This is a genomic window from Thiocapsa roseopersicina, from assembly GCF_900106925.1.
Lineage (GTDB): Bacteria > Pseudomonadota > Gammaproteobacteria > Chromatiales > Chromatiaceae > Thiocapsa > Thiocapsa roseopersicina.
The window spans coordinates 57,672-115,342 of sequence record NZ_FNNZ01000011.1 but is presented as its reverse complement, the minus strand read 5'-3'; the positions used below and the strand labels follow the sequence as shown (position 1 = coordinate 115,342).

Below are 57,671 nucleotides of genomic sequence, written 5' to 3'. Positions count from 1 at the left end.
CTGACCTCCCGTCTAAACCGCGCCCAGCGCGGTATGCGATGTTTTTGGATGGGATCGACTCCGGCAGATTCGACGACCGTTAGATCTGTTGCAGTTTAAGATATTGAGAAATATATAATTTTAAACCGCGCCCCCGCTAAGGGCTGTGGTTGCAACAAACGTCGAGCTCACTCGAAAATCAGCATCTCGCTCTGGACGCGGTTTAAGGCGCGAGCCGCTCGATCCCCCAGGATCCGCCGGGGTCACGGGTGTAGAGGAAACGGTCGTGCAGCCGACTCTCGCGCCCTTGCCAGAACTCGATCCTGCTCGGAACGATGCGATAGCCGCCCCAGAAGTCCGGGAGCGGGATCTCGCCGTGCGCGAACCGCTGCTTCATCTCCGCGACCTTGGCCTCGAGCAACGACCGCGAGGTGATCACCTGACTCTGCGGCGACGACCAGGCGCCGATCTGGCTGCCGCGCGGCCGGGTGGCGAAGTAACGCAGTGATTCCGCGGTCGGAATGCGTTCGGCACGTCCCGTGATCTGGACCTGCCGCGCCAACGCCACCCAGGGGAAGAGTGCGGCGACCTGCGGGTTGCGGTCGATCTGCCGGGCCTTGCGGCTTTCGAAGTTGGTGAAAAAGACAAACCCCTGGCGGTCGAAGAGCTTGAGCAAGACGGTGCGGACGTAGGGCTGACCGCCCTCGTCCACCGTGCAGAGGCTCATGGCGTTGGGCTCGGGCAGCGCCGTCTCGATCGCGGCGGTGTACCACTGCTCGAACAAACGGATCGGATCCGGATCGAGACTGCTCCGCGAAAGGCCCTGCTCCATCGCTTCTATCCTGAATGCGTCAGCGTTCATTGAAAATTATCAAAAACAATAAAGAAAATTAGGATAATTGCCTCGCCAAATGGTCGAAGCACCGGTAGTTTTCCGCTTTAAGACCGAGTAGGACGGTCAAACATCTGCGATCCTATAGGGGTACACCACTGAACCCCGCCGGGACGACCCTGCACGGCAAGGTCGAGCGGATCGGCTAAAAGACTCATTGGGAGCACCACCATGACCCGCCAAGAACAGATCCAAGCCCTGAAGCAAGACTGGGCCGAAAACCCCCGCTGGACCGACGTGACCCGCGGCTACTCCGCCGAGGATGTCGTGCGTCTGCGCGGCTCGGTCCAACCCGAGCAGACCTACGCTAAGCGCGGTGCCGAGAAGCTGTGGAAGCTGGTTCACGGCGAGGCGAAGAAAGGCTACGTCAACTGCATGGGCGCTCTGACGGGTGGCCAGGCGATGCAGCAGGCCAAGGCCGGGATCGAGGCGATCTATCTGTCCGGCTGGCAGGTCGCCGCGGACGGCAACACCTCCGAGACCATGTATCCGGACCAGTCACTCTACGCCTACGACTCCGTGCCCACCATGGTGCGGCGCATCAACAACGCCTTCAAGCGCGCCGACGAGATCCAATGGTCGAAGGGCATCGAGCCGGGTGACGCAGGCTATATCGACTACTTCCTGCCGATCGTTGCGGATGCCGAGGCCGGCTTCGGCGGCGTGCTCAATGCCTTCGAGCTGATGAAGAACATGATCGCCGCGGGCGCCTCCGGCGTGCATTTCGAGGACCAGCTCGCCGCCGTCAAGAAGTGCGGCCACATGGGCGGCAAGGTGCTGGTGCCGACCCGCGAGGCGGTTCAGAAGCTGGTCGCCGCGCGGCTCGCCGCCGACGTCATGGGTGTCCCGACCCTGCTCTTGGCCCGCACCGATGCCGAGGCGGCAAATCTACTGACTTCCGATGTCGACGACAACGACCGTCCGTTCGTCACCGGCGCACGCACCGACGACGGTTTCTATATGGTCCGCAATGGTCTGGAGCAGGCGATCAGCCGCGGTCTGGCCTATGCGCCTTACGCCGACCTGGTCTGGTGCGAGACCGGCACCCCGGACCTTGGCTTCGCCCGCGAGTTCGCGCAAGCGGTTCTCGCGCAGAACCCCAACAAGCTGCTGGCTTACAACTGCTCGCCGTCCTTCAATTGGAAGAAGAACCTCGACGATGCCACCATCGCCAAGTTCCAGGACGAGCTCGCCGACATGGGCTATAAGTACCAGTTCATCACGCTGGCCGGCATCCACAGCATGTGGTTCAACATGTACGACCTCGCCTACGATTACGCCCGCGGCGAAGGCATGCGCCACTATGTCGAGAAGGTACAGGCGCCCGAGTTCGCTGCGCGCGAGAAGGGCTACACCTTCGTGTCGCATCAGCAGGAGGTCGGCGCCGGCTACTTCGACGACGTCACCACGACAATTCAAGGCGGCGCATCCTCGGTGACGGCCCTGACCGGCTCGACCGAAGAGGCCCAGTTCTGAAAAACCTCTGATCGCGCCTCGCGCCGACGCGAAGCGCGGCCATCCATCGGCCGGATCTCCGGCCGACCGTTCGAGAAACCGGCGGTGCATGAGTGCCGCCGGTTTTTTATTGTGCCGGCGATCGTGCGTTTTTCAGATGACTGTCGCCCTTCAGAGCCCCGTGATAGAGTGAGCGCAAGGAAGCCATGACACGTTTCGTGTGTCGCCCTGCGAAGCTAAGGTCCATCGTTCAACCTCTGCCGAATGATTCGCACAAAGGCGCAAAGCTCGCCGATCGGTCTGGTCGCGCTCGTTCCGGCACTCGCGCTGGCCCTGTATCTCGCCTATCAGCTTTCCATCGGCATTCCCGCACGCGCCCGAATCGAGCAGGAAGCGGCCGCGCAGATGCTGCTGCAGCATGCCGCCTCGGCCATCCCGCAGGATCAATCGCGCAGCGATGCCTCGACCGATGCACGCATTCTGGCCGCCTCGGGCGGACATCCGCACATCCTCGCCTTCGGCCGTCTCGACGATGATCGCCCTGTTCCGGGCGCCGGCGTGGATCGCCCCGCAGACGCATCCACGACGAATGCGATCGAAGCGATACCCGCCGACATCGTGCATGCTGCCGCGGCATCTCCCATGCAGCCGCGCTTTGCCGTTCAGCCCGAATCGGGCCGTTTCATCGGCGTCATGAGCTTGAGCCGCGCGAGTGTCGCGGGCGCGTCGCACGTCGATCCTGCGGCCCCCGGACAAAAGCCCCTCCTCTATTTGGTGATGGATCTGGCCGCGGCAGAGGCTGCCGAGCGCCGCCGACTGCTGTCGTGGTCGGGCGTTTGGCCTTGGGCCCTATCGGCCGCGCTCGCCCTCCTTCTGGCCCTGTCGGCGAGGCGTTACGCAGGCCCGAGAACAGGGTCACCCGGCTCGGGGAGCCTTCCGAGAGGAGCAGACCCTGAACCGGGCGAAGACGATGGCACCGAGTCCGTGGAGACGCGCCTCGGGGCGTTCGATCATATCCTCGACATCGCTGCCGTGGTGCTGGTCGGATTGGACCTGGAGGGTCGTGTCCGGCTCATCAACCGTAAAGGCTGCGAGGTCCTCGGACTCGACCGAGAACACATCATCGGGCGTGATTGGGCAGAATCCTTCGTCCCCGAACGCGAGCGCGAGCAGGCCCGTCGGACACTTGCGCGCGTGACCTTGGAGGAGAACGAGCCATTGATCGCGGTCGAGGGCTCGATCCTCTGTGCGGACGGCTCGGAACGCCTGATCGAATGGAACAACAGCCGAATCCGCGACAGCACGGGACAGCTGATCGGCGGACTCGGCTCGGGCACCGACATCACCGAGCGCAAGCAGGCGGAGCGGGCGCTCTCGTATCTGGTCACCCTCGAGACCGTCCTGGTCGAGACCTCGCGATCCCTGGTTGCGGCCCCTGCCGAGGCCGTCGGCCCCTTGGTGGAGAACGCATTGGGGACCATTGCGCGGCGCATGGGCGCCGAACGGGCTTATGTCTTCGTGCTGAGCCGCGACGGCTCGAGCATGCGCAACACCCAGGAATGGAGTGCCAGCGGTCTCGGGCTTGCCGGCGCAGGCGCGCCGCCGGTACCCACATCGCTGATCCCGCGTTGGATGGAGACCCTGCAACACGGCGACGATATCCGTATCGACGACGTGACCAAGCTCCCCGAGACCTGGCGTGTCGACCGCGAGCAGCTCGAGCAGCTCGAGGTTCGATCGGTGGCAGCGGTCGCCATTCGGGTGGCCGGTCGGATGGGCGGATTCGTCGCCATGGAGATGTTGAGCGACACGCGCAGCTGGCGCGACTCGGAGATGCGTGCGCTGGGTTTTCTCGGCGATCTGATCGGCGGCGCCTTCGAGCGACGGCGCAACGAGCAAAAACTGCTCGACAGCCGCCGCCGGCTCGAAGAGATCGCCCTCTACGACCCGTTGACACGCCTGCCGAACCGGCGGCTCTTGGCCGAACGCATGGACGAGGCGGTCGTGCGGGCCCGCGAGCAAGGTCTGTTGCTCGGGGTCTGTTATCTGGACCTCGACGGATTCAAACCCATCAACGACACCCACGGACACAAGATGGGCGACCGGGTGCTGGTGACGGTCGCCAGCCGGTTGCGCGGCTGCGTGCGCGAGGACGACACCGTGGCCCGGCTCGGCGGGGATGAGTTCGTCCTGCTGATGAACCGGATGGAGTCGTTGTCGGATTGCGCCGCGCTGCTCGAGCGCGTGCTCGCGTCGCTCGCCCAACCCATCCTGATCGACGGTCACTCGCTCGCCGTCACCGGCAGCGCCGGCGTGACCCTCTTCCCGCAAGACGCAGGCGATGCGGACACCCTCCTGCGCCATGCCGATCACGCCATGTACCAGGCCAAGCAGCAGGGCCGTAATCGCTATCAGTTCTTCAAGGCGGTCAAGGATCAACCCGATCAGGTCCATAAGCTCGAGCTGGTGCGCATCCGAGAGGCCATCGAAGGCGACGAGCTGAGACTACATGTTCAGCCCAGGGTCGATATGCGCTCGGGCGGCGTCGTGGGTGTCGAGGCGCTCGTGCGTTGGGAGCATCCCGAGCGCGGACTCTTGCCACCGGGCGAGTTCCTCCCCTTGATGGAGGGCGACGAGCTGCTCCATGACCTGGACTGGTGGGTGATGGATCGGGCGCTGCGATTGCTGGAGGGCTGGCAGAGCGCCGGGCTGGATCTGACGATGAGTCTCAATCTTTCGGCCTGCTCGCTGCAGGACACGGGCTTCCTCGCCGCCTTGCAGGAAATGCTCTCGCAGCATCCCGGCGTCGACCCCGCGCACCTGCTCTTCGAGATCATCGAGTCCGAGGCCCTGCGCGACATCGAAACCACCGCCTCGGTCATCCGTGCGTGCACCGTCCTCGGCGTCCAATTTGCGTTGGACGGATTCGGCAACGGCTATTCGTCCTTGACGGATTTTCGCTGCCTTCCGGCCCAGGTCGTCAAGATCGATCAGACCGTGGTCCGCGACATCCTGCGCTCGCGCGACGGCCGCAATCTGGTAAAGGGCGTCATCGGGATCGCCAACGCCTTCCAACGCGAGGTGATCGCCGAGGGCGTGGAATCCGCCGCGCACGGACTGCTGCTGATGGATCTGGGCTGCACCCTGGCGCAGGGCTACGGCATCGCCGACCCCATGGCCCCCGAGCAGCTCGTCCCCTGGATCGAGGGCTTCCGCGCGCCGCAGCTCTGGACCGATCGCCCCGAGGTGGATTGGACCACCGAGGATCTGTCGCTCTTGAGCCTGGAGGCGGTCCATCGCGACTGGGTGAATCGTCTCGTACGCCACGTCGCGACCGATACCGCCGCGAGACCACCCGAGCTTCAACCCGAGCTGTGCGATTTCGGACGCTGGTACCTGGGTCCGGGCCGAGCGCGTTACGGCGAGATGCCGAGCTTCGACTCGCTCGACGCCCTGCACCGACAAGTTCACCAGCAGGCCGGGAAGCTGCTCGAGCTCGATCGCCTCGACCGCGAGGCACTGATCGACCCCATCAGGAAACTACTGCAGGACCGCGACGCGCTGGTCGCGGGCATTCGATCGCTCCAGGCCGAAGTCCTGGAGCACGCACCGCGCGAGGCGACCGCCGAGGTGATCTTCGGGCAAGGATCCACCTGCGCGTAGGTGCGAATTCATTCGCATCGACAACCCCTTCAGGCCTTGCAGGCAAGCGCGTCGGCAGCGTTCCCGGTCAGCGCCTCAAGGCTCGATCAGATACACCTCGACACGACGATTGCGCTGCCGGGCTTGAGCGGTGGCGCCGTCGTCGAGGGGGCGCGTCTCCCCCATCCCGACGATCTCGATGCGGGAGGCATCGACGCCCATCGCAGCCAAGGCATCCTTGACCGAGCGGGCGCGTTCCTGCGAAAGCGCGAGGTTCTTGGTTGCGCTGCCGGAGCGATCCGTATGACCCTCGATACGCGCCATCAGGCGTTCATGCCGCCCGAGGACCTCGGCAATCGCCTGCAACCCTTCGGAGCGCGCCGCGTCGATCGTGCTCCCGCCGACCGGGAAGCGCAGCGCCGATTCCGTCAACGTCACCAAATGGCCGCGCTCGGTTGGACGCGCGCCGAGACGCGCAAGGTCATCCTCCAACCGGTCCGTGACGGCTGCGGCGCCTACGACTTCCGAATCAATTTCGGTAGCCGCCACTGCAGTGGTCTCGGCAAGCATCCCGGCCGGACGTTCCCGCTGCTCCGAAACGACGAATGCGAACGCCGCCTGCTGCTTCGCGACTGCGACCAGCTCCTGCTCGAGACGCCGGATCTTCGCTTCGGCATCGGTCAGACGCGTATTCAGCACCCCCGGATCGGGTTGAGCCTCTGCCTCGACGGACGCCGAGATCGGCGCGTCTGACTCCGCGACCTTCAGGGCCACAACGGTCTCGGTCGCCGCCGGCTCGGTCGCCGGTGTCTGCGGCCCGCGGAAATAGGCCAACAGGATCCCTGCGACGAACGAGAGGATCAAAAAAACCAAGGCATAGATCGGATTCGATTTCACCGCAGGGGCGACGTCGGACATGATGGTTCCTCGATGACGAAATCGGTTCGGAGGCTCGGCGACGGAAGAAGGGGCCGGCGGACTCGGGAGATGATCGGGGCATCGCGACGACGGATTCGCAAACCCGTCGTCCCGTGCCTGCCGATGGCATCAGTGACCGGGAACGCAGATCCCGTTGCGCCGTACCGCAATGGCGGTACGTGCCAACAACAAGGCGACGATTCCGGTCAGCAGGGTCAGGAGACCGAGCCCGAGATAGCGGTAGAGATCCTGCCCGGTGCGCTCGAACATCAGCAGACTCGCGATGCCGATCGCCGCCAGCGGAAAGGAGTAGGCCCACCAGGACAGAAAGAACCCGAGCTTCAGGAATCGGTTTGCCTGCGTGAACAACAGCAAGGTCAAAAAGAGACCGATGAAATAGAGCACGCGCGCAAAGGCATCGAGCTCCCCGGCCAGCCGCGAATAGGCGATGAACCCGACGGCGGGCGGTGCGATCAGGATGAAAAGCGTCGGCATCAAGCGCTCTTCGATCGGGTGATGAAACAGCACCCGGTAGAAGATGATCGTCATCAGGATCAGCCAGAAGAGCATTCCGGTACTGAAGAAGAACCAGGAAATGTCCTGATACCCCAAAGGCACTCCCGCCACGGGCACCAAGACGTTGCCGACCGCAGGGATGAACCAGGCCGGATTCATATGATGCACCTGAAAGTACTCATGATGGATCCAGATGTTCACGACGTAGAGTGTAAAGACCAAATGAAGCGCCGTGCCCGCCATCCAGAGTGCCCGACTCACGTCGTTCATCACCGGTAAAAAGGCGATGGACAGCAGAAGCAGACTGATCGAGATGGTCGGGAAAAAATTGAGCTTGACCGGATGGCGCAGCTCCTGGATCACGGCGTGCCGATACAGGGCGAGCTTCGCCGTATACAGCAGCATCAAGACAATGAAGAGCGTGCTCGTCACGCCGATCAACCAGGGGGTGATGCCCAAGTCGAGATCGAGAACCGCCTGAGCCTTCTCCCAGCCGATGGTGAGGCCAGACAGGCCCATCACCATCGCGAAGAAGGAGATCGGAAAGTGCTCCAACCGACCGGGTTGCTGATTTGGAGTTTCCATCATGCTCCCGACATTTTCGCTCAAAGCACCGACGGCATGGGCATGAACAAGAGAACGGCGAGCATGGTCGTGGTCGCAAGCACCGGTGCCCACAACCAATAAGGTTTGGCTGCCGCTGCGGTGTGTGTCGAGCGCGTCACGGTCCGGGTCTGCTGGGTCATGGTCTGGCTCCGAGGGTGCGTCGAGCAGTGTTGTCGAGCGTGGCGGTCTTCGTGACCGACGCACCCGACGTCTGCTCGGGGAATGAGGTTGATGCGCAGTCTAGGCATCGCCGCGGCACGATGCATTGACAAATCTCAGACTAGACAGCTCAGGTTTAGCCGGCGCCGAATATCCCCTCCGTCGCCGGATCGCGGATTGTGAATCTTCACCTTCCTGGCGACCCCGATGGCCTTGGCGAACTCGGCGATGGAAGGCTGGGTGAAGGCGCTCGCGCGATCCCCCGAGAGCATCCCCGCTTAAGGCAGGATATCGAGGTCATCGCCCGGCTTCGAGAACTGCCCTCGACCGGGCTCGAACAAGCGCGGCGGCTCCAGGCCAATTCATAGTGCGCGCCTATCGCAAGACAGCGACCCGAGCGGTCGCTGCCCCTTTCCGAGCGGACACCATACCGGCGCTCTCGCCGCGGTCTCCGTCACCGGGATCGCGCGGAGCGTAGGATCCGGCGAAAAATCGCGTGTGCTCGGTATATACTCGGCGCTCCGCCGACAGACCCGCCCATGTCCGCCCATGCCTACAGAGACCCGATCCGCGCCGCACGACATCGCCTTCAAGACGGCCGACCTCTCCGATCGATACGACGAGCGTGTCCGCATCTGCGATCCGATTTTTCGTGATTTCGGCGGCCGGATCCGCTTCTGCGGACCGGTCGTGACGGTCAAGTGCTTCGAAGACAACTCCCCGGTGAAGTCGACCCTGGCCGAGCCCGGCCAAGGCCGCGTCCTCGTGGTCGATGCCGGCGGCTCCATGCGTTGTGCGATGCTCGGAGACCTGATCGCCGCCGGCGCAGTGGAGCAAGGCTGGGCCGGGGTCATCCTCTACGGATGCATCCGCGACAGTCGCGACATCGCCGCCATGCCGCTAGGTGTCAAGGCATTGGGGACACATCCACGCAAGAGCCTCAGGCGCGGCGAAGGGCAACGGGACATCCCGATCACAATCGCCGGCGTGCGCTTCTCCCCGGGCGATCAGGTCTACTGCGACGAAGACGGCATCCTGGTGGCCGACGGGCCACTGGATCTCGTTTAGTCGGAACCACGCACGGCGGCGATCGATCCGGATAGGCACAGCGAGGAAAGACCATGGCATGGACCGAGGCGAAACAGATTGCCGAGGCGATCCTCGACGGATTCGGGCGTCACTATCGGCTGTTCCGCGAGATCACCGGCAAGGCGCGGGAACGCTTTGAAGGGGCGGATTGGCCGGCGGTACAGGCCGCGGCGCGCGAGCGCATCAGCTACTACGACGAGCGGGTCGGCGAGACGGTCGCCCTGCTGCGCCGAGAGTTTCATCTGCGCGACCCGACCGACATCCTGTGGCGCCGTGTGAAGATCGAGTACATGCGCCTCCTGCCGCTGCACCACCAGCCGGAGCTGGCCGAGACCTATTACAACTCGGTGTTCTGCAGGCTTTTTGATCGGCGTTATTACAACAACAGCTACATCTTCGTCTGGCCGATGATCTCGACCGAGCACCTCGAGGCCGAGATCCCGATCTTTCGGCCCTACTACCCGGCGCGCGACGGCTTTGCACGGGTGATCGCCCGCATCCTCGGCGACATGGGTTTTCAGCTCCCCTTCCGAAATCGCCGGCACGACATCCGCTGTCTGATGCGCGCCGTGCGTGACCGCTTTCCGCGCCGGCGCGCGCTGCACCAGAACTTCCAGCTCGCCGTTCTCTCCGAGCCCTTCTACCGCAACAAGGCCGCCTACATCATCGGCAAGGCCATCAACGGTGCGGACCAGATCCCGTTCGCGATCCCAATCCTCAACGACGAGGGACACGAGGGCGCACCCGGAGGACTCTATGTCGACACCCTGCTCTCCGGCGGGGACGAAATCTCGGATGTCTTCAGCTTCTCGCGCGCCTACTTCATGGTCGACACCGAGGTCCCTGCCGCCGTCGTCGATTTTCTGCGCCCCCTGATGCCGCATAAGGGTAAGGCCGAGCTCTACACCGCCATCGGCCTGCAGAAGTTCGGAAAGGCGGAGTTCTATCGTGACTTCCTCAAACACCTGAGGTATTCAGCCGACGATTTCGTGGTCGCACCCGGCATCCGCGGGATGGTGATGTGTGTCTTCACGCTTCCCTCGTTCCCCTTTGTCTTCAAGGTCATCAAGGACCGTTTCCCGCCGCCGAAGGAGATGACGCGCGAGACCGTCAAAGAGAAATATCAGCTGGTGAAGCTGCATGATCGCGTCGGGCGGATGGCCGACTCCTGGGAGTATTCGCACGTCGCCTTTCCGCGTCACCGATTCTCCTCCGCCCTCGTCGAGATGCTGGAGACCGACTGCGCGAAGAGTCTCGAGTCCGACGGCGATCAGCTCATCATCAAGCATCTCTATATCGAGCGGCGCATGTCGCCCCTGAATCTCTATCTGCACACCGCCGACGACGAGGACATTCGGCACGCGATCGGCGAATACGGCGATGCCATCAAGCAGCTCGCGGCGGCCAACATCTTCCCCGGCGATTTTCTCTTCAAGAACTTCGGCGTCACGCGTCAGGGCCGCGTCGTCTTCTACGACTACGACGAGCTGTGCTACCTGACCGAGTGCCACTTCCGCGAGATTCCGCCCGCACCCTACCCCGAGATGGAGATGGCCGAAGAGGTCTGGTACAGCGCGGGTCCGAACGACGTCTTCCCGGAGGAGTTCGAGACCTTCCTGCTGACCGACCCGCGGATCCGCAAGGTCTTCCGGGAGCTCCACAAAGAATTGTTCGACCCGGCCTGGTGGCGGGCGCGCCAAGAGCACATCCGGGCGGGTCATCTCGAAGACGTCTTTCCCTACCCCGAAGAGCGGCGTTTCGGTTGCCCCGACCGGGTCATGCGCGATGGGAACGACGGCTAGGACCGCTCAAAAGTAGGTCAAACAACTCGACGAGAGAACACCTTTGCCACGGTTGTCGTTGTCGTAATCGAGATCGACAACGACAACGACAACGACAACGACAACGACAACGACAACGATTGGATTCGAACTCGGCAATCGCCGGCCATCTCAAGCACAGGCGCCTCGGCGCTCGAGCCGCATCACAACAAGGGGAACCCTTGCGTCCATCGGCGCTCGGCAGCCCCATTGCACCGCAGAGGAGACTGGAGCGATGAAGACGCCTTCGATTGGGATGCATCTGCTGGCCTGGAGCCTGCTACCGCTCGGCACGCTCGCCACAGCCGCAAGCGACGGACCTGCCGAGCTGGCCCCCGGATTGCAAAACCCCGGTTATCACGAGCAGCCCGACTGGTTCAAGGCGTCCTTTCTGGATCTCCGCGAGGACGTCGCCGAGGCCACTGCGCAGGACAAGCGTCTGCTCCTCTACTTCTATCAGGACGGTTGCCCCTACTGCGCCAAGCTCTTGCAGGAAAACCTGGCCGATCAGTCGATCGCCGGTCTGATGCAGGGGAGTTTCGACGTCGTCGCCGTCAATCTCTGGGGCGACCGCGAGGTGACCGGCTTGTCCGGCGAGTCCACCACGGAAAAACAACTGGGCGCGGACCTCAAGGTCCAGTTCACACCCACGATGCTGTTGCTCGACGAGGCCGGGCAAGTCGTGCTGCGGATCAACGGCTACTTCCCGCCCCATCGCTTCAAGGCCGCACTCGCCTATGTCGCCGAGCGACGCGAACAGGTCGGCGAGTCATTCGCCGACTATGCCGCCGGAGTCGATTCAGCCGAGGCCAAGGGCGCCTTGCATACGCAGGGGGGCTTTCTGACGGCCCCGTTCCGACTCGCGGACAATCGCGATACCTCCATGCGTCCTTTGGTGGTGATGTTCGAGCAGCCCACCTGCCGGGACTGCGACGAGCTGCACGAGGACATTCTCAAGCGCGAGCCGGTCGTCTACTCGCTGAGCGCCTTCGACGGGGCAATCCTGGATACCTATTCGCGCGACCCCGTCCAGACGGTCGACGGCCGCGAGATCCCGATCCGCGACTGGGCCGCGGAGCTCGGCATCAAGTACACACCCAGTCTCGTGTTCTTCGACGCCGCCGGACGCGAGGTCTTCCGCACCGAGGGTTACTTCAAGGCATTCCATATCCACGGCGCCTTGGATTATGTCGCGACAGGTGCCTACCTGTGGGAGCCGAGCTTCCAGCGCTATCTTGCCGCGCGCCGCGAGGCCCTCGCCGAGTCGGGGATCGAGGTCGATTTGATGGATTAAACCGCGTCGGCTCCGACGGTCGTCGGAGCCGACGCGGCCAAGCCAATCCAACAAACTACGCATACCGCACCGTGCGCGGTTTAGGCGATTTCCGGAAAAACCCCTATCCGTAGGTTGTGCTGACGATAGGAAGCACAACTTCCGCCGACGGTTGGTTGTGCCTCGCATGGCTCGGCACAACCTCGTTTTCGTGAAACGCGGGCGCGGGGATCGCTGGATTTCGCTCTCGCTCGTCCATACGGGCTCGCACACCCTACCGCCCGCGCCCGCCACCCCCGCCTCCGCCACCGCCGGACGAGCCACCGCCACCCCCGCCCGAGCTGCTGCCGGGCGGTGTCGCGGAGGACGCGATCTGACGACTCAAGGTCTGGCCAAGCGACCGGCTCATCCGCGAAAGATCACCGGCGCTGCCGCGGCCTCGATACCAGTGGATACCCCCTGCGGCGGCGGCCGCGGCCGCGGCGCCGACGGCAAGGCTGAACTTACGGGTCCATGCCTCTTCGACATCCAGGGCCAGCGCATAAGGCAAAAGTGCCTCGTAGCGTTCGGCATCCAGCACGGGTGGCGCATCGCTGCCCGGTCCGGGGAGCGACCTCAACTCGTCGCGCTCGGCGACACTCAGGTAGAGCTTCAGGCCCTCGATCCGGTCGAGCAGCCGTCGCCCCTCGGTGGTCGAGGCCTTCAGCAGCCAAGCAAAGAGGATATGGGCACCGACGGCAAGCCCGAACAGGACGAGCATGGCCGGTATCCCGTCTCCAGCCGCGACCATCCAGGCCAAACCGCCGTATAGCACGGAGAAGGCGATCCCGAGGGCGAGCTTGCCGCCGTTGGCGAGAAAAAAGCGCGGACTATAGAGCTGCGCGAGGCTCTGCGTGTGTCCGCTCTGCGCCGGGCCGACCCGATCCGCCTGCTTGTTGGTCAGCACCAACTGATCGCCCTTGGCGAAGAGCAGCCTGAGCAAGGTCGCTTGACTCGGCGTGAGTGCGGCCGGGTCGGCGCCGGGCAGGCGCTCAAGCCGCCAAGCCTCGCGCCAACCGGCCTTTTCCTGATGGATCACCACATGACCCTTCACCGCCGTCTCCACCAGATCGGCGGCAAAGCAGCGGTGGTCATAGCCCATCCGACTCAGATAGCGCAGACCCGCCGGTGAATGCCCTTCCGGAGGCCGATAATGGGGAAAGATCGGGCCGGCCTGCGGATCCCGCCCGACGCGCCACCAGGTGGTTCCGTAGTAGGCGAGCAGCAGGACGAGCCCGACCAGGGCGACCAGCACACCGCGATTGTCGTACAACAGCCAGCCGAGACGCCGCGCATCCGACGGCTCCGCGATCAGACCTTTCGGGAAACCGGCGACGATGGTCAAACCCTCGGCAACACCCAGGGGTCGTGTCGTCGCGAAACGGATCTCGTCTGGCGCGGCGACCTCGGCGACAAGGTCTCGACCGACGGCGCCCTGAGGACCGGTATAGCCTTCGGCCGTGAGGTCCGCGATCGGGACCTCGGCCGGAAGCCGCACCGTGGCGCTCGCTGCGAGGATCGGAAAGATCCAACCGGTGCCGGTAACGTTCCAGTAGAGCTCGTCGTGCCCCTCGAAGAAACCGAGCTGGCGGGTCGTGCGATAGCGAATGCGGTAGCTGTAGGTCACCGGGACGGCGAGGAAATCGTCGTTGCCGGTGTTGATCTCCACGCCGTTGGAGACACGCTCGATGAAATGGGGCTCCGGCTTGCCGTCGCGCTCCACGCCGAGCAGCTCGAAACCGACCCGGACCTGGTTGCCGAGCCGGTCGCGATAGCGGGTCGGAAACTCGCGCACGATGCCGCGGCGGATCTCGCTGCCCTCGGCGCGAATCGCGATGATCTCGGTCACCTCGAGGCTGCCGTCGGGCTGGATCGCGAGATCGCTGTCAAAGGAGAGGATCTCCTCCGCAGCACCGGCCTGAGCGCCGACCCCGAGAAGAAGCAGGAGGCCGAGGAGCCATCCAGCTACGGAAGGCGGCCATCGGTGCTTCCGCGAAGACGCGATTCGCCCGTCGGAAGGGTCGAGCAGGCGGTCGATCATGCTCATGTCTCGCCCTCGAGTCGCGGTGCCGCGCGCTCGGACTCGCGAGCCAGATAAAACTCGGCCGACGCGAATCCGAACAGCCGGGCGATCAGCAGATCCGGTACCCTTTGAATGCCGTCGTTCAGCTCGCGCACCGCGCCGTTGTAGAAACGCCGTGCGTATTGGAGATGCTCCTCGACATCGACGAGATCGCGTTGCAGACGCAGGAAGTTATCGCTCGCCTTGAGATCCGGATAGGCCTCATCGAGCAGGATGAGCCGGCCAACCGACTGCTCCAGTGCCGCCTCCAGGGTCGCCAGCTCGGCGGGGCTTCGCGACTCGACGGCACGGGTGCGCAGCGCCGCGACGGCTTTGAAGAGTGTCTGCTCATGCGCCGCATAGCCGCGCACCGCCTCGACCAACATGGGGATCAGGTCGTGACGCCGAGTGAGCTGAATGTCGATATCGCTCCAGGCCGCGCGGACGCGATTGCGCAGGCGCACCAAGCGATTGAAGACCCATAGACCCCAGCCGAGCGGGATCAGGAGGAATGCCGAGAACCCGTAAACCATCAACCGAGACTCCTCATCGAGCGATGCCGACGATGCGTTGTCCAGGACAAGAATCGGCGGTGACCCATCCGCAAGTCCGCCCGGCCAAGCCTGATCAAGCGAGCCGGCCAAGGCCGCGAGCCGACCGAAGGGCCGACCCCGCCGCTCAGCCTCAGGCTCAGGGCCGACCGGTCGCGCCCAGCTCAAACATCGGCTTGCTCTCCGGACCCACCTCGTGAAGGGCCGGATTGAGGCGCCGCAGGTCGAGCGTCGGCTTGACCTTGAGCGACAGGAGCGACGGATCAAGATATTTTTTCATCAGGCGCCGCGCCTTGCCCAAGTCGCGCGTCCCGCGCAGTGTCCGCACCTGATTCAAGGCCACCTGCGTCGGCGCAGTCCCGCCGTTGCGGCGGTAATAGGTAATCACGGCCTCGGTGTAGTTGAGCGTCTCGAGATAGGTCACCTGGCTGTTGGTACGATCGACCACCCCTTCGCCGGCGTTGTAGGCCATGATGACCCGGCCGTAGTCGTTGTTGTATTTGCGCAGGAGACGTTTGAGGTGACGTGTGCCGGTATCGAGGTTGATCTTGGGGTCGAAGAGATCGGCGACCGAGGTCACCCCGTAGTCCGCCGCCGTCGGGGGCATCAACTGCATCAGTCCGACCGCGCCCGCACGGGAAACGGCATGGGCGTTGTAGTTCGACTCAGCCGCGACCACCGCGCGAACCAACTCGCCCTCGACACCATGTCGCCCGGCGACCGCCGGGATCATGGCGATGACCTCCGCACGGCTCGGACGCGGTCGATTCGGTGCGGCAGGCAATGCCGGCTTAGCCGGGGCTGCCTCGGGCGACGTCTCGGCCCCCTCCGTCGAAGGAGACTTGCCGGCCAAGGTGCCCCAGGAGACGAGCGGCCAAAAGACCAGTGCCAGAAGCACCAGGTATCGCGTCCCTTTTCGATCGTCACTGAGTTTCGTCATGACCCGTCCACCACTGAGGTTACCGAGGAGGTGCCGGTCGAATCGGCGGAACCAAGCCGGGACGCATGAGCCGCACGGCGGGACCGATGCTCCAAAAGGGGCTCGAGAAGGTCCGCCACCTCCTCGATGCCTGTCGGCTCCACGGCAGGCGGCCGATCGGCGGTGCGCAAGGCATGGATCGCCTCGGCGAGATGTCCCGCGCCGAGCTCTTCCCGCGTCACCTCGCGTGTCGGCATCCGCGCTGCCAGCCAGGGTATCAAGGCGGCTTCCTCCGGCCAATCACCGCGTTTTACATAGAGGACGGGGATCCGGTTGACTGCGGCCTCCGAATAGGTGCCGTAGCCGGGCTTGCACAGCATGAGATCGCAGGAGGACATGACGTCCGGCACCCTCAGTCCAAGCGAGGCGATCCCGGTCGCATCGCGCCTCGGACCGGCGGGGAGATCCTGAGCCAACCAATGGACCTGGTCCTGCTCGGGCCACCTCGCGAGCGGATCGAACCCCTCGAAACCACCGAACTGCATCAAGGCGAAGGGACGATCGGCAGGCACGCCGCAGCGCGCGCGCAACTCCTCGCGACGGTCCGGATAACGGCTCGCGATGGGGCCGACATCGATCGCATTCGGCAGCCAGGACATGGGCATCGAGGGGGCCGGTCGGATGAAGAGCTCGGCCGCGGCATAAACCGCGCGCATTCGCTCCATGACACGTGCGGGGACCTGATCGGCCACCGGACTCTCGAGCAGGATGTCGTACCAGTTGAGCGAGCAGAGTGCCACCGCCGGGATGCCCGCCCGCCGCGCCGCATCGAGCGGCAGCCAGGGTACATCGGCCAAGACCAGGTCAGGCGCCGCGCGGCGCAACAAGGAAATCTCGCGCTCCAGCCGCCGATCGTAATCGGCCTCGAAATCGGCATAACGGATCAGGCTGTCCGACCAGCGGGTGCCGAGTGGCCCGTCCATGAGCAGGCCGAGATCCGTCGCCTCGTGGATCTGGGTGAATCCGGGCGGCAATCGGCTGCGCGCAAAACCCGGATCGATGTCGCTCTGCAAGGTGATCCGCAGACCGGGTAGGCGCCGCGCCAGCGCGGCGACGACCGGCGCCGCCTGCGCCAAATGCCCGTACCCGTGGGCGGTCACGGCGAGAAAGAGATGGGACATGCAACCGGCTCCGGTTCGCCTCGGGTTCGCCTCAGGTCTCGAAGTGCTCGGACGCCGCCGCAGGGCGGCCGAGCCGCTGCCCGAGTCGAACCTTGCGGCCCGGCATGAGCGTCTCGTCCAACTGCACCCGATCCGGCTCGAAGAGCAGGATCACGGTCGAGCCCAGATTGAAGCGGCCCATTTCGGCGCCGCGCTCGAGCCTGACCGACCTGCCTGCGGTGCCCTGACCGGTGCCCGCATTCGAGGGCCGACTCCGCTCTCGTGCAGGCGTCACCTCGCCCGCCCAGACGACCTCGATCCCGCCGACGAAAATCGCCCCGACCAGGACCATCGCCATCGCGCCGACGTCGGTCTCGAATCGGCAGGCAACCCGCTCGTTGCGGGCGAACAGCCGCGGCACCAGATCCGCCGTGACGGTGTTCACGCTGAACAGCCGCCCCGGAATGTGCTGCATCCAGGCCAGATCGCCACCGAGCGGCATGTGGATCCGGTGGTAATCGCTCGGCGCAAGATAGATGGTCGCAAAGGTACCGCCGTTGAAGGCCCGTGCCCGCTCGGGGTCGCCCCCGAGGAGATCCTCGACGGTGAAATCCCGACCTTTCGCCTGGATCACACGGCCCGCGGTAATCCGCCCGCTCTGACTGATCGTGCCGTCGACGGGGCTCACGACCGCCAGCGGGTCCGGATCGAGGGGCCGCGCGTCGGGTTTCAGCGCACGGGTAAAGAAGGCGTTGAAGTGCACATAGGCCTTCGCATTCGGCTCAGCGGCCTCGGTCATATCGATCTTGTAGATGCGCAGGAAGGTCGCGATCAGCAGATCCTTGAGCGGACGCCACCGCACACGCGCCAACCGATACATGAGACCCGACAACAGGTGCTGTGGAAGGACGTGCTGAAGAGCGACGAAGAGTCGCGCCCCCACGCCCCGGACTGGTTCCGTCATGGTGTCTCCGGCAACAAGAGATCGGAGCTGGCGTGGATGGCCTTCAGGTCCTCCGCCATCCGTGCGCCGCCTTCGGTCTCGGGAAGAAAGGCAAGCAGGTAACCGCCCGGTGCGAGGACGAAGATCGCCGGCGAGTCCGACGGGCCGAGGCCGATGTCGGTACGGAGACGCTCGATCTGCTCGGCGTCGCCGCCGAGTATCTTCAACGCGGGCATGAGACCGGCGAAATCCCGGTGAAGGCTGGAATCACCCCCCGTGCCGACGAGCACGAGGCGCAGTTGTTTGCGCAAGGCGCGCTCGTCGGCCACCCGGTTGTAGACATCGATCAGACGCTGGACGGCGAGTTGCCCCGAAGCGCGCGACAGATCGCCGAAAGCGAGCAGGGTCCAGCCTTGCGACAGATCCTTGTGGCCGAACGGACGGCCGAGGGCCTCGCGGAGCTCGAAATCCGGCAGGCTCGCAGGCGGACGGATCAGCAACCCGCCGATCGTCGGAGGCGCAGCGCTGCGGCGCTGATACTGATTACCCCATTGGTAGGCCAGGACGAACAGCGAGATGGCACCTAGCATCAGGACCAAGCGGACCCAGAGGCGATGTCGGTTCCGCAGGAACATCTCAGACAAACGCCTCGGATGCCCAGGCCGGATCGGCGTCGGTCGAAACGGGTTTCGGGTCTGTCGGGGAACGGCCCGGGGCGCACCGTGCGGACCGGCATGGCAGCGAGTGGACATCGCGGCGATGCGACCCCACTACTTCCCCTCGTGGCGTCACGGATAACTGCATCATAAGGACGGGGTCGAAATCGAGTGGCGGTCGAGGTCGCGACTCATCAAGATTCGGACCAGGAGGATGAAGCCAGTATAAGGGTCGCCTCGCCCGAGGCTCAAGCCGCTGCCGCCCATGCTCGATCCGAACCTCGAGCGGATCGTCGACACCAGGTCATACAAAAACCGAATCACACGAGGTTACTATGGGTCATAAGATCGAGAAGACCGATCGCGAATGGCGCGACACCCTGACGCCGGAGCAATACCGCGTCTGTCGGGAAAAAGGCACCGAGCCGGCCTTCACGGGGCAGTATCACGATTCCAAGGAGCCGGGTCTCTACCGCTGCGTCTGCTGCGGCGAGCCGCTGTTCGACGCGAGCGAGAAGTTCGATTCCGGCTCGGGCTGGCCGAGCTTTTGGCAGCCGACCGCGCCGGACGTCGTGGCGACCGAAGACGACGTCAGTTACGGCATGCGTCGCACCGAGGTCATCTGCAGCGGTTGCGGCGCCCATCTCGGGCATGTCTTTCCCGACGGGCCGAGACCGACGGGGCTCAGATACTGCATCAATTCCGTGGCCTTGGCGTTCGAGCCCGACGCCTGATCGCATCGTCGCCGCCTCAGCGCGGGCTGATGGCGTCGACGGCCGTGCCCCAGACGCCGAGCTGCTTCGTACGGGCAATTCGCTCCATGGCGTGATACTCGAACGGCGCCCCCGGGAGTGCAAGTGCCCAACCGCGCTGGATGAGATAGGCGGCCAAGTCCTCGCCCGGGCTCAGCCCGGTGCGATCGACGTGGCAGATCGCTTGAATGCGCCCGGCCTCGGATCGGCCGCGCGGCTCGCAGCTCACGAAACCCCTGACGCGGAAGTCGAGCGCAAGTGCGCTGCGCGGCGCACAGCGCACGGGGCGCTCCCAGCGACGGCACTGGCGCTCGGTCTGCGGAAGATAGATCCCGTAAAGCTCGATCGTCTGTCCCTTGATCGAGAGTGAACCGTCGTCTTCGACGATAGGGATTCCAACGATCTCGCGGACGCCGGCGGCGAATGCCGGGGCGCCGAGGAGCAACGCTGCAAGTGCTCCCGCGAGGGCCGCGCCCGTGAAGCGGTCGATCGCCCGTCGCCTGCTCGGCAAGTCTCGGCGGGCCATCCGGTCAGCGGTCGCCCGCCGGGTCATCTTGCGCAGACCCGCTCGCAGGCGAATCTCCGGGGGCTGCTCCCTCGGCGGATGCCTCGGGATCGGCCGTGCGGCCCGGATCCTCCGGAGTCAGCATGTCCGGAATCATTTCCCCTCCGTTTGAGCCAGCGCCGGTGCCGAGCATGCCGGCCTTCGCGCTCTTGCCGGGAAACTCGAAGCGCATCTCCGGCCAGATCGCGAGCCCCTTCGCCGCCGACACCGTCCCGCCGGACGCCTCGTTCATGGCGGTCCCGCTCAGCGCGGTGCGCACGATCATGTCGCTCTGACCGGTGATCCCCGCGAGCCGGCCGGTTCCGCCGGTGAGCGTGAAGGTGCCCTTACAGGAGCCGGGCTCGCCGTTGCAATTGAACTCGGCATAGACGGAGTCACCGGTCGGGCTCTCGATGGTGCAGAAGCCGTGGCTCTCGAGCTGGTTGCTTAGGACATGGATGATCTGGGTCGAGGGACAGGTAAAGAGCGCCGCATCCAGGAGGCCTTCGCCGTGCTCGATGTACATGATGCCCTCGAAGGTGCCGATGAATTGGAGCTTGTCCACGGCGATCTGAAAAAGCTGACCGTTCGCCTCCCAGGGTGCGAGAATCTTGGCGGTGCCCTCCTCCGCAACGGCGGTCCGGGCCAGCGGCAGAGCCAAGGCGAAGATAAGGGTTATGTGGATCGGTCTAAACATGGTGTCTATGGTGTCTCCGGAATGCGTTGATCGAGCTCGCCCGAGCCGGCCCCCAGTTTAGCAGTCCGGATCGGAGCTTGGCTCTGCTAACATCGGTCCTTGGCGATCGAGGTCGAGCGGGAGGCGTAGCGACGTGCGGATTGTGCATTTGACGGCCTTGAGCGAGGTTTCGCGATGACTCCCGGCGAGACCTCCGGAACCTTGCTGCTGGGCTGGCGTGAATGGGTCGCTCTACCCGAGTTGGGGCTGAGCCTCGTCAAGGCCAAGGTGGACACGGGGGCGCGCACCTCCACACTCCATGCCTTCTATGTCGACGGCTTCCATCGGGGCCGCGAGCGCTACGTGCGCTTCGGCGTGCATCCGCTGCAGAAACGCACCGACGTGGTGATCCACGGCGAGGCTCTGGTCATCGACCAACGGCGGGTGACCGACTCGGGCGGTCACCGCGAGGATCGCTACATCATTCGCAGCCGGCTCATGCTTGCCGGGCAGGATTGGCCGATCGAGATGACCCTGACGAATCGCGAGACCATGCTGTTTCGGATGCTGCTCGGTCGCACCGCACTTGCCGGCCGTGCCCGGGTCGATCCGGCGCGCTCCTTTCTGACCGGGCGGGTGGCGCGACCCCGGGAACACTACGACTGACGTCCTCAGGTCGGTATCCGTTGCGCCGGCGCCTCGCCCATCGCCTCCCAATCGAACCTGGGCAAATGGTCGAAGACGCCGCGGATACCCTCGTTCCAACTGTAGGACAGCGACCGCAGAGCCGGCGAATCGGCGGTCAGCTTGAGTCGATGGGTCAGGGTCAGGCTGTCCTTGGCATAAATGGCGACCTCGAACGGCGGGCCGACCGTCACGTTCGAGCGCGAGGTGGCGTCCAGAGAGACCACGCACAGACGCGCCCCGTTCTCCAGCGACAGGTCCGGCTCGGCGATACGATCCAGCGCCGGCTTGCCGTATTTGGTCTCGCCGATCTGCAGGTAGGGCGTCTGGGGCGAGGCCGCGAAATAATTGCCCTGCGGATAGATCAGATAGAGACCATGCGGCTGACCGGCAATCTGGCCCCCTAGAATGAGCGTGGTCTCCGCACTCACACCGCTTTGGTGCAGTGTCGGGGCATGATCGCGCTGCACCCCGACGCTGACCCGTCCAACATAATCCGCTGCCTCGAAGAGATAACGCGCACTCAACAGGTCGATCCGCGAGCGCTCGCGGTGTGGATCCGTGATCGCCGCCGTGTCGCGCGGCTGATCGAGGTCACGTCGAATGCGGTTCAGCACCTCCTGCGTGGTCGCCAGGTTGCCCGCGGACATGAGGATGAAGATCCGGTCCGCAGCGGGTTGGAAGACATGGAGCTTGCTGAAGGTGGTGACATAGTCGACGCCGGCATTGGTGCGGGAGTCGGCGGCCATTACGAGGCCCTCGTCGAGGGCGAGTCCGAGACAGTAGGTCATGGCGATCGTGTCTGTATGGTCATTGTCGGGTGGTCATGCTCCGGCGGTCATGTTCGGGCGGTCGCGTGACTGCGGTCGCTCGCGTAGGTCTCCGACCCGCGGGGTCGAGAGGATGTGCGGAGTGTCCGAAGACGCATCCGCGGACGACGGCCGCCCCACCGCGTGCGCGGATAGACGGCGTGGCCCCGCGTCCAGCATACTCCGGCCATGAGGTTTCGAGGTCGATCAACGGTCGATCGGCGTCGCAAATCGTTTCGGCCGAGCCATCCCCGACACCTGGTCTGCGAGTAAGTACCATGAGTATCGATTGGAATGCCTACCCCTCCGAGGGTTTTTACGACGAGCTGGTCACCGGCAACGGGCATCGGGCGATCGCCGGTCTGCTTGCCGATCTCGAGGCACTCGGCCCCGAGGAGCTGGTGGCCCGCCAGGAGGCCGCCGATGTTTCGATCAAGGAGATGGGGATCACCTTCACCGTCTATTCGGAGGAAGGCGGCGCCATCGATCGAACCTGGCCCTTCGACATCATTCCCCGCATTATCGCTCAGTCCGAGTGGGAGCGTGTGGATGCCGGGCTGCGCCAGCGCGTGCAGGCCCTGAACCTCTTCATCGACGACCTCTACCACGATCAAAAGGTCATCAAAGACGGTGTCTTCCCGGCCGAGGTCCTCGCCAAATCGGTCAACTTCCGCCCCCAGTGCGTCGGTGTCGACCCGCCCTTGGGGATCTGGGCGCATATCTGTGGCTCGGATCTGGTGCGCGACGCGGACGGGACCCTCTACGTTCTCGAAGACAACCTGCGTGTCCCCTCGGGCGTCTCCTATATGCTGGAGAACCGTCTGGTCACCAAACGCGTGCTGCCCGAGCTGTTCGAGCACTATGCACCGCTGCCGGTCGACGATTATCCGTCGGAGCTCTTCGACACCCTGGCGGCACTCTCGCCCCGCCCCGCGGACTATCCCGCGGTAGTCGTGCTGACCCCCGGCATCTACAACTCGGCCTATTTCGAGCACTCCTATCTGGCGCAACAGATGGGTTGCGAGCTGGTGGAAGGGCGCGATCTCTTCGTCGATAAGGACGACTGCGTCTACATGCGAACCGTCGACGGGCTCGCCCGCGTCGACGTCGTCTATCGCCGCATCGACGACCTCTTCCTCGATCCCGAAGCCTTCCTTCCGGACTCCGCACTCGGCGTGCCCGGACTCATGCGCGCTTGGAAGGCCGGCAACGTCGCCCTAGCCAATGCACCCGGCGCCGGGGTGGCCGACGACAAGGTCGTCTATGCCTTCGTGCCCGAGCTGATCCGCTATTATCTCGACGCGGACCCGATCATTCCGAACGTCCCGACCTACCGCTGTATGGAGGCGGACGCCTTGGCCTACACGCTCGAGAACATGGAACGGATGGTCGTGAAGCCCGCCAACGAGTCCGGCGGCTACGGCATGCTGGTGGGGCCCGCATCGACCAAGGCCGAGCGCGAGCACTTCGCGGAGCTGATCAAAAAGGACCCGCGCAACTACATTGCCCAGCCGGCGCTGAAGCTCTCGACCGTGCCGACCATCATCGGCAAGAAGCTCGAGCCGCGTCATGTGGATCTGCGTCCATTCATCCTCTCGGCGGATCGCCAGCAGGTCACGATGGGCGGGTTGACGCGGGTGGCGATGCGCAAAGGGTCTTTGGTCGTGAACTCCTCCCAGGGCGGCGGCAGCAAGGACACCTGGATCGTGCCCGAGCCGCCGCAGACCGACGAATGAGCGGCCGAGCCGTCGGCAGGGACCGAAGCGAATCCAATCGAGCATAGGGGTCGGAACACATGCTCTCGCGTGTTGCAGAAAACATCTACTGGATGGCCCGCTATGTCGAGCGTGCCGAAAACACCGCCCGTATCGTGACGGTCAACGCCAATCTCCTGCTCGACCTGCCCAAGGGCATCGCGCCGGGTTGGAGGCCGTTGGTCGACATCACGGGGGCAAATGCGCTGTTCGAGGAGCATTACAAGGACTATAGCGAGCGCAACGTGGTGCGCTTTTTTATCGCCGACGAGCGCAATACCGGATCAATCGCCTCCGCCTTGGTCGCGGCGCGCGAGAATTGCCGCACCATTCGCGATTTCGTTCCCCGCGAGGCATGGGAGCTGCTGAACGAGATCTATCTCTTCGCCCGCGAGGATCTCGCCAAAGGGATGACCAAAGGCGGTCGGCACGCCTATCTGAAGCGGGTGATCCAGGGCGCGCAGAACATCAACGGCCTGCTCTCCGGGACCATGCTGCACGACCAGGGCTATGATTTCCTGCACCTCGGGCGCTTTCTGGAACGCGCGGATATGACCACGCGCATCATCGACGTGCGCTCCGCCAATCTGCTGCCGGAGGAGACGACCGAGCTGCGGCCCTTCGAGACCATTCAATGGGTCAGCGTGCTGAAATCCATGACGGCCTATCAGGCTTACCGGCGCAGCGAGCAGATTCGCGTGCTGCGCGGTCCGGTCCTGCGTTTTCTCTTCCAGAACGGGACCTTCCCCCGCTCGGTCGTGCATTGCATCGAAGCCCTGCGGACCAGTCTTTCAAAGCTGCCGCGCAACGAGTCCGCCTTGCGCGTGGCGGGACGGCTCAAGCGCAATCTCGAAGGGACCGAGCCGCGTCGACTCAATCAGCAACAGCTGCATGCCTTTATCGATGACCTTCAGGTCGGGATCGGCGATCTGCACGAGGAGCTTGCGCGGACCTGGTTTCCGCCACCTCCGGAGGCGCAGACACAATCGCAGACGCAGGAGTGAAGCTGAATCGCGTCCGGAGCGAGATGCGCGGTCGGTGTATCGGTTCGGTGTTGGATCAAAATACGGGGCTTGGTGCAACGCGATTCAGAAAGCGGGAAACAGGGTGCAAACATAAACCCATCAGCGGCAAGATTGGTGGTGCGGCTGCATCGTTTTGGATCGCGACGCTCGTCGGGTGTCGATTGGACGCCTCGGGGAAAACCCTGCACCATGGCGATTCCTTCTCGCCGAACCGGGAGCCGACGGTGACCTCAGACCCTCTGTCGATCGTGGATGCCTACTTCGCCGCCCAGTCGGCAAGAGATTTCGAGGCGATGCGCGGCTTTCTCGCCGACCAGGGTTTTTGCTATCGCAGTCCGATTGCGATGTTCGATCGGGCGGATGAGTTCATCCAGTATGCCGCCGTGTCGAGCGGCATCATCCTCGACCGAGAGATCCGAAAGGTCTTTGTGGACGGCGACGATATTTGCCATTTCATGACCTATCGGATCCAGATCTCCGAGAAGCTCGCCGTCGAGGCCGCGCAATGGTCGCACGTGCATGAGGACCGGATCCAAAGGATCGAGGCGATCTTCGACGCCTCGGCCTATCGCGAGCTCTTCCCGAGCGACGAGCCCGCACCCTGAGCCATCCTCAGTCCGCGGCGGGCAACCACCGCGCCAAGGTCTCGCGCAGATCGGCGAGCTTGACCGGCTTGGCGAGATAGTCGTCCATCCCGGCCTCGAAACAGGCCTCCCGATCCGTGGCCATCGCGTTGGCGGTCATGGCGATGATGGGGGTGTGCGGACGACCTTCGCGACGCTCCCGCTCCCGCCATTGGCGCGTTGCCCCGAGGCCGTCGAGAACCGGCATCTGCATATCCATCAGGACGGCATCGTAGCGTTCGCTCGCGAGTCGTTCGATCGCCTCGGCGCCGTTCCGAACCAGGTTCGGCTCGATGCCGAGTCGCATCAGCATCCCGATCGCCACCTGTTGGTTCACCGGATTGTCTTCGGCCAGCAACACGCGCCCCTTGAAAGGCCGATCGAGCATCGGCGCCTCACCCGCCGTCGGCTCGGCCGAATCGGGCTGATGCTCGAACGGCAGTCGGATGCGGAACAGAGAACCCCGGCCGAAGGTGCTCTCGACCTGGATGTCGCCCCCCATCAGCTCGATCAGATCCTTGCTGATGGCGAGCCCGAGACCGGAACCACCGAAGCGCCGCGTCGTGGAGCCGTCCGCCTGGACGAACGGTTTGAAGAGACGCTTGAGCTGCTCGGGCGTCATGCCGATCCCGGTGTCGGAGATCTCGAAGCAGAGTCGGCTGCGCTCGCCCTCATCCGCACAGACCTCGACACGCAGCGCAACCTCGCCCGAGAGCGAGAACTTCACCGCATTGCCCAAGACGTTGTTCAGGATTTGGCGCAAACGATGGGGATCGCCGAGGACGCGGGTGGGTAGTCCCGGCTCCACGAAGCAGACCAGATCGATCTGTTTGCTGCGCGCGCTGGCCGTGAAGAGGCCGGCGACATCCTCGACGAGACGGCGAAGATCGAAGGGGATCTGCTCGAGGTCGAGTCGCCCGGACTCGATCTTGGAGAAATCCAGGATGTCGTTGATGACGTTGAGCAGACTCTCGGCCGAGGAGTGCGCCACCTCCACCAACCCCTTCTGCTCGGCGCTCAAGCGCCCGTGCGAGAGCATCTCCAGCAGACCGAGCACGCCGTTCATGGGCGTGCGGATCTCGTGGCTCATGTTGGCGACGAACTGACCCTTGGCGATGCTCGCCGATTCGGCCTGCTCCTTGGCAATCACCAGCGCCGCCTCGGTCGCGCTTCGCTCCTCGATCTCGCGCTCCAGATCCCGGTTCAATGCGGCGATCCGCTCCTTTTCCCGCGTCAAACTGGCGATCAGATCGAGATTGACGTGTCCCAGCTCGAGCGAATGACGCAGGGTGCGATGGTAACGACGCGCGTTCAGCCACATGAAGACGGCGAACAGCAGGATCAGCGCGAGAAAGGTAAAGGCCAGCTCGTCGCCGATGACGATCATCCGCAGCGCAAAGGGCACCAGCGCACCGAGCATGTAGAAGAGATACGCGATCAAGCAGGCGCTCAAGCTCGGGATCGCTCCCGCGACCATCCCGGAGATGACGAAACCGAGAAAGACCTGGTAGGTCAACACATGGCTGGGGAGCAGGAAGACCGAGAGGCCCCAGGCAAGGCCGGTTGCGGCGGCACCCAACGCGAATCGACGGGTCCAATCCGCGGACGAGCGGGCCTCGCCGGCTCCTCGATAGCGCACCATCAGGAGCCCGCGGGCGATCAGGATCACGAGCAGCGCGGCAAACCAGACCCAGGCCCCGGCCGGGGACGAGACTAGGCTCATCGCGGCCGCCACCAGCAGGGCGTTCGCTGCGGTGATGACCAGGCTGGCGGGAAGCTGCTCGAACAGGAGACGTGTGAGATCCGCCTCGATCGGTGCATCCGTCGCGGCGTCGTGCGGTAGGCCGTTGCCGGGGCGCAGCATGATCGATCAGCTCTGCCCGGAATCGACGAACGGAGCCGGAGACGCCGTCGTGTCGAGTGCGCGGGCGAGGTCACGCAACGTCATGGCGCCGAGTGCCGCGTCGATCGCCCGATCGATGCCCTGCTCGATCCGCCCGATCTCCCCGCCCGGGAGGGTTCCTCGGCAGCCGCTCTCGCGTTCTTCGAAGCAGCGCACGGCATCGAGCATCGCCTTGACCGAGATACCGTCGGTTGCGCGCGCCGGGACGAAGGTCGGAGAATCCCCCGCAGTGCGAATCAGGAACCCCGACTCCTCGAGCACGCCCAACATCCGTTCGGCATTGGTCCGGGGAACCTCGAGGGTCCGCGCAAGCTCCTCGCTGCTCCAGGGCGGCTCGCCCGACTCATAGCGGCGGGCCACTTGCCCGGCGAGGATCAAGGCGAGACGCTCGCGCTGTCGATTGCTCAATTGCAGATCGCGCGAACGGATCCTCAGATACTCCGGGTGTTGGTGATAAAAGGCGATGCTTGCGCCGATCAGCAGGATCAACCAGGCGATGTAGATCCAGATCATGAAGAGGATCAGGATCGCAAGGCTCGAATAGACGGCCATCAGGCGTGTCGAGCTGGCCATGAAATAGGAGAACATCCCCCCGATCACCTCCCAAAGGAGCCCGGCGATGAGTGCCCCGACAACCGCGGAGACGACATGGACCCGCGTGTTCGGCACGAAGACGTAGAAGAAGGCGAACGTCAGCGAGATCATCGTGTAGGGACCGAGCTGCCCCAACGCATGCCAGACATGCCCGAACGGCTTTGCCTCGATGATCGATTGAACGAAGGGATTCCCGCCGAGCGAGGCCGAGAGCCCGACGGCCGAGAAGAAGAGCACGGGGCCCACAAGGATGACGCTCAAATATTTGCTGAAACGCTGCGAGAAGGAGCGTTGGGTGGCAACCCGCCAGGTGAAGTTGAAGACCTGCTCGATCTTCTGGACCAGCGAGATGACGGTGTAGATCAGCAGTGCGAGTCCGACCGACCCCAGGACACCCACCCGCATGTTGTCGACGAAGCCAATGATCTGGGTGGTGATCTCCACACCGCCCTCGCCGAGCGGAGCGAGCACCTTCAGGAGCAAAGGCTCCAATTGATTGTGGACGCCGAACCCCTTCAACACCGAGAAGGTCACCGCCAGCAGCGGCACCAGGGCCAAGATGGTCGTGTAGACCAGACTCATGGCTTGGAGGGACAGATAGCCCTGTGTCAGGTCGCGGGTCAGCGCATAAATCAAACGGCCGAGCCAGATCGGAAGGGCCTGCCAGCGCGGCATCTCCTCGAGCCGACGACTCCAGAGCAGCGCGTCGATGCGCTCGGACACGGGCATGGCGTGATTCATGTGCGCTCTCTCGGGGAGGAGTCGGACGGCACTTCCGGCCGCTTGCCGTCGCTTCATTATATCGGGTCGTTGCACCTTGTCGCCGCGATATAGCCGGGGATTTGCGCCGACTTGAAGCCTGCTCGCGGCCTCTCCATCTCCGTACTCCCGAGGGCGTGACGATCCACGGCCCTGCGCATCCGTCATCATCGACTCCTTTTGCGGTTCATCGACATTCCCTCACCCAACGACGAGCAAGCCCATGCGTTCTCTCTGCAACTTTGTCGGGGCTTCGGCCCTCCTATCCTCGTCCGCCGCCTTCGCGGCGGACGAGCCGCAAACCCTGACGCCGATGTCCGACGACATCCACGCCCCCGTGTTCGAGCTCCAAGGGCCCGCCGGGGAGCCGCAACGTCTTCTCGATCATCGCGGCAAGCCCGTGATCCTCAACTTCTGGGCGACCTGGTGCCCGCCCTGTCGCGCCGAGATGCCCTCGATGCAGCGTGCCCACGAAACCGTCACCGACGAGGGCATCTCGGTGATCGCCGTCAACGTCGGCGAGGACGCCGAGACCATCGCAGGGTTCCTGAGCGAAACCGACATCGACTTCCCGATCCCGATGGATGTCGACTCCGAGGTCGTGCAGAGGTACCCCGTCAAGGGTCTTCCAACCACCTTCGTCATCGATCCCGACGGCCGCCTTGTCTACAGCGCCACCGGCGAGCGCGAGTGGGACGATCCCGCGCTGCTCGATCAGGTGCGGGCCCTTAGGACCGTCCGTTAGACCGCGGGCGGGCGATGCCCGCGGTCTATCGTTGTCCAGTGGACGGGTAATGCACCCATGAGACATAGGTCCAGTGTTACAAGCACTGGTTTCAATCCGCGCCCGGCCAATTGGCCGGGCGATGCGGATGTTCCCGGAGGAGTCCGGTAAGCACATGCAGTTTCAATCCGCGCCCGACCAATTGGCCGGGCGATGCCGCACAGGGAGCAACGATTACACGGGCGTGGAACGTTTCAATCCGCGCCCGACCAATTGGCCGGGCGATGCCGGACTACATTCGTGCTGATAACACGTCTCGGGAGTTTCAATCCGCGCCCGACCAATTGGCCGGGCGATGCACGAGCTCGGAACCTTTATCGTACCAAACGAGCTGTTTCAATCCGCGCCCGACCAATTGGCCGGGCGATGCCCGGCATCATACTGTCGAAGATACGCCAACGCCTGTTTCAATCCGCGCCCGACCAATTGGCCGGGCGATGCCCTCCCACCATTGGGAGCGCCGATCCCGTGAATCGGTTTCAATCCGCGCCCGACCAATTGGCCGGGCGATGCGTCCGAAGTGTCTTGAGTCAGCAGCACGATATCCTGTTTCAATCCGCGCCCGACCAATTGGCCGGGCGATGCGCCACCACCGAGAACATGATGGTAAACCCATAACCGTTTCAATCCGCGCCCGACCAATTGGCCGGGCGATGCCTGCCGCGCCACAGGATTTCGAGCCGCCAATCGGCGTTTCAATCCGCGCCCGACCAATTGGCCGGGCGATGCTCCAAGCCGATGCCGGGGATCCACGACTTCTGAAAGTTTCAATCCGCGCCCGACCAATTGGCCGGGCGATGCTAGTGACTCATGCGTAAACCCTCGGGTGTGCGGCGTTTCAATCCGCGCCCGACCAATTGGCCGGGCGATGCCACTGCTCGGTGTAGTCGAACGAGATGCCGACGATGTTTCAATCCGCGCCCGACCAATTGGCCGGGCGATGCTTGCCCCGGAGCGCACGCGCTGGATTACCCTCTGGTTTCAATCCGCGCCCGACCAATTGGCCGGGCGATGCTACCGATCGCCATGGCTTACGCCTCCTGTGCCGCGGTTTCAATCCGCGCCCGACCAATTGGCCGGGCGATGCCATGCCTCGGTGGCGATGGTGTAGCGGTGGAAGCCGTCGTTTCAATCCGCGCCCGACCAATTGGCCGGGCGATGCTCGGGGTCTCGCAGCAAACCCAGTCGATGGAGCTTGTTTCAATCCGCGCCCGACCAATTGGCCGGGCGATGCTGAGGGTGTCGTTCGCGCGGGTCAGGTAGGTGTTGTTTCAATCCGCGCCCGACCAATTGGCCGGGCGATGCCTCGTCGTGGACGTCGACCCGCCCGCCGACGGCATGTTTCAATCCGCGCCCGACCAATTGGCCGGGCGATGCGATGGCCGGCGACGAGGTCGTCATGCCCGCGAACACGTTTCAATCCGCGCCCGACCAATTGGCCGGGCGATGCGGGCTGTCGTTCGCACGGCGACGACGGCGGATGAAGTTTCAATCCGCGCCCGACCAATTGGCCGGGCGATGCGCACGTCAGGCCGCACACACCAGGAAGCGCACATGTTTCAATCCGCGCCCGACCAATTGGCCGGGCGATGCCCAGCACGACGTCGATCTTTGTCGAGATGCAAAGCGTTTCAATCCGCGCCCGACCAATTGGCCGGGCGATGCCTGCGTTGGCCGGATGCGGCGTCGAGCTCCGAGTCGTTTCAATCCGCGCCCGACCAATTGGCCGGGCGATGCTCAGGTCTGCCTCGGCGTCTGGGCTTGGTGGATGGTTTCAATCCGCGCCCGACCAATTGGCCGGGCGATGCCGGTCACGGTCCTCGGTGGTGTAGGGCATGCGCAGTTTCAATCCGCGCCCGACCAATTGGCCGGGCGATGCCATCGTTTCGCGCGGACCCTGGACGGAGCAGGGCGTTTCAATCCGCGCCCGACCAATTGGCCGGGCGATGCGACGAAGCGGCGACGGTTGAGGTAGGCATGTTTTCCGTTTCAATCCGCGCCCGACCAATTGGCCGGGCGATGCCGCTCAACACCCCGGCGCTCTACCTGCAGCTCGAGTTTCAATCCGCGCCCGACCAATTGGCCGGGCGATGCGGGCGACGCGGGTCATGCCGTCGGCGGGCGGGTCGTTTCAATCCGCGCCCGACCAATTGGCCGGGCGATGCGACCAGTCCGCCGCCTCCGGGTTTCAATCCGATCTGTTTCAATCCGCGCCCGACCAATTGGCCGGGCGATGCCCGAGCGGCTACGCGCTGCCGACCCTTGCCGCAGCGTTTCAATCCGCGCCCGACCAATTGGCCGGGCGATGCTCCGCGCATGCAATCCGTTGATTCTGCGAAGGAGTACGACGAGCTTGCGCGATCCTGGCCGACGGGGCAAGTGCCCGGAGGCGGTGCTCTCGGAGGGGAGCTTTGGAGTCCATGGAAAACAACCCGTTAGGCGTTGCGCGAACCTGCCGGGTTTTCGTCGTTGCTTTGGGTTCGCGCGTCATACGAGGAGAGGACCTTCGAAATCGACCGAGCGAAATACTCCATACTGCTTTACGTGTATGTCTTGGGGTTCGGTGAGTCGGTAGAAACGCAGATTGTCTTCCTCCAGATTGATCTCGGCGAGCAAAGCCCGCTCCAGTTCTTCGTACTGCATCTGGTTGACCTGACATTCGAAAACGGATTTCTGGACGCGCTGACCGACACGTTCGCAGACTTTGGCAACCCTGCGCAGCCGGCGCCGGCCTTCGGGGGTCTCCGTGGAGACGTCGTAGGTCGCGATGATGAGCATCAGGCGGAGACTCCGTCACTTTGCGAGATAGGGGAGATAGCCTTGCATGTCGCCTCGCAGCGTACGCGCGAAGATGCGGGCCTGCACGAAGGGCAGGAGCCCGAGGGGCATCTTGTTCTCCGACAAGGGGTGGGTGATCTCCTCCTGCTTGCGCTCCTGCCATGCGGTGACGACTTGGCGGCGCCCTTGGTCGTTGAGCATGACCGCCCCGCCCTCGCGTTCGTCGAAATCCTTCGCGTTGATCTGACCGCGGTTGATCAGAGTGAGGGCCAACCGATCAGCAAAGACTGATCGGAATTCCTCTTGGAGATCCAGGGCCAGCGCGGCGCGGCCTGGACGCACGGCATGCAGAAAGCCGAGCTGGGGGTCCAGTCCGACCGACTCGGCTGCGGATCTGCAGTCGTTCATCAGCATCGAATACAGGAAGGAAATGAGCGCATTGAAGCGGTCCCGCGGTGGGCGTCGGGTGCGGCCGTCCAAGGCGAAGCTCTGTCGGGCCTGAGGTTTAACGACGAGATTGAGGGCTGCAAAGTAACCGCGCGCGGCCTCTCCTTCGATCCCGCGCAAGGTATCCAGGTCCGCGGCACCCGGAACGGCGCGAAGCGACGCCGCGAGAGCGTCGGCTGCGCTTGTAAGGGTTTCGGCTTCGCCGGGATCGGCGGATTCGCGGGCACCGCGCTGCAGAACCGAGCGGCTGTTTCGAAGTTTGCCGGCCACCATGGCGCGTGCGGCGGTCAACGCAAACTCGGTATCGAGCGCGGCCCGATGTTGGGCTTGGCGGAGCAGGATATTTCCCGAGACGGGCCCCTCCAAGCGTGCCTTGAAGCGGCCGGAGTTATCAAGCAGAACCAGCGACTTCCCCTCGTCCGCCAACCGATGCATCAGGGCCGGGGAGACCAACACGTTACCGAAGCAGACCAGAGCGCCGATGTGATGAAGCGGAACGCGCAGCTTGGTCTCCCGCTCGACCTCGATGCGGACCGTAGCGTTGTCCAGGTGCGCATAGGCGTTCGGCGTCATGACGTAGAGAGTGTTTTGTACGCTGTGCATGTCCTTAGGGCTCCTGCTTAGGCCGAAACGCCATCGCTGACGGCCTGTGGATCAACCGAACAGTTCTTTCAGCAACTGCTCCCGCGTCAATCCATGGTGCACTGCCACGCTGTTGAGGATGGCCGAGAGGGTGCCCATCCGAATCGGATCATGATTCGGAATAGTGACATGTCGCTCGCCCGCCCGGGTGGTGGCCAGTCGGATGTGGCTACCGGTCTGCCGATCCTGGACGTAACCGAGCGTGCGGAGGGCCTGTATGAGCGTGGTCGCCGACAGGTCGCGTGGGATCTTCACGCGGCGATGACCTCCTCGCGCGTGATGTGGAGATGGATAAGGCTGGGACGCTCCACGGAATCGAAGTGGCAGCGCACGGCATCGCGCAGTTGAGCGTGCAGTGCGTCCAGGTCGTCCGCCTCGGTGAAGATGTCGGCCCCGATGGCACGGGCCAGGTAGCCACCTTCGGGAGCATTTTCGACGACGAAATGGATGTCGGTCATGGTTTGATCCTCTTTGACGTACGTGCGGATCCTTCTGAATCATCGGGCTGGAAGAGGGAGTGTAAGGCCGCGACGTGTCGATCGACTGCCGCGGTGCCCGCCGGATCGCAGATCGCGTTCAAGGAGCACTGATCACAGCGGCGGTCGTTGACGGGCGGCGGTAGTCGGCCGGAAGCCAGCATTGCACGAATCGCCTCGGCGCTCTCGACCACCAAGCGGCGCAGCTCAGGGGTCATCAGAACCTCCCGGCGGCGCCGGCTGGCGGCATGGTAGATGGCCCCCTTGAGGACTGCACGGCCGAATATCTCCTCCAGACACAACGCTTGAGCGACAAGTTGCAGATCGTCGTTGATGTGCTTTTTTCTCGGACCGTGCTTGTATTCGACCGGATAGATGGTCCCATCCGGCCAGAGCTCGACCACGTCGCACTTGCCGATCAGTCCGTACCGATCGCTCCAGACCGGCAGGGCGTATTCCAGCCGCGCTCCCTCATGCCCGGCCACATGTGAGGCTCGGTCAACCTTTTCGTGCTCGGCATTGCCCCTGGCGGTGTGGACGTTCTGCTCGAACTCGCCGTCGAGGTAAATGAGTCCGCAACGCCTGGGGCAATAGCTGTATTGGTTGAGCGCGGAAAGGTTGACGGGGTCGACCGCCATGGCCGCGGGCACCAGCCCTGTGTCGTCGTTCATTTCCACTTTCCGGACCCTCAGCAGCACTCAAACGAGGCGTTGAAGGATCAACGCCTTGCCTGACACAAGATCCAGCTCACGCCGCGACCGTGGCGGTTTTACCGTCGAGCAACAGCTCGACCCCGGCGGGAAGACGCTCCGGATGTGTTCTGACCACATAATCGGCGAAGGTGCGCGGGGAACCCTTCAGGTCCGTTTGGTGATCGATCTCGATGATGGCGTTCGTCTGCTGGCGACCCGGCCCGGAGAAGTCGAGCAGCCTTTGGGCGGGGGCGCAGCCGAGCATGGATTGTCGCACCCGCTGAGTCGCATCGCTGTCGGTGCCGACATGCTTGAAGACATAGAGTCCTCGGCAGGCCATGATACCCTTGGACGCCGAGCGGTCGTGGTCCCACATGCCGAGCAGGGCCTCCCAGAGATGGGCTAGGTCCTCTTCGGAGAAGCCGGTGCCTTGGGCGAGATGGGCTGAGATGAACCCTTTGCAGGCGTAGAGACCGTAGGGGATCAGGGATTTCCGGCCCATGGTGCGCAGAGTGTCCTCAGGAGCTTGCTCCTCAAGGGCCAACAATTGCTCACTATTCATGCCATCTTTTTCTTCTACGCCGTGTTTCTTCTTGGTCAAGTTGGCGTCGGCAACACGAGTAATGCTCATATCCATAGGCATTATGGCATCTACGGATCGAGAGAACGCAATTTGCACAGGGCCTCGTACTTGACCAGCGTTGGCGCCAGTGCTCATGACTGCCCCGAAGGTCCTGATGTCAAAAAAGTTTGCGCACATCCATTCACGGGCATTTCTGACCTTCTTCTTCGTGGCCTTAGCAGGTATTTCGCCGTTAGCTTTCTCATGGGCAAGGGCTATTGGCCTGTTCAAATTGGTTGAATGCTCGATAAAGACCGCATTGGGCGCTGCATTGCCAAACGCCACCTGAATATAGTTGCGCACCCGCCGCTTAATGGCCACATCGGACACAAGCCCATGCATGTCCTCAGGATCGATTCGGGGGCTGTTGCCGGCATCCGGATCGCCGTTTGGATTCCCGTTCTCACAGTCGAAAAGATAAAGAAATTCGTAGCGGTTCTGGATTGTATTCATTGGTCATCTCCTTGTGCTGAATCCCTACTGGTTTCATTCGGTGCATCGGTCGTGGTGTCTTTTTTTCCTGGCCGCAGCGCGGCGAGTTGCTGGTAGTAGCCCAGAGCAAAGAGGCCCTGACCTTCGAGATCGAGGATACGGGGAGCACCGTCACCGAGCCGGCCCATGATCTCGGCCAACTGGCTCTCGTACCACCAAGCGAGCTTGACTTCGAGTTTGCCCAAGTGATTGCGCGCATTGGCGGAAAGGCGACCGAGAACCAGCCCCGGAGTCTGACTGGCGGCTGAGTAGAACCGCTGGACCACACCGGCGCCGACATCGCCCAAGGCCGCGCGTTGAAGGTTGGCGAAGACCGCAAGGAGTCTTCCGCAATGGTAGGCGGGGGCCGGGTGGTCGACGTTGAGATAGGGGGTCATGGTGGGGTCACCTCCTGTTGTGAGTCGAACGAAATAGGCCCGTATGAGGCCCATACGGGCGTGATTGATGGGTGGTTGATCCTTATCGATGACCTCGGTCCGAAAGCGGCCAAGGGCTTGGGCCATGACGGACCGGGGAATCGGCAAGCCTTGTACGGCGACACGCCAAAGGGTCGCGGCGGTCGGCGCGGGCAGATCCTTCAAGTCTCGAACCAGAGCGCCGCAGACCGCCAAGAACTTGGGGTCGTGGGCAATCGCACGACCATCACGCGCGACGATCGCGAGGTCCGAGAACCAGGCTGAGATCTGTTCGGCCAGGTCTTCGAAACGGCCTTCCATCCAGTCCCGGATCATGACCCGCCCGGCGGCACCGGCGAGCGTCAGTGCGTAGTAGTGGTTGTTGCCCAAGTCGGCGCGCTCGCCGGAGCGGATGGCATCAAGCAGACGGCGGACCGCGGCGAGTGCGGCGGCCTCGGCTTGCTCTTTGTTTTCCATGCCCATCAGGAGCGCGATTAGGTCCTCGTCGGGGCCGATGGTTTTTTGATACCAATGCACGACGAGCGTATTGGCGAGCTTCCGGCTATGTTTGTGAATGAGATCATTGAGTCCGTCGGCATACCGCTGCGCGGCCTGCTCGCCGATCGCTGCATTGTTGGATTGGCTCAGTCCATAGGAGGCAAAAGATGGCTTATCGAAACCGACCATCACGTCGCCCATCGCGATTCCGCCGACGCTCGAGAGGCCAGTTATCTTCGGATGAGTGGCCAGTGGGCGAACAGTGTTTCCGCTCAGGAGGCAAAGCATGGTGCCTTCTGGAGCCAACTTATCTCCGAGATCCAGCTGCAACTCCGGCGTTGTACCGCCCAGATCGGCCTGGCGCCAATCGCGCCACCAACGCTGAACCTCCAAGTCGTCTCGCGGATCCTGCCCGCCGATTCGCCAGGTCATCCAGTCAGTCGGTTTGGCCTTGTGCTCCCTCAAGGCTGCTCGGACCTCCGCAACCCGCTCGGAATCGGCCATGAGGTCGGCAAGCGACGACAGTGCCGTCACCGTATCCGCCGCCTGTCGGAGAAGATCGACATAGTAGGCGTGACGTTTGCCGGTTTTGTCGTCGGGGGCCTCGTCGCCCTTGATCAGCAGGGTGACGTATTGGCAGGACTCGACCAGGAAATGGGCGCGGCCCCCGGCATTCATGCCGTGCATGTCTGGACAGCGGTTGAGATCCCGACCACGTTTTCCGTCGCCTAAGGGGAGAATGTTGAGGAAACGACCATCGGCGGCCAATTCGGCGGACCATAGGACTTCTCGGGACTTGAAGCCGGGCTCCGATGCGGTCAGATGCGCATCGGCATATTCGGCAAGTTGCTGAAGCATCGTCAGATCCCTCCCGGCTTCTTGACGGCATCGCTGTCGAAGGGCGGTATCTCCAGAACACCAGCTACGAGGGTAGCGTCGAACAAGCTGATGAAAGGCCGCTCTCCATCCTTGACGCTCTCGCGCGAGAGGTCGAAGACGTCGTAAAGCATGAGTCCAAGATGCTGGTCGAGCGGGATCGGTGGTTGTGCCGCCGCCACCGGCTCATCCAGATACTCGAAGAAAGCCGGAAACTCGCGACATCCGAAGTAGGGCTGTTGGAAGCACTTGCCGGCGCGGGCGCGACGTTGGAATTGGCTGTTCATGGCGCCCCGTTCTGCTGCGAACGCGGGCTTGGGGACGATCCGGGCGGTCAGGCGGTAACGGACGTTCTTGAGCGCCATGGTCTGACGTTGCGTGCGCCCCTTCTTATCAGTGCCGAGCTCGTCCTTACCGCCGTCCGCCCAGAGCGGCTCAGGGTTGGCGGCACCCCTCATCCACTTGTTCAGCACGGCGGTCCCCGGTACCCGATCCTTGACTTCATTGCGTCTCAAGGCGATGTAGCGGGGTGGCTCAAGCACCTCGACGCGGGTTATTTGCCAATGGAAATAAGGCCGTACGCGGTCGCCTTCCCGGCGGGCGTCCCAGTAGATTGCGTCGAAGATGCCCCGTGCGGCAGACGGAGTAATGACGGGATAAGAGAAGCGTTCGACCTTCATCTCAGGTCGGGTGAAGCAGGCGAAGTCGCCCCAGACTTCCAGGGTGTGCGTTCCGTTGACCATGGTTCCTCCTATGGATTGCGGATCCGTATGCTGATCGGTGCTCGGAGACCAATGGCCTCGTCCTTTCTTCCGGAAATGGCCTCAGCCAATGAGCACCCGTTCCGACTGGGGCAGGATCAGCCCTCGGGTCTCGTCGTAGTGCTTGCCCCATGGGTCTTCGAGAATAAACCACTCTTCGTGTTGTCGTTCAGCCTTCCCGGTTCGGCGAAGCTTCGCAGGGATGAGGATGCTCCAAGCGGGGTGATCAGCCCGAGGTCGATAGATGCTGACCGCGAGACCCTGGGCACTCCTCATCCAGGCACCGTCGATACCGTCCGTTTCCGCTGAATCTCTCAACGCTTCAAAATCGGCCAGCCGTTCTCCCCAGGGTACCAAGACCTGTATCGCATCCTGGTCAATCAGCCGGTACAAGCGGGCGATCTCTGCGAAGTCAAGTGACTTGATGGCTTCGTCGAAAGCCGGGTTCTGGCTGCTTGGTCGGGTCAGATCGTAGAGTTGACGGTAATAATCTCGGAAGGCCCCAGGGTCGTTGATGTCGATCGCGCCATGCTCCAAGAGGATTCGGCGCGTGACCTCCGCCGCCTGAAAATAGGCGTGGGTTGGATAGCGTCGCCGCCAATCGCCCGGATCCTCGGGATCGAAGACCATGACCTCGCCGGGTTCGCTGAGGCGTCCTTCCCGATTGCAGCGCCCCGCCGCTTGGGCGATAGACTCAAGCGGTGCAAAGGCACGAAAGACCCGAGGAAAATCCAGGTCGACGCCGGCCTCGACGCATTGGGTCGAGATCAGTCGGCAGGGTTCGGTACTCGCGAGCCGGCATCGCACGCGCTTGAGAACGGCCCGCCGATGCATTGGGCAAAGGTTGGTCGAAAGATGCTCGATGTTCGGCACAGCATCCAGGGCATCCAGCAGCGTCAGCGCGTGGCGCTTGAGATTCACCACCACCAGGGCTTGCGGGGTGTCTTGGATCTCGGCGGCAAGAGCGTCCCAGCTCCGCGTCTCGCCGGGAGCAGGCCAGGTCACGGCGACACGCTTCAGAATGGCGAATAGGGCGGCATGATCGGGAACGGCCTCGACCGGTTGCCAGCCGGAGGCAGCATGCTGTCTGACGGCTTCATGCAGCGAGTCGAAGGCGGGCTGGGTCGCCGCGGCGAAGACGACGCTGGAGCCATAGGCCGCCGACAGATGTGACAGGGCAGCCAGGGTGGGTACCGCCAGGTGCACCGGGAGACTTTGAGCCTCGTCGAACAGGATGACCGACTCCATGAGGTTATGGAGCTTTCGGCAACTGGACGGACGGTTGGAGAACAGCGACTCCAGCAGTTGAACATTGCTGGTGATGACGATCGGTGCGTCCCAGTTCTCGGCGAGCAATCGGCGTTCGCGCTCCTGAGGGGGTTGCGCGTCGCCGAGCGCCGTTTCGGCACCCAGCCCCGCCAGGCTGTGATGCTCCAGAACGAAATGCTCCGGGAAACCTGCAAAGACGTCGCGGTAGACGCAAGCGGTCTGCTCGATAATGGTGAGGAAGGGAACCGCCAAGACGATGCGCTTGAGCCCGTGGCGCCGCGCATGCTCCAGTGCGAGCTTAAGCATGGCCAGGGTCTTGCCGGAGCCGGTCGGCGCAGTGAGGGTTAAACATCCGGGCGCCACTTCGGCAGCGGCCGTGCAGGCGTTCCAAAGCGCCTCGCGCGCCTCCCGCACGGCCGGTTGCGCTTGGGTTCCCGAGCGGATGCCCTCGCGCATATAACGATCGAGCGCGCCCAGAGCGGCTTGTGGATCGAGCACCGGGCCGGGCGTTCGATGACGCTTGCTGGCCGCGGTGCCGTCGAAATGGGCCTCCGTATCGAGGAAGTCGGCATCGACCAGACAGGAGAAGAGCAGGCGCACGTCGAGCATGGCTGCGACCGCCTTATCCCAAGTCGTGACAGCCATGATCGGCGGCGTCCGGAAGTCCAAACCGTCGACGCGGGCACGGGCACAGAGTCGGTCCAGCTCAGGGTCGGAGAGGGTTAGCCCCTGAGGATGTCGGCTTATGAGCTTGGTTGGATCCAAGCCCAGCAGGGAGTCACGATCCCCCCGTTGCAGCCCGACGTGATGGCCTTGAATCGCCAGGGCTGCGGCAACGGCCTGATGTTGCCTGAGTGCCGACCAGGCACCGATCGACCAATGATCCAAACCCGAATCCTGTCCCCGCAGACGTGCCTGGAAGCGGTCTCCGTACTTGCCGAGATCGTGCTGTTCACCGGCGAGACCGGCCTCCTCGCGCCAGGGGGCTGAACCAGCGTGGATTCGAGCCAGGCGGCCGACCTCTCTTAGGTGCGCGTTGAGAAGATGCCAAGCTCCGGCAGTGTTGGCACTGTGCGCATAGAAGCGATCGTCCTTCATCGGAGGTCGTCCTCCAAATCGTACGCCGTTCGCCACTGGCGGGGTAAGTCTTTGGCGACGCCGGCAATCGAGCGGTCGCTGCGGCACATCTCGTCCATGCTGCTCCCTCTTTCCTGAGCCGATCGACTGGTCCTGAAAGCGCTCTCGGACCAGAGTTTCTCTTACCCGTCTGCCGGGAAGTCCGGCGAGTGTAAACCAGGGGGTGGCTCAAAACGTGAGCCTGCCGGATGGCTCCGGATGCCGAGCATCCGATCGAGGGGCCGACCCGTCTGTGCGCCGCGCCGTAGGTGCGCCGCGCCGCTGATCCCAACACGCAGGTGTGTTCGGCGCTGCCGGCGGCGGTGCGACGTCTGCGAGAGCAGGTGCGAGCCGACGGGCGATCGGCGGACTTTTCCCCATGCCCGAGAGCGGGACCTCCGGAAAAGTCCGCAAAATCAAAGCGACTCCAAGCGCGTTGTTGCGGTCTCTTCCGACTAGGCGGGGAACGGCAGTCCACGCCGGCGATCGACCCTGTCGAGGATCCCGACCCGGATCCCGAATCCGATCTGTTTTTCCGAATCGGCGTGACGCCGGCAGACCGGTAGACTATCCGGCCGGCATCCCCTGCCGCCATCGTCGAACCCCGATCAGGACACCCGTGGATCCCAGCTTCGTCCATCTGCATCTGCATTCCGAGTATTCGCTGGTCGACGGACTGGTGCGGGTCAAGCCGTTGGTCAAGCGCGTCGCCGAGCTGGGGATGCCGGCGGTCGCCATCACGGACCAGTGCAACTTCTTCGCCCTGGTGCGCTTCTACAAGGCCGCGGTCGCGGCCGGGCTCAAGCCGATCGCGGGCGCCGACCTCCTCGTGCGCAACCCGGAGGACGCCAATAAACCGCACCGTCTGGTGCTGCTCGTCCAGGATGCGATCGGCTACCGCAACCTCACGCGGCTCATCTCGCGCGCCTATGTCGAGGGGCAGCACCTCGGAGTGCCGCACGTGGAGCGCGACTGGATCGCGTCCGCCGCCGAGGGTCTGATCGCGCTCTCGGGCGGTCCGCAGGGCGATGTCGCCCAACTGCTCCTGAACGAACATCGCGAGGCCGCCGAGCGGCGCCTTGCGGAGTGGCTCGCAGTCTTCGGCGACCGCTATTACCTGGAGCTGGTGCGCACCGGGCGCGAGCAGGAGGAGGCGCTGGTGGAGGCCAGCGTGGATCTGGCCATCCGTTTGGGCGTGCCGGTGGTGGCGACCAACGACGTGCGCTTCCTTCATCCCGAGGACTTCGAGGCCCACGAGGTGCGGGTCTGTATTCATGAAGGGCGCACCCTGGACGATCCGCGCCGTCCGCGCCGCTACAGCGCCGAGCAGTCGCTGCGCAGCCCCGCGGAGATGGCCGAGCTCTTCGCCGATCTGCCCGAGGCGCTGGAGAACTCGGTCGAGATCGCCAAGCGCTGCAACCTGGAGCTGACCCTCGGGAAGAACTTCCTGCCCGATTTCCCGGTGCCGGCCGGAATGACGATGGACAGCTACTTCGCCGAGGCATCGCGAGTCGGGCTCGACGAGCGCCTGCAGCGAATTCTGAATGCGGAGGCGCCGGACCTCGCCGAGCAGCGCCGGCCCTACATCGAGCGGCTCGACCTCGAGCTGTCCGTCATCACCCAGATGGGCTTCACCGGCTACTTCCTCATCGTCGCGGATTTCATCCAGTGGGCCAAGGCACAGGGCATTCCGGTCGGTCCGGGCCGCGGCTCGGGCGCCGGCTCCCTCGTCGCCTACGCGCTCAAGATCACGGATCTGGACCCGATCGAGCATGATCTGCTGTTCGAGCGCTTCCTGAACCCCGAGCGCGTCTCCATGCCCGACTTCGACGTCGACTTCTGCATGGAGGGCCGCGACCGGGTCATCGACTATGTCGCCGGAAAGTACGGCCGCGAGGCGGTCTCCCAAATCATCACCTTCGGCACCATGGCGGCCAAGGCGGTGGTGCGCGATGTCGGACGCGTCATGGGACATCCTTACGGGTTCGTCGACCGGGTCGCCAAGATGGTGCCCTTCGAGCTGGGGATGACCCTGGAGAAGGCGCTCGCCGAGAGCGACGATCTAAAGGCCGCCTACGAGGACGACGAAGAGATCCGGGCCCTGATCGACATGGCCCGCAAGCTCGAAGGTCTGACCCGCAACGCCGGCAAGCATGCCGGCGGCGTGGTGATCGCGCCGACCAAGCTGACCGACTTCGCCCCGCTCTACTGCGAGCAGGGCGGGGAGAACCTGGTCACCCAGTTCGACAAGGACGACGTGGAGCAGGTCGGTCTGGTCAAGTTCGACTTCCTGGGTCTGCGCACGCTCACCATCATCGATTGGGCGCTCAAGACGGTGAACGCGCTGCGTCGCGAGGCCGGCGAGGCGCCGATCGATATCGAGCGAATCGAGCCCCAGGATGCCGAGGCCTTCGCGCTCCTCAAACGCTGCGAGACCACCGCCGTCTTCCAGTTGGAATCGCGCGGCATGAAGGAGCTGATCAAGAAGCTCCAGCCCGACAGCTTCGGCGACATCACCGCGTTGGTGGCGCTCTTTCGCCCCGGTCCGCTGCAATCGGGCATGGTCGACGACTTCATCAACCGCAAGCACGGCCGCGCCGAGGTCGCCTATCCGCACCCGGATCTGGAGCCCATCCTCAAGCCGACCTACGGCATCATCCTCTATCAAGAGCAGGTGATGCAGATCGCCCAGGTGCTCGCCGGCTATTCGCTCGGCGGCGCCGACCTGCTGCGCCGGGCCATGGGCAAGAAGAAACAGTCGGAGATGGACAAGCAGCGGGCTATCTTCGAGGAAGGGGCGGTAGCGCGCGGGGTCGACCGAGCAGTCGCGACCTATATCTTCGATCTGATGGACAAATTTGCCGGTTACGGCTTCAACAAGTCTCACTCGGCCGCCTACGCCCTGGTCAGCTATCAAACCCTCTGGCTGAAGACGCACTACACGGCGGCCTTCATGGCGGCGGTGCTGAGTGCGGACATGGACAACACCGACAAGGTGGTGACCCTGATCGAGGAGTGTCGCGCGATGCGCCTGCGTGTCGAGCCGCCCGCGGTCAATCGCTCGGCCTATCGCTTCACCGTCGCCGATCCGCGCACCGTCATCTACGGCATGGGCGCCATCAAGGGGGTCGGCGAGGGTGCGATCGAGGCGATCATCGCGGCACGCACGGCCGATGGTCCCTTCCGCGATCTCTGGGATTTCTGCCGGCGGATCGATCTGCACAAGGCCAACCGACGTGTCCTCGAGGCACTGGTCCGCGCCGGTGCACTCGACGAGCTGGGTCCGAACCGCGCGACCCTGATGGCCGAGCTGCCGTTGGCGCTCAAGCTCGCCGAGCAGCACCATGCGACCCGAGAAGCCGGTCAGGCCGATCTCTTCGGCGCATTGGAGCCGATCGCCTCGCCCGAGCCCGACCCCCAGCTCGCGACCGAGGTCCGCGCCGACTGGGAAGACGAGCAGCGTCTTGCGGGCGAGAAGGAGACCCTCGGGCTCTATCTGACAGGCCATCCGATCGATCGCTACGAGTCGGAGCTCCGGGCGATGGCGGTCAGCCGGATCGCCAAGCTCCTGGAAACGGATCGGGAGCTGGGACGGCGCGACCGGCGCGATCGCGAGAAGCGCAGTGTCGCCGGTCTCGTGGTTTCGGTGCGTCACGGCAAGACACAGCGCGGGCGCATGGGCTCGGTGGTGCTCGACGATCGCACCGGGCGCATCGAGATCACGGTCTTCTCCGAGCTCTACGAGCAGTTGCGTCATCTGCTGGTGCCGGATCAGATCCTGCAGGTCTCCGGGGCGCTCAATTTCGACGAGTACCGCGACAGCTGGTCCTTGCGTGCCGACGACGTGCGGACCTTCGAGCAGGCGCGGGCGAGCATGGCCGATCATCTGCGGCTGGTCCTGGATCTCTCGGACCCCGCTGCCCACGCCGATGGCCTCGTCCGGTTCGATGCCCTGCGTGCCGCACTCGCCGCCTTTCGCGACGGGGATCTTCCGGTCCGCCTGTGCTATCGCCGCCCCGGGGCCGTCGGCGAGCTGGTACTCGGAGACGCCTGGCGTGTCGAGCCGACCGATGCCCTGTTGAAACGTCTGCGACAACTCTTGGGGAGCGACGCCGTGACCGTCGTCTACGAACGCTCGCCGCTGCCGGCGGTGCAGACCGAGACACAACGTCCGCGTCTGGCGGCGGTGGGCTGATGCAGACCGGACACCTCGTTCGACAGATCCTCGCCCTCGCCCTGCTGATCGGGGCCGGCTGGTTGCTGATCAACCTGGTCGGCGATCTGAACCGCGTGAAGGTCCTGAAGACGGATCTCGCCGAGATCCACCATGTCCGCTACGGGCTGCTGGATGCCGACGTCTGGGTCGCGCGGATCGGGGAGATCCTGGAGAAGCGCGTCGACGAGCTGGATCTCACCGAGGCGAGTCGGGAGCAGGTGACGGAGGCGGTGACCCAATTGCTGGACACACTGATCCGCGAGATCGAGCGCAATCTCGCTCAGCGGCGTCCCGACTCGGGCGGAAGCTGGCTGGACCAGCTCCAGGGCGCACTCCAGCAGGGCCTGCAGGACCTGCTGCTGGATGTGGCGCGTCTGCGCGACCGAGTGCCCGAATACGCCGATGCCTTCGTCGAGCAACTCTCCGTGCCCGGCGTGAAGGAGCAGATCAAGGCCCGGTTGCGGGTGCTGCTGAGCGATGCCGTGGCATCGAGCGGTGCCGGGACCGATCGGCGCCCGTTGGAGGCCGTCTTGGTACGCTATGGCTGTGCGGATGTCGATGTCTGCTCGCGCCTGATCGAGACCGAGATCGGCGCGATCCAGCCGCGGATCCGGCAACAGCTCGGGGCCGTGATCGGTCTGGTCGGCTTGGTGTTTCTGGTCTCGCTGGTCGGCGGTGCACCACGCCGGGAACCTCTCGACAGGACAAGCGATCGGCTCGCCCCGCTCCTGCTTCTCGCACTCGTCGGCGCGACCTTCCTCCTGCTCGTCGGCGGGCTCGCCACGCCCATGATCGAGGTCGATGCACGAATCACAGCGCTCACGTTTCAGCTTCTCGGCGAGCCGGTCGCCTTCGCCGACCAAGTGCTCTATTTCCAGACCAAGAGCATCTTCGACGTGATGCGGATCCTCTTCGAGTCCGGTCAGGCCGATATGCTCTTGGTCGCCGTGCTCCTGACCCTCTTCAGCATCGTCTTCCCCGCCCTCAAGCTGTTGGCCACCTATGCCTTTTACTACGATTGGAGCGGGTCGCGCGGATCGTCGACAGTCCGCTTCTTCGCGCTTAAATCCGGCAAATGGTCGATGGCCGATGTCATGGTCGTCGCCATCTTCATGGCCTACATCGGCTTCGATGCACTGCTCGCCAACCAGCTCGGCAGCCTGCGTGGCGCGAGCGATGCCGTCGCCGTCTTGACCACCAACGGCACCTCCTTGGAGCCAGGCTTTTATCTCTTCCTCGCCTTCGTTCTTGCCGGACTTGTCCTGTCGGGTGCACTCGAAAACCGTCTCGACCCCGATCGATAGACTGCGGCGACGACCGCAAGCGCCTTGTCGCTCACAGGCCAAGGCGTGTCCTCGCCTGCCAAGAGGCGGCCCGCTTCATGCTTAATGTCACTTGGTGCCCCTTTGAACCCCAACCGGAGTCCGCCGCGATGACCACAAGAGAATTCGACAGCATCGTCATCGGAACCGGACCCGCCGGAGAAGGCGCGGCGATGAAGCTCGCCAAAGCCGGACATCGGATCGCCGTCGTCGAGGCCCACAACGCCGTCGGAGGAGGCTGCACCCATTGGGGCACGATCCCCAGCAAGGCGCTGCGCCACTCGATCCAGATGCTTGCGGACTATCGGCGCAACCCGCTGTTCCAGCACACCCAACATCAAATCGAGGTGGCCTTCCCGGATCTGCTGCGAGCCGCGGACGGCGTCATCAACGATCAGGTCCGCACCCGGTATCGCTATTATCAGCGCAATCGGGTCGAGGTCGTGTTCGGGCGCGCGCGCTTCCTGGGCGAGGATCTGATCGAGGTCCAACGCCCGGGCAGCGTCACGGAAGAGCTGCGCGCGAAGCACATCGTCATTGCGACCGGCTCGCGCCCCTACCATCCGCCGGACGTGGATTTTTCGCACCCGCGCGTCCGCGACAGCGACACGGTCCTCGGACTGAAGCACACCCCGCGGTCCATGACCATCTATGGTGCAGGCGTCATCGGCTGCGAGTACGCCTCGATCATGGGCGCGCTCGATGTGAAGGTGAATCTAGTCGATACACGCGACCGGCTCCTGTCCTTTCTCGACGACGAGATCACGGACGCGCTCGGCTATCACCTGCGCCAGCAGGGCGTGGTGATCAGACACAACGAGACCTACGAGCGTGTCGAGGCCGGCGACGACGGTGTGGTACTGCACTGCAAGTCTGGCAAGAAATTCAAGACGGATATCCTGCTCTGGGCCAACGGACGGACCGGCAACACCCACGACCTAGGGCTCGAGACCATCGGGTTGACACCCAATCAGCGCGGCCAGCTCGAGGTCAACAAGAGCTACCAGACCGCCTTGCCGCACATCTATGCCGCAGGCGATGTGGTCGGGCAGCCGGCGCTGGCCAGTGCCGGCTACGATCAGGGACGATTCGTCGGTGCCCACATCGCCGACGGCGCCTGCGATTGGTCGCTGATCGAGGAATTCCCGACCGGGATCTATACGGTTCCGGAGATCAGCTCCGTGGGGCGCACGGAACGTGAGCTCACCGCACTGCAGATCCCCTACGAGGTCGCCCAGGCGGACTTCAAGAGTATCGCCCGTGCCCAGATCACCGGTCACACGGTCGGCATGCTCAAGCTCCTCTTCCACCGCGAGACGTTGGAGATCTTGGGGATTCACTGCTTCGGCGAGCAGGCCGCCGAGATCGTGCATATCGGCCAGGCGATCATGTCCCAGCGCGGCGAGGCGAACAGCATTCGGTACTTCACCGAGACCACCTTCAACTATCCCACGATGGCGGAGGCCTATCGGGTCGCGGCGCTCAACGGTCTGAATCGGCTCTTCTAAAGCTGAACCGCGTCCGGAATGACATGCAAGCTCGCATGTGGATTCGGCATCCTGACGATCGAGAGCCCTCGCAGTCGACGCGGTTCAGGACAATAAGAGAATCATTGACTTAAACCGCGCCCAGCGCGGTATGCGATGTTTTTGGATGGGGTCGGCTCCGGCAGATTTAACGGCCGCTGGATCCGGCGGGGTTTAAGATATTAAAAAATATATTATTTTAAACCGCGTCCCCGCTAAGGGTCGTGGATGCACCAAACGTCGAGCTCACTCGAAAGTGAGCATCTCGCTCTGGACGCGGTTTAAGTTGCGATGGCGGGTCTGTTGCGCCGCAGGCTTAACTTTGGGTTGATATGTTAGAGAATCATTATATACTGATGCCCTAATCAGGACGTGATCGAAGGGCAACGACAATAATCAGCTTGCTGCCGACGCTCGCTTCATGGCGCAGGTACCCGGAAGCCATGATGCCCATGGACGGCGCGACCCCGACGATGTTGCCTGCATCCGTCCCTGATGAAGATCCGCGAGTCTCGCTCGACCGATGCGTCGAGCGGCAGCGGCTCCCCGATCGACGGGGAGGGCTCGCAAGACGACCAAAACCCATCATTTTCTAATCTTAAAGGTGTGTTCCATGTCCAAGCTTGTCCAAGCAGCCTCGATCATCGCCCTTGCCGCCGCCGCGTCCTCCGCCGGTGCCTGGTACAACGCCCCCGTCGCGCCGATCATGACCCCCGAGATGGCCGAGCAGCAGATGCAGGCCATCTCCGCGCAGCATGAGGCGATGGCCGAGCAGCAGCACAAGGCCATCGAGCAGGCAATGGAGGCGCATCGGAAGATGATGGAGCAGCGCGCAGCTGATTTCGCTCGGATGCCGTCCGGCATCGACTCCGGATTCCCCGAGATGCCGCCGGTACCGGAATTCGCTCAGTACCCGGCAATGCCCGAGATGCCGGCCATGCCTGAGTTCGGTCAGATCCCGGCCATGCCGGAGATGCCCGCCATGCCTGAATTCGGCCAGATCCCGGCCATGCCGGAGATGCCCGCCATGCCTGAATTCGGTCAAATCCCGGAGCTTCCGGCGATGCCCGAATTCGTGAAGACGCGCATGGATGAGATGGATGCCCATCGCGCCAAGGTTCAGCAGGGGATTCAGGAGCGTCGCGCCGCCTTCAAGGCGGAGAGCGAGCAGCGTCGCGCGCAACATCCGCGTGCCGTGGAGCGCACCCACATGGCCGGTTATGCACCGCACATGCACCCGGCGATGATGCCGAGCCATGACTGCGCGCCCAAGGTCCAGGCCCCCGAGCAACAGGCCGCTGCGCCTGCACCTGCCGCGACTGCGCAATAAAGATCCGGCACGCTGAGGCGATCAGCTCGAAGAGTCGCCTCGCACATGACCCGAAGACCCCGGCAACGGGGTCTTCGTCGTTTAGACGGCCTTGTTCGGGTGATGACCCGAACGGCCTCGCATCGGGTTCATCTCAAACCCTTTCCTGAAACTCGAATCGGTCAACTGCCGGATCCCGGTCGATGTCGGTGGCTCGGCCCTGATTGAAATAGTCGGCGAGAAAATCATCGAAGCTGCGATCGTCCGCGGCCTCGATCGCCTCTTGCTGCGCGATCGATTCGCGGGCGAGGCGCTCGAGCAGTGCTTCGCGCTCGGGATCGATCCGATGGCGCCTGAGGGTCTCCCGATGGGCCTCGGTCAGACGCCGGGCGAAGGCGAAAAAGCCCTCGTGCCGCTCACGCATCATCGCAAGGATGCGGGCCGAAGGGGTCGCATCCGGATCCGCAACCTTTTCGCGTTGTCGCTCGACACTCTGCACATGAGGACCATCCGCCGCCCCGTCGAGGAGCTCGGCCACCCTGATCATGTCATCGAGGATCTCGCCGGCCCAGACCTGCAAGGGAACAGCCTCGCGAAGGCGGGTTAGCGCGAGCCCGGGCTCGCGTCCGCGATGGGCGGTCAGAACCTGATTCTCGTCGATCTCGCGCCTCTCCCCCGCACCGATGCGGGGACTGTCCAGGATCAGGCAATAGAGCATCAAGGTTTCGAAGAATCGAATCTGCTCGGCCGTAATCCCGACCGGCTCGAAGATATTGATGTCGGGCGACCGCAGCTCGACGTAGCGGACACCGCGACGCCGCAGGGCCAGCGTCGGGCGCTCCATCCACTCGGTGATCTGCTTGGGACGCACCGTGCTGTAATACTCGTTCTCGATCTGGAGCACGTTGGCGTTGAGCTGCTCGTAACGATCGCCGACCTTCACGCCGATCTTTTCGTACTGCGGACAGGGGGTCTCGATCGCCCAGGTGAGACTGCGCACATAGGAATCCAGGCTGTCGTAGCTCGCCTTCATCCCGGTGCCTTGTTCCTGTTGGTTCTGATACCCGATGTCGCCCATGCGCAGCGAGGTCGCATAGGGGTAATAGAGCGTATGGGGATCGAAGACCAGCAGATCGGTCTCGCGGCCCTGGACAAAGCTGGAACAGACCGCGGGGGATGCACCGAAGAGATAGGGCACGATCCAGCCGACACGCTGCAGGTTGCGGATCATCCCCATCTGCGCATCGGAGCGAAAGACCGCGACATCGCCCTCCACGCCTTGAATCGCCTGGTATACATCCAAGAACTCGTCCGCAAACGAGAAATTGAAATGTAGACCGGCGATCACCTGCATGGTTCGACCGTATCGGTTGCCCAATCCACGCCGATAAACCGTCTTCATCGTCCCGGCATTCGAGGTGCCGTATTGCGCCAGCGGGATGCCCGCACCGCCCTCGAGCACGCAGGGCATGCTGGTCCCCCAGATCAGCTCGTCGCCGAGATGGCGATAGACATAGGCATGGAGGTCGGTGAGAAATCCCAGCACATCGTCGACCCGCGAGGTCGGGGGCGTGATGAGCTCGAGCAGCGCCTCGGAGAAATCGGTCGTGATGTAGGGATGCGTCAAGGCGGAGCCGAGCGCTCGCGGATGCGGCGACAAGGCGAGATGACCGGCGGCCGACGCGCGCAGTCCCTCCTTCTCCAGACCGATGCGATTGCCGCGGAGCCGCTCGGACGCGCCGGCGGAACGCAAACGCTCGATCCGCGTGACAAGATCCTTTCGAGACTGATTCAATGACTAACCCTTAACCTTAAGATCGGCAGTGTGCTGCACCCGACCCGGGCGATGGCCGACGACCGGCTAAACCATGGCGAAAGGATGCAGCAGAGTCCGCGCGCGCCATCCGGGCAAAAATATTCGTGATTCGAAATCCTGAATCGCGTCCGCTGCATCGCCCGTGAATCCATGCACCCTCGATTCAACGCGAAAACAGCGCATGTCATCGAGGGACGCGATTCAGTCACGCATCACTGCACGCGGCCGTTCGGTGCGCTCGAGCAATACGGCATCGGCAAGGATACGGGCAGCCTCTTCCACTTGAATGCGAGCGATGGCCTCGCGTTGTGCATCGAGCAGGTCCTCGTCGACCTGCTCCTCGGAATCCTCGTCCACCGGAGCAATTCCACGGGCACGGAGGTAACTGTTCTGCTGCTCCTTGAAGACGCTCCCGCGACGCTCGTCTTCCTCGCGGCGCGCACTCTCTTGAAGCGAGACATGGGTTTGGGCCTCGACATCGCGCATCAGCTTGCTTCGCTCCACCAGCATCGTGAAGCCGGAATCTCTGGATACGCGCTCCGCGGACTGCAGCGCCAGGAGCTCGACGCTGACGGAGCCGGCCTTCCTATATTCGGCCGGTCGAATCCGAGTCCAAGGCAAGGCATTGTCGAGGGATCGCTCACCGTGCTCGGACACGAGATCGGCGGTCGGAAAACGAATATCCGGCTCGACACCGCGCAGCTGCGTGCTCCCGCCGCTGATGCGGAAGAACTCGGCCATCGTCAGACGCAGGCGTCCGAGATTGTTCTGCTCCCCGGGGACGTAGCGGTTGAGATCGATCAGGGTCTGCACGGTCCCCTTCCCGAAGGTCGGCTCGCCGATCACCAGTCCGCGCCCGTAGTCCTGGATAGCGCCGGCAAAGATCTCGGAGGCGGAGGCACTGTCGCGATCCACCAGCACGGCCAAGGGACCACGGTAGGCAAGGCCGGGCTCGGGATCCGTCTCGACCTCGATCTTGCCGAAGGCGTCCTTCACCTGTACGACCGGACCGGTATCGATGAAGAGACCGGTGAGCGAGGTCGCCTCGGCCAAGGAGCCACCGCCGTTGCCGCGCAGATCGATCACGATGCCGTCGACGCCCTTCAAGAGCAGGTCGTCGATCAGCTGGCGTACGTCCCGGGTCGTGCTGCGGAAGTTCTGATCGCCCGAGCCTTCGGCTTGGAAGTCCCGATAAAAGGCCGGGATCTCGATCACGCCGATCCGCAGTCCCGGCGCGTTCTCCAACGTGTCCAGGACCAACCCTTTCGCGGCCTGATCCTCGAGCTTGATCTCGTTGCGTACGATCGCGACCTCGCGCACACCGCCGTTGGTGGCGGCGGATTTGGGCAGCAGCTGCAACCTTACGACCGAGCCCTTGGGTCCGCGAATCTTGTCGACGACGTCTTGGAGCCGCCAACCCACGACATCCTCGATCGCGCCGTCGAGCCCCTGAGCAACCCCGACGATCCGATCGCCGGTCTGGACCTGACCGGATTCGCGGGCCGGACCACCCGGGACGGTGCTCTGAATGACCGTGTATTCGTTGTCCGCGCGCAGGACGGCCCCGATCCCCTCCAGCGACAGCTTCATGCTGATGTCGAAGTTCTCGGAGGTGCTGGGCGACATATAGCTCGTATGCGGCTCGAGCGTCTGGGTATAGGCGTTCATGAACGTCTGGAAGACGTCGTTGCCGTCGAACTGGTGGGTGCGACGCACTAACCCTTGGTAGCGCTCGCTGAGCCGTTCGCGAATCTCTTCGTCCGTCTTGTCGGCCAAGCGCAAGGTCAGGAAATCGTTCTTCACGCGCTTGCGCCAGATGTCGTCCAGCTCGGCGCTGTCCTTGGCCCACGCCACGTCCGGCGAGTCGAGCCTGTAGGTCTCGTCGCGATCGAAATCGAAAGGCCCCCTCAGAAGACTCTCCGCATAGATGACCCGCTCGTCGACCCGCATTCGGTACACCCGAAAGACGTCGAAGGCGAGGTCGAGCTCGCCGCGACGCAGCCCTTCGTCCAAGCGTTTCGCGCCGCCCTTGAAGCGCTCGACATCGCGGGCTAGAAAAAAGGATCGGCTCGGATCCAGTGCCTTCAGGTAACCGTCGAGGACGCCTTGCGCAAAGTCGTGGTCGAGCTCGACCTTTCTGTAGTGAAAGCGCTCCAGGACCTTGTTGATCACAACCGCCGATTTGGTCTGGGCAGGGCTCGGAAATAGCTCCGAAAGGGGAACCTGGCGAGGGGCTGCAAAGACAATCGTCGCAACCAGGAAGGCAGCGACGGCGAAGATAATGCGGGACAGGCGCGATCTCATAGGCGGTTCTCGTAATCAATCTCTTCGCAGAGAGACAACGTTGGTTGGACGGGGTTTCTGGCCCAAACCGCAAAGACCTTCATCCAACACCGAGCGGAGCAATGCCCGCAGAGTCAATATGGGTCCGCAACCGCCTATCTTCATGTGCATTCAGGTTTGATAGACCTTGCGGCGGTACAGATCGGTGCGACGACTCACGACCCGATCGACGAACAGCAGACCGTCGAGATGATCCATCTCATGCTGGACCGCCCGCGCCTCGTATCCCTCCATCGCGTACTCGGTCTCACGGCCGTCGAGGTCTTGCGCCTTCAAGCGAATACCGGTTGCACGGATGACATTGCCGGTGTAATCCGGCACCGAAAGACAGCCCTCGCGGCCGATCGCGTAACCTTCCCAATGGACGATCTCGGGATTCACCAGGATCAGGTGGCCGTGATTTGGTGTCTTCGGACGACCCGAAACGTCGACGATGACGATGCGCTGAAAGCGCCCGACCTGCGGGGCCGCGATGCCGACGGCGGCCGGACCGGCCAGACGGGTCTCTTCCAGGTCAGCCACGAAACCTTGCAAGTCCTCGTCGAAACGCTCGACCGGCTCGGAGACCTGCTTCAGACGCGGATCCGGAAGCTTAAGGATATCGAGGATCGCCATGACTCAGCCGATCAGGATATCGACGGGGGCGACATCCACGGAGACGCCTTGGGTACTCAGCGCCGACAGCGCGGTTTGAACCTCTTCGATGGTTCGCTCGCAGTAGCCCTGAATGTTCATGATGTAGACCGGGTGTTGCGCATCGCCCGCGACATCGGACTCAAGCTCGAGGATGTTGAAACCGTGCTCGGCAAGGATCTCGGTCACATCGGCAACGATGCCGGCGCGGTCGGCCCCGAAGACCCGGACCTGGAGATTCGGGACCAGGTGTCGGTGCAGCCCGCCCGGCACCGCGTCCAGATGGATCCGCAGACCGAGCTCCTCGGCGACCGGGCGGACGGCGGCCATCAGCTCCTCGCAGGGGCGCTCGCCGCTCACCATCAGCATGATGGTGAAGTTTCCGCCGAGGCGGATCATGGATGCCTCGCCGAGGTTGCATCCGCAGGTGTAGAGCGCTCGCGTCACTCGCGAGACGATCCCCGGGCGGTCGGCACCGACCAGTGTCAGCATGTTCCAGTCAGGCATGATGCCCTCCTCCCGTTGCAGCATCGCCGTCGCCGTTGCCGTCGAGCCAGATCAGGCTCGCCATCCGCCCGGTGACGCCGTCGCGGCGATAGGAAAAAAAACGTCGTGGATTCGAATGGGTACAGTAACCGCCTCCATAGACGCCTGTCACCCCGAGCCTGGCGAGCCGGCGGCGCGCCAGACCGGCGAGGTCGGCCAGGAAACGCCCGTCGCGCGACGCACGGAATGCATCGATCGACTCCGGATCCGCCTCGAGGAAGCGGTCGCGCACCTCGGGGCCGACCTCGAAGGCATCCGGACCGATCACCGGGCCGAGCCAAACCAGGATGCGCTCGGACGCCATCGGCTCGGACTGAATACGCCCGGACGAAACGCCCATGGCCGCGATCGCCCGCTCCAGGATGCCCGAGGCCAGGCCGCGCCAGCCGGCGTGCACCGCCGCCACGCGGGTCCCCCGGTCGTCGCACATCAGGACCGGAAGACAGTCGGCCGTCATAACCACACAGACCACACCGGGATCGCTCGTCACGGCCCCGTCGGCCTCGCAGCCGCCGAGCGTCCGCGCATCGCTCAGGATCGCCGAATCCTCGCCCGCAAGCGTGCAGCCATGGACCTGTCGGAGCCAAAACGGCTCGCTCGGGAGCTGCAGGTGCTCGCGCAGGATCGCGCGATTCCGTGCAACCAGCTCGGGTGCGTCGCCGACATGATCCCCCAGGTTGAGGCTCGCATAGACGCCGGTGCCGACGCCGCCGTCGCGGGTGGTCGAATAGGCCCGCACGCGGGCCGGTGCGGGCCAATCCGGCTCGATCATCTCCGGTGCGGTTTTCCTCGGTTCGGGCTGGCGGGGCTCGATCGGGTTCACGCGGAGGTCTCGCACCGAAACTGCTCCAGCAACCCGGCGAGATCCGCCGGCAGCGGAATCTCCCAGCTCATCGCCGTCCCGAGTGTCGGATGCTCCAAACCGAGACGCAAGGCGTGAAGCGCCTGACGCGGGAAGCTCTGGAGCGCCTCGACGAGACCGGCGGATGCACCCTTGGGCGGTCGCGGCCGACCGCCGTAGGCGCGATCGCCGACCAGCGGGTGCTGGGTGTGGGCCATGTGCACGCGAATCTGGTGTGTCCGGCCGGTCTCGAGCTCGACGGCGAGCAGGCTGTGACCGGCGAATCGCTCCAAAACCCGAAACCGGGTGATCGCAGGCCGCCCGTTGGCGACCACGGCCATGCGGGTGCGTTGTGTCGGATGACGTCCGACCGGTGCCTCGATCCGACCGCCGGCGACCACCTCGCCGATGACCAGGGCACGATACTCGCGGTGGACCTGCCGAGCTTGCAGCTGCTCGACCAAAGAACGGTGTGCCTCGAGCGTCTTCGCCACCACGAGGAGCCCGGTCGTGTCCTTGTCCAAGCGATGCACGATGCCGGCGCGCGGCACGTTCGCCAGCGCCGGATCGTGGTTCAGCAGGGCGTTCTGCAAGGTTCCGTCGCGATGCCCCGCCGCAGGATGCACCACCAGACCGGCCGGTTTGTCGAGCACGAGGATCTGCTCGTCCTCGAAGACCGGATTCAGCGGAATCGCTTGGGCGAGACAATCGCCGACCGGCTCGATCGGCGCGTCCAGCTCGATGAGCTCGCCGCCCCAGACCTTGTCGCGCGAGCGTCGGGCCACCCCGTCCACGCGAACCTGTCCGGACTCGATCCAAAGCTGCAGCCGGCTGCGCGAGAGCTCGGGGATGAGGGCCGCCAGCACCTGATCGAGCCGGCGGGCCGCGAGCTGCGGCTCGACCCGGATCTCGCGTCGAATGCGCATCGAGCCCGAAGCGACGGGCGGCGGGATGTCCGACGTGGCTCGCGTCATAACCGATTCACCGATCCGCTGCGGGCGTATCCTCGCGCGCGACGATGTTTGCCTTCGGGTATACTGCGGGAGGAAATCAACAGGTATCTCTGATTCATGCGAAGAACGTTAACACGACTGCCGGCGCTCGTGCTCGCCGTCGCGCTCGCAGGCTGCGGCGTCTTCGGCAAAGAGATCGATCTTACCGAGAACTGGAGCGCAGCCAGACTCTACGCCGAGGCATCCTCCGAGCTGGACTCGGCCAACTATGCCAAGGCGGTCGAGTATTACGAGAAGCTCGAGGCGCGCTATCCGTTCGGGCGTTATGCGATGCAGTCGCAGCTCGACGTCGCCTACGCGCACTATCGCGCCGACGAGCCGGAGGCCGCGATCGCCGCGGCGGATCGATTCATCAAGCTCTACCCCCAAAATCCCTATGTCGACTATGCCTACTATCTCAAGGGGCTGGTCAACTACAACCGCAGCGTGGGGTTTCTGGATCGGTATGTCCCGACAGATGCGTCGCAACGCGATCCAGGCTCGGCCCTTGATGCCTTCGTGGATTTCTCGGTCTTGGTCGAGCGCTTTCCCGACAGCCGCTATGCCGAGGATGCGCGGCAGCGCATGCTCTATTTGCGCAACAATCTCGCCAAGCACGAGGTCAACGTAGCGCGCTACTACATGCGCCGCGGTGCCTACCTCGCTGCAGCGAACCGCGCAAACTACGTGATCGAACGCTTTCAGCGCACAAGCGCCGTGGAAAGCGCGCTCGAGGTGTTGATCGACGCCTACACGGCGCTCGGCAAACGCGAGCTGGCGGCGGACGCAAAACGCGTTCTCGACTTGAACAGGGAGGCGGGCAGATTCGCGTCCGACGAGCCCGAACCCGGAGATGTCAGCCTCGCACGTAAGCTGTGGGACTATCTGAGCCTCGACGAGAATTGACTGCAGTACGCACGAGCGAACCCGGCACCAGATGACGAGGCGCCGGGTTCACCTACGAGTGATTGAACGAGGCGGCGACGACTAAATCGCAACCTCGACGACACGGCGCCGGGTCAGACTGCGGCTTCGTTCTCTTCCCCGGTGCGGATGCGCACTACATGCGTGACGTCCGAAACGAAGATTTTGCCGTCGCCGATCTTACCGGTCCGAGCGGCAGTCGTGATGGCGCTGATGCAGGTCTCCACCAGATCATCGGTGAGTACCAGCTCGATCTTGACCTTGGGCAGGAAATCCACAACGTACTCGGCGCCCCGATACAGCTCGGTGTGGCCCTTCTGGCGCCCGAAGCCCTTGACCTCGATCGCGGTCATGCCGGTGATGCCCGCGGCGGAGAGCGCCTCGCGGACGTCGTCCAGCTTAAATGGCTTAATGATGGCTTCAACCTTCTTCATGACGCTCTCCATTGTGGGATCCGGCTACCGAAGCCGTTGAGTATAAGTTCCGGGCATGGCCTTGAACAGCGAACGGGGTAAACCGCGGCGGCGACATCTCATGACCGGTCGATGCGAGG

Annotated in this window: 47 protein-coding genes and 1 CRISPR repeat array; of the genes, 16 read left to right on the top strand and 31 right to left on the bottom strand. The window is 63.8% G+C overall.

What is annotated here, in order from left to right:
- Window positions 1-202: 202 nt before the first annotated feature.
- Entirely contained in the window at window positions 203-841 is a 639-nt protein-coding gene (gene pdxH / locus BLV04_RS13020; RefSeq protein ID WP_093032604.1) for a pyridoxamine 5'-phosphate oxidase, read from the bottom strand.
- Window positions 842-1,042: 201 nt separating this feature from the next.
- Here pdxH and aceA point away from each other — a divergent pair, with 201 nt between their 5' ends.
- Window positions 1,043-2,347: an isocitrate lyase gene (gene aceA / locus BLV04_RS13015; RefSeq protein WP_093032603.1), complete on the top strand. Its 1,305-nt coding sequence runs from the start codon at window positions 1,043-1,045 to the stop codon at window positions 2,345-2,347.
- Between the two features lie 243 nt (window positions 2,348-2,590).
- Window positions 2,591-5,989, top strand: coding sequence for an EAL domain-containing protein (locus BLV04_RS13010; RefSeq protein ID WP_093032602.1), 3,399 nt, complete (start codon window positions 2,591-2,593; stop codon window positions 5,987-5,989).
- A gap of 75 nt (window positions 5,990-6,064) precedes the next feature.
- On the opposite strand, the gene BLV04_RS13005 is transcribed toward BLV04_RS13010, so the two are convergent.
- The 3 genes from BLV04_RS13005 to BLV04_RS24960 all read right to left on the bottom strand — a co-directional run bounded on the left by BLV04_RS13005 (window position 6,065) and on the right by BLV04_RS24960 (window position 8,148).
- Window positions 6,065-6,886: an OmpA family protein gene (locus tag BLV04_RS13005; protein WP_093032601.1), complete on the bottom strand. Its 822-nt coding sequence runs from the start codon at window positions 6,884-6,886 to the stop codon at window positions 6,065-6,067.
- 129 nt (window positions 6,887-7,015) lie between these two features.
- The gene (locus BLV04_RS13000) at window positions 7,016-7,987 is read right to left on the bottom strand and encodes an SLAC1 anion channel family protein (RefSeq protein ID WP_093032778.1); all 972 of its coding nucleotides are present in this window, start codon (window positions 7,985-7,987) and stop codon (window positions 7,016-7,018) included.
- A gap of 20 nt (window positions 7,988-8,007) precedes the next feature.
- Entirely contained in the window at window positions 8,008-8,148 is a 141-nt protein-coding gene (locus tag BLV04_RS24960) for a hypothetical protein (RefSeq protein WP_175534618.1), read from the bottom strand.
- Between the two features lie 568 nt (window positions 8,149-8,716).
- Between BLV04_RS24960 and rraA the strand changes: the two genes are divergently transcribed.
- The 3 genes from rraA (at window position 8,717) to BLV04_RS12980 (ending at window position 12,370) form a co-directional block, all read left to right on the top strand.
- Entirely contained in the window at window positions 8,717-9,235 is a 519-nt protein-coding gene (rraA, locus tag BLV04_RS12990; protein ID WP_093032599.1) for a ribonuclease E activity regulator RraA, read from the top strand.
- 53 nt (window positions 9,236-9,288) lie between these two features.
- Window positions 9,289-11,058 (top strand): bifunctional isocitrate dehydrogenase kinase/phosphatase, encoded by a 1,770-nt coding sequence (gene aceK, locus BLV04_RS12985; RefSeq protein ID WP_093032597.1) that lies wholly within the window; start codon window positions 9,289-9,291, stop codon window positions 11,056-11,058.
- Between the two features lie 253 nt (window positions 11,059-11,311).
- The gene (locus BLV04_RS12980) at window positions 11,312-12,370 is read left to right on the top strand and encodes a thioredoxin family protein (protein WP_093032595.1); all 1,059 of its coding nucleotides are present in this window, start codon (window positions 11,312-11,314) and stop codon (window positions 12,368-12,370) included.
- Between the two features lie 253 nt (window positions 12,371-12,623).
- Here BLV04_RS12980 and BLV04_RS12975 read toward each other — a convergent pair whose 3' ends face one another.
- The 6 genes from BLV04_RS12975 to BLV04_RS12950 form a co-directional block, all read right to left on the bottom strand.
- Window positions 12,624-14,435: a DUF2207 domain-containing protein gene (locus BLV04_RS12975; RefSeq protein ID WP_093032593.1), complete on the bottom strand. Its 1,812-nt coding sequence runs from the start codon at window positions 14,433-14,435 to the stop codon at window positions 12,624-12,626.
- Window positions 14,432-14,983: a LemA family protein gene (locus BLV04_RS12970; protein ID WP_093032775.1), complete on the bottom strand. Its 552-nt coding sequence runs from the start codon at window positions 14,981-14,983 to the stop codon at window positions 14,432-14,434. Before BLV04_RS12970 ends, BLV04_RS12975 begins: the two co-directional genes overlap by 4 nt.
- A 157-nt stretch (window positions 14,984-15,140) precedes the next feature.
- Window positions 15,141-15,941: a lytic transglycosylase domain-containing protein gene (locus BLV04_RS12965; RefSeq protein WP_093032590.1), complete on the bottom strand. Its 801-nt coding sequence runs from the start codon at window positions 15,939-15,941 to the stop codon at window positions 15,141-15,143.
- Window positions 15,938-17,101 carry a glycosyltransferase family protein gene (locus tag BLV04_RS12960; protein ID WP_175534617.1) on the bottom strand — a complete coding sequence of 388 codons (1,164 nt, stop codon included), beginning with the start codon at window positions 17,099-17,101 and terminating at the stop codon, window positions 15,938-15,940. The genes BLV04_RS12965 and BLV04_RS12960 overlap by 4 nt, the downstream gene beginning before the upstream one ends.
- 31 nt (window positions 17,102-17,132) lie before the next feature.
- Window positions 17,133-18,044, bottom strand: a complete 912-nt coding sequence (gene asd / locus BLV04_RS12955) for an archaetidylserine decarboxylase (RefSeq protein WP_093032587.1) — start codon at window positions 18,042-18,044, stop codon at window positions 17,133-17,135.
- Window positions 18,041-18,658 carry a hypothetical protein gene (locus BLV04_RS12950; RefSeq protein WP_093032585.1) on the bottom strand — a complete coding sequence of 206 codons (618 nt, stop codon included), beginning with the start codon at window positions 18,656-18,658 and terminating at the stop codon, window positions 18,041-18,043. Before BLV04_RS12950 ends, asd begins: the two co-directional genes overlap by 4 nt.
- Window positions 18,659-19,014: 356 nt before the next feature.
- On the opposite strand from BLV04_RS12950, the gene msrB reads away from it, so the two are divergent.
- Window positions 19,015-19,413, top strand: a complete 399-nt coding sequence (msrB, locus tag BLV04_RS12945; RefSeq protein WP_093032566.1) for a peptide-methionine (R)-S-oxide reductase MsrB — start codon at window positions 19,015-19,017, stop codon at window positions 19,411-19,413.
- 16 nt (window positions 19,414-19,429) lie between these two features.
- Here msrB and BLV04_RS12940 read toward each other — a convergent pair whose 3' ends face one another.
- Both BLV04_RS12940 and BLV04_RS12935 read right to left on the bottom strand, forming a co-directional pair.
- Window positions 19,430-19,957, bottom strand: coding sequence for a thermonuclease family protein (locus tag BLV04_RS12940; RefSeq protein ID WP_245731871.1), 528 nt, complete (start codon window positions 19,955-19,957; stop codon window positions 19,430-19,432).
- 4 nt (window positions 19,958-19,961) lie between these two features.
- Window positions 19,962-20,672 carry a hypothetical protein gene (locus BLV04_RS12935; RefSeq protein WP_245731870.1) on the bottom strand — a complete coding sequence of 237 codons (711 nt, stop codon included), beginning with the start codon at window positions 20,670-20,672 and terminating at the stop codon, window positions 19,962-19,964.
- 174 nt (window positions 20,673-20,846) lie between these two features.
- Here BLV04_RS12935 and BLV04_RS12930 point away from each other — a divergent pair, with 174 nt between their 5' ends.
- A complete protein-coding gene (locus BLV04_RS12930; protein WP_093032564.1) occupies window positions 20,847-21,317 on the top strand; it encodes an ATP-dependent zinc protease family protein in 471 nt (156 codons plus the stop codon).
- Between the two features lie 5 nt (window positions 21,318-21,322).
- Here BLV04_RS12930 and BLV04_RS12925 read toward each other — a convergent pair whose 3' ends face one another.
- On the bottom strand, window positions 21,323-22,126 hold the full coding sequence (locus tag BLV04_RS12925; RefSeq protein WP_093032562.1) for a proteasome-type protease: 804 nt from the start codon (window positions 22,124-22,126) through the stop codon (window positions 21,323-21,325).
- A 296-nt stretch (window positions 22,127-22,422) separates the two neighbouring features.
- Between BLV04_RS12925 and BLV04_RS12920 the strand changes: the two genes are divergently transcribed.
- From BLV04_RS12920 to BLV04_RS12910, 3 genes are all read left to right on the top strand, one after another.
- Complete coding sequence (locus BLV04_RS12920; protein ID WP_093032561.1) at window positions 22,423-23,880, top strand: circularly permuted type 2 ATP-grasp protein; 1,458 nt, start codon at window positions 22,423-22,425, stop codon at window positions 23,878-23,880.
- A gap of 59 nt (window positions 23,881-23,939) precedes the next feature.
- Window positions 23,940-24,902, top strand: coding sequence for an alpha-E domain-containing protein (locus BLV04_RS12915; protein WP_093032560.1), 963 nt, complete (start codon window positions 23,940-23,942; stop codon window positions 24,900-24,902).
- Window positions 24,903-25,147: 245 nt separating this feature from the next.
- Entirely contained in the window at window positions 25,148-25,528 is a 381-nt protein-coding gene (locus tag BLV04_RS12910; RefSeq protein ID WP_093032769.1) for a nuclear transport factor 2-like protein, read from the top strand.
- Window positions 25,529-25,535: 7 nt separating this feature from the next.
- Here BLV04_RS12910 and BLV04_RS12905 read toward each other — a convergent pair whose 3' ends face one another.
- Entirely contained in the window at window positions 25,536-27,410 is a 1,875-nt protein-coding gene (locus BLV04_RS12905) for an ATP-binding protein (RefSeq protein WP_093032559.1), read from the bottom strand.
- A 6-nt stretch (window positions 27,411-27,416) separates the two neighbouring features.
- Window positions 27,417-28,784: a YhjD/YihY/BrkB family envelope integrity protein gene (locus BLV04_RS12900; protein WP_093032558.1), complete on the bottom strand. Its 1,368-nt coding sequence runs from the start codon at window positions 28,782-28,784 to the stop codon at window positions 27,417-27,419.
- A 241-nt stretch (window positions 28,785-29,025) separates the two neighbouring features.
- Here BLV04_RS12900 and BLV04_RS12895 point away from each other — a divergent pair, with 241 nt between their 5' ends.
- The gene (locus BLV04_RS12895) at window positions 29,026-29,547 is read left to right on the top strand and encodes a TlpA family protein disulfide reductase (RefSeq protein WP_093032557.1); all 522 of its coding nucleotides are present in this window, start codon (window positions 29,026-29,028) and stop codon (window positions 29,545-29,547) included.
- An 88-nt stretch (window positions 29,548-29,635) separates the two neighbouring features.
- Window positions 29,636-31,895: direct repeats of the CRISPR family, unit length 37 nt; unit sequence GTTTCAATCCGCGCCCGACCAATTGGCCGGGCGATGC.
- A 178-nt stretch (window positions 31,896-32,073) separates the two neighbouring features.
- Here the strand turns inward: BLV04_RS12895 and cas2 are convergent.
- The 9 genes from cas2 to BLV04_RS12850 form a co-directional block, all read right to left on the bottom strand.
- Complete coding sequence (cas2, locus tag BLV04_RS12890; RefSeq protein ID WP_093032556.1) at window positions 32,074-32,364, bottom strand: CRISPR-associated endonuclease Cas2; 291 nt, start codon at window positions 32,362-32,364, stop codon at window positions 32,074-32,076.
- 15 nt (window positions 32,365-32,379) lie between these two features.
- Window positions 32,380-33,414 carry a type I-C CRISPR-associated endonuclease Cas1c gene (cas1c, locus tag BLV04_RS12885; protein WP_093032555.1) on the bottom strand — a complete coding sequence of 345 codons (1,035 nt, stop codon included), beginning with the start codon at window positions 33,412-33,414 and terminating at the stop codon, window positions 32,380-32,382.
- A 51-nt stretch (window positions 33,415-33,465) separates the two neighbouring features.
- Window positions 33,466-33,708 carry a type II toxin-antitoxin system HicA family toxin gene (locus BLV04_RS12880; protein WP_093032553.1) on the bottom strand — a complete coding sequence of 81 codons (243 nt, stop codon included), beginning with the start codon at window positions 33,706-33,708 and terminating at the stop codon, window positions 33,466-33,468.
- A complete protein-coding gene (locus tag BLV04_RS12875) occupies window positions 33,705-33,911 on the bottom strand; it encodes a 2-oxoisovalerate dehydrogenase (RefSeq protein ID WP_093032552.1) in 207 nt (68 codons plus the stop codon). Before BLV04_RS12875 ends, BLV04_RS12880 begins: the two co-directional genes overlap by 4 nt.
- A complete protein-coding gene (gene cas4 / locus BLV04_RS12870) occupies window positions 33,908-34,600 on the bottom strand; it encodes a CRISPR-associated protein Cas4 (RefSeq protein WP_245731874.1) in 693 nt (230 codons plus the stop codon). The genes BLV04_RS12875 and cas4 overlap by 4 nt, the downstream gene beginning before the upstream one ends.
- Window positions 34,601-34,676: 76 nt before the next feature.
- Window positions 34,677-35,696, bottom strand: a complete 1,020-nt coding sequence (cas7c, locus tag BLV04_RS12865) for a type I-C CRISPR-associated protein Cas7/Csd2 (protein WP_093032551.1) — start codon at window positions 35,694-35,696, stop codon at window positions 34,677-34,679.
- Window positions 35,693-37,486, bottom strand: coding sequence for a type I-C CRISPR-associated protein Cas8c/Csd1 (gene cas8c, locus BLV04_RS12860; protein ID WP_093032550.1), 1,794 nt, complete (start codon window positions 37,484-37,486; stop codon window positions 35,693-35,695). The genes cas7c and cas8c overlap by 4 nt, the downstream gene beginning before the upstream one ends.
- A 2-nt stretch (window positions 37,487-37,488) precedes the next feature.
- Window positions 37,489-38,247 carry a type I-C CRISPR-associated protein Cas5c gene (gene cas5c, locus BLV04_RS12855; RefSeq protein ID WP_093032549.1) on the bottom strand — a complete coding sequence of 253 codons (759 nt, stop codon included), beginning with the start codon at window positions 38,245-38,247 and terminating at the stop codon, window positions 37,489-37,491.
- Window positions 38,248-38,328: 81 nt separating this feature from the next.
- Complete coding sequence (locus tag BLV04_RS12850; protein ID WP_093032548.1) at window positions 38,329-40,632, bottom strand: CRISPR-associated endonuclease Cas3''; 2,304 nt, start codon at window positions 40,630-40,632, stop codon at window positions 38,329-38,331.
- 637 nt (window positions 40,633-41,269) lie between these two features.
- Here BLV04_RS12850 and dnaE point away from each other — a divergent pair.
- From dnaE to BLV04_RS12830, 4 genes are all read left to right on the top strand, one after another.
- Complete coding sequence (gene dnaE, locus BLV04_RS12845) at window positions 41,270-44,845, top strand: DNA polymerase III subunit alpha (RefSeq protein WP_093032547.1); 3,576 nt, start codon at window positions 41,270-41,272, stop codon at window positions 44,843-44,845.
- Entirely contained in the window at window positions 44,845-46,170 is a 1,326-nt protein-coding gene (locus BLV04_RS12840) for a paraquat-inducible protein A (protein ID WP_093032546.1), read from the top strand. Before dnaE ends, BLV04_RS12840 begins: the two co-directional genes overlap by 1 nt.
- A 128-nt stretch (window positions 46,171-46,298) precedes the next feature.
- Window positions 46,299-47,696: a Si-specific NAD(P)(+) transhydrogenase gene (gene sthA, locus BLV04_RS12835; RefSeq protein ID WP_093032545.1), complete on the top strand. Its 1,398-nt coding sequence runs from the start codon at window positions 46,299-46,301 to the stop codon at window positions 47,694-47,696.
- 631 nt (window positions 47,697-48,327) lie between these two features.
- Window positions 48,328-49,044, top strand: a complete 717-nt coding sequence (locus BLV04_RS12830; RefSeq protein ID WP_093032544.1) for a hypothetical protein — start codon at window positions 48,328-48,330, stop codon at window positions 49,042-49,044.
- A 133-nt stretch (window positions 49,045-49,177) separates the two neighbouring features.
- On the opposite strand, the gene gshA is transcribed toward BLV04_RS12830, so the two are convergent.
- The 6 genes from gshA to rluD all read right to left on the bottom strand — a co-directional run bounded on the left by gshA (window position 49,178) and on the right by rluD (window position 56,176).
- Window positions 49,178-50,818: a glutamate--cysteine ligase gene (gshA, locus tag BLV04_RS12825; RefSeq protein ID WP_093032543.1), complete on the bottom strand. Its 1,641-nt coding sequence runs from the start codon at window positions 50,816-50,818 to the stop codon at window positions 49,178-49,180.
- 222 nt (window positions 50,819-51,040) lie between these two features.
- Window positions 51,041-53,143: a carboxy terminal-processing peptidase gene (locus BLV04_RS12820; RefSeq protein WP_093032541.1), complete on the bottom strand. Its 2,103-nt coding sequence runs from the start codon at window positions 53,141-53,143 to the stop codon at window positions 51,041-51,043.
- A 150-nt stretch (window positions 53,144-53,293) separates the two neighbouring features.
- Complete coding sequence (gene def / locus BLV04_RS12815; protein ID WP_093032533.1) at window positions 53,294-53,797, bottom strand: peptide deformylase; 504 nt, start codon at window positions 53,795-53,797, stop codon at window positions 53,294-53,296.
- Between the two features lie 3 nt (window positions 53,798-53,800).
- Complete coding sequence (locus BLV04_RS12810; protein ID WP_093032763.1) at window positions 53,801-54,322, bottom strand: glycine cleavage system transcriptional repressor; 522 nt, start codon at window positions 54,320-54,322, stop codon at window positions 53,801-53,803.
- Window positions 54,315-55,133, bottom strand: coding sequence for a peptidoglycan editing factor PgeF (gene pgeF / locus BLV04_RS12805; protein WP_093032760.1), 819 nt, complete (start codon window positions 55,131-55,133; stop codon window positions 54,315-54,317). The genes BLV04_RS12810 and pgeF overlap by 8 nt, the downstream gene beginning before the upstream one ends.
- Window positions 55,134-55,180: 47 nt before the next feature.
- Window positions 55,181-56,176, bottom strand: coding sequence for a 23S rRNA pseudouridine(1911/1915/1917) synthase RluD (gene rluD / locus BLV04_RS12800; RefSeq protein WP_093032532.1), 996 nt, complete (start codon window positions 56,174-56,176; stop codon window positions 55,181-55,183).
- Between the two features lie 96 nt (window positions 56,177-56,272).
- On the opposite strand from rluD, the gene BLV04_RS12795 reads away from it, so the two are divergent.
- Window positions 56,273-57,100 carry an outer membrane protein assembly factor BamD gene (locus BLV04_RS12795; RefSeq protein ID WP_093032531.1) on the top strand — a complete coding sequence of 276 codons (828 nt, stop codon included), beginning with the start codon at window positions 56,273-56,275 and terminating at the stop codon, window positions 57,098-57,100.
- Window positions 57,101-57,213: 113 nt separating this feature from the next.
- Here the strand turns inward: BLV04_RS12795 and BLV04_RS12790 are convergent, their stop codons facing one another.
- Window positions 57,214-57,552, bottom strand: a complete 339-nt coding sequence (locus BLV04_RS12790) for a P-II family nitrogen regulator (protein WP_093032757.1) — start codon at window positions 57,550-57,552, stop codon at window positions 57,214-57,216.
- Window positions 57,553-57,671: the final 119 nt, after the last annotated feature.

Coding starts and splice junctions, on each gene's coding strand:
- BLV04_RS13000 (WP_093032778.1), bottom strand. CDS start 7,987: ATGGAAACTCCAAATCAGCAACCCGGTCGGTTGGAGCACTTTCCGATC.
- aceK (WP_093032597.1), top strand. CDS start 9,289: ATGGCATGGACCGAGGCGAAACAGATTGCCGAGGCGATCCTCGACGGA.
- cas4 (WP_245731874.1), bottom strand. CDS start 34,600: ATGAACGACGACACAGGGCTGGTGCCCGCGGCCATGGCGGTCGACCCC.
- BLV04_RS12980 (WP_093032595.1), top strand. CDS start 11,312: ATGAAGACGCCTTCGATTGGGATGCATCTGCTGGCCTGGAGCCTGCTA.
- sthA (WP_093032545.1), top strand. CDS start 46,299: ATGACCACAAGAGAATTCGACAGCATCGTCATCGGAACCGGACCCGCC.
- BLV04_RS12830 (WP_093032544.1), top strand. CDS start 48,328: ATGTCCAAGCTTGTCCAAGCAGCCTCGATCATCGCCCTTGCCGCCGCC.
- cas1c (WP_093032555.1), bottom strand. CDS start 33,414: ATGCACAGCGTACAAAACACTCTCTACGTCATGACGCCGAACGCCTAT.
- BLV04_RS12820 (WP_093032541.1), bottom strand. CDS start 53,143: ATGAGATCGCGCCTGTCCCGCATTATCTTCGCCGTCGCTGCCTTCCTG.
- BLV04_RS12905 (WP_093032559.1), bottom strand. CDS start 27,410: ATGCTGCGCCCCGGCAACGGCCTACCGCACGACGCCGCGACGGATGCA.
- BLV04_RS12900 (WP_093032558.1), bottom strand. CDS start 28,784: ATGAATCACGCCATGCCCGTGTCCGAGCGCATCGACGCGCTGCTCTGG.
- asd (WP_093032587.1), bottom strand. CDS start 18,044: ATGACGGAACCAGTCCGGGGCGTGGGGGCGCGACTCTTCGTCGCTCTT.
- BLV04_RS12790 (WP_093032757.1), bottom strand. CDS start 57,552: ATGAAGAAGGTTGAAGCCATCATTAAGCCATTTAAGCTGGACGACGTC.
- BLV04_RS12970 (WP_093032775.1), bottom strand. CDS start 14,983: ATGGTTTACGGGTTCTCGGCATTCCTCCTGATCCCGCTCGGCTGGGGT.
- BLV04_RS12895 (WP_093032557.1), top strand. CDS start 29,026: ATGCGTTCTCTCTGCAACTTTGTCGGGGCTTCGGCCCTCCTATCCTCG.
- BLV04_RS12850 (WP_093032548.1), bottom strand. CDS start 40,632: ATGAAGGACGATCGCTTCTATGCGCACAGTGCCAACACTGCCGGAGCT.
- BLV04_RS13010 (WP_093032602.1), top strand. CDS start 2,591: ATGATTCGCACAAAGGCGCAAAGCTCGCCGATCGGTCTGGTCGCGCTC.
- BLV04_RS12875 (WP_093032552.1), bottom strand. CDS start 33,911: ATGACCGACATCCATTTCGTCGTCGAAAATGCTCCCGAAGGTGGCTAC.
- BLV04_RS12925 (WP_093032562.1), bottom strand. CDS start 22,126: ATGACCTACTGTCTCGGACTCGCCCTCGACGAGGGCCTCGTAATGGCC.
- BLV04_RS12940 (WP_245731871.1), bottom strand. CDS start 19,957: ATGGCCCGCCGAGACTTGCCGAGCAGGCGACGGGCGATCGACCGCTTC.
- BLV04_RS12935 (WP_245731870.1), bottom strand. CDS start 20,672: ATGTTTAGACCGATCCACATAACCCTTATCTTCGCCTTGGCTCTGCCG.
- BLV04_RS12795 (WP_093032531.1), top strand. CDS start 56,273: ATGCGAAGAACGTTAACACGACTGCCGGCGCTCGTGCTCGCCGTCGCG.
- BLV04_RS13005 (WP_093032601.1), bottom strand. CDS start 6,886: ATGTCCGACGTCGCCCCTGCGGTGAAATCGAATCCGATCTATGCCTTG.
- pdxH (WP_093032604.1), bottom strand. CDS start 841: ATGAACGCTGACGCATTCAGGATAGAAGCGATGGAGCAGGGCCTTTCG.
- BLV04_RS12950 (WP_093032585.1), bottom strand. CDS start 18,658: ATGTTCCTGCGGAACCGACATCGCCTCTGGGTCCGCTTGGTCCTGATG.
- aceA (WP_093032603.1), top strand. CDS start 1,043: ATGACCCGCCAAGAACAGATCCAAGCCCTGAAGCAAGACTGGGCCGAA.
- BLV04_RS12930 (WP_093032564.1), top strand. CDS start 20,847: ATGACTCCCGGCGAGACCTCCGGAACCTTGCTGCTGGGCTGGCGTGAA.
- rluD (WP_093032532.1), bottom strand. CDS start 56,176: ATGACGCGAGCCACGTCGGACATCCCGCCGCCCGTCGCTTCGGGCTCG.
- BLV04_RS12960 (WP_175534617.1), bottom strand. CDS start 17,101: ATGTCCCATCTCTTTCTCGCCGTGACCGCCCACGGGTACGGGCATTTG.
- def (WP_093032533.1), bottom strand. CDS start 53,797: ATGGCGATCCTCGATATCCTTAAGCTTCCGGATCCGCGTCTGAAGCAG.
- BLV04_RS12975 (WP_093032593.1), bottom strand. CDS start 14,435: ATGAGCATGATCGACCGCCTGCTCGACCCTTCCGACGGGCGAATCGCG.
- cas8c (WP_093032550.1), bottom strand. CDS start 37,486: ATGCTTCAGCAACTTGCCGAATATGCCGATGCGCATCTGACCGCATCG.
- msrB (WP_093032566.1), top strand. CDS start 19,015: ATGGGTCATAAGATCGAGAAGACCGATCGCGAATGGCGCGACACCCTG.
- BLV04_RS12915 (WP_093032560.1), top strand. CDS start 23,940: ATGCTCTCGCGTGTTGCAGAAAACATCTACTGGATGGCCCGCTATGTC.
- cas5c (WP_093032549.1), bottom strand. CDS start 38,247: ATGGTCAACGGAACGCACACCCTGGAAGTCTGGGGCGACTTCGCCTGC.
- cas2 (WP_093032556.1), bottom strand. CDS start 32,364: ATGCTCATCATCGCGACCTACGACGTCTCCACGGAGACCCCCGAAGGC.
- cas7c (WP_093032551.1), bottom strand. CDS start 35,696: ATGAATACAATCCAGAACCGCTACGAATTTCTTTATCTTTTCGACTGT.
- BLV04_RS12810 (WP_093032763.1), bottom strand. CDS start 54,322: ATGCCTGACTGGAACATGCTGACACTGGTCGGTGCCGACCGCCCGGGG.
- pgeF (WP_093032760.1), bottom strand. CDS start 55,133: ATGATCGAGCCGGATTGGCCCGCACCGGCCCGCGTGCGGGCCTATTCG.
- BLV04_RS12920 (WP_093032561.1), top strand. CDS start 22,423: ATGAGTATCGATTGGAATGCCTACCCCTCCGAGGGTTTTTACGACGAG.
- BLV04_RS12840 (WP_093032546.1), top strand. CDS start 44,845: ATGCAGACCGGACACCTCGTTCGACAGATCCTCGCCCTCGCCCTGCTG.
- rraA (WP_093032599.1), top strand. CDS start 8,717: ATGCCTACAGAGACCCGATCCGCGCCGCACGACATCGCCTTCAAGACG.
- BLV04_RS24960 (WP_175534618.1), bottom strand. CDS start 8,148: ATGACCCAGCAGACCCGGACCGTGACGCGCTCGACACACACCGCAGCG.
- BLV04_RS12965 (WP_093032590.1), bottom strand. CDS start 15,941: ATGACGAAACTCAGTGACGATCGAAAAGGGACGCGATACCTGGTGCTT.